At 67.6% G+C, this 48253-nt stretch carries 27 protein-coding genes, 2 tRNA genes and 2 pseudogenes; 28 read left to right on the top strand and 3 right to left on the bottom strand.

Translation table 11 applies throughout. The features are described 5' to 3' along the window. From ybgF to ABD056_RS15675, 14 genes are all read left to right on the top strand, one after another. The coding region (gene ybgF / locus ABD056_RS15740) for a tol-pal system protein YbgF (protein WP_343868142.1) at nucleotides 1-624 on the top strand (624 nt) is incomplete at its 5' end. 19 nt (nucleotides 625-643) lie between these two features. Then, nucleotides 644-1966: a tRNA lysidine(34) synthetase TilS gene (gene tilS, locus ABD056_RS15735; RefSeq protein ID WP_343868140.1), complete on the top strand. Its 1323-nt coding sequence runs from the start codon at nucleotides 644-646 to the stop codon at nucleotides 1964-1966. A 70-nt stretch (nucleotides 1967-2036) separates the two neighbouring features. Next, the gene (gene ftsH / locus ABD056_RS15730; protein ID WP_343868138.1) at nucleotides 2037-3971 is read left to right on the top strand and encodes an ATP-dependent zinc metalloprotease FtsH; all 1935 of its coding nucleotides are present in this window, start codon (nucleotides 2037-2039) and stop codon (nucleotides 3969-3971) included. A 5-nt stretch (nucleotides 3972-3976) separates the two neighbouring features. Then, the gene (gene folP / locus ABD056_RS15725; protein WP_343868137.1) at nucleotides 3977-5158 is read left to right on the top strand and encodes a dihydropteroate synthase; all 1182 of its coding nucleotides are present in this window, start codon (nucleotides 3977-3979) and stop codon (nucleotides 5156-5158) included. A gap of 83 nt (nucleotides 5159-5241) precedes the next feature. Continuing rightward, nucleotides 5242-6615 carry a phosphoglucosamine mutase gene (gene glmM / locus ABD056_RS15720; protein WP_343868135.1) on the top strand — a complete coding sequence of 458 codons (1374 nt, stop codon included), beginning with the start codon at nucleotides 5242-5244 and terminating at the stop codon, nucleotides 6613-6615. After that, nucleotides 6615-7424 carry a bifunctional hydroxymethylpyrimidine kinase/phosphomethylpyrimidine kinase gene (gene thiD, locus ABD056_RS15715; RefSeq protein WP_343868133.1) on the top strand — a complete coding sequence of 270 codons (810 nt, stop codon included), beginning with the start codon at nucleotides 6615-6617 and terminating at the stop codon, nucleotides 7422-7424. The genes glmM and thiD overlap by 1 nt, the downstream gene beginning before the upstream one ends. Before the next feature lie 52 nt (nucleotides 7425-7476). Beyond that, complete coding sequence (locus tag ABD056_RS15710; protein WP_343868132.1) at nucleotides 7477-8184, top strand: alanyl-tRNA editing protein; 708 nt, start codon at nucleotides 7477-7479, stop codon at nucleotides 8182-8184. Nucleotides 8185-8324: 140 nt separating this feature from the next. Continuing rightward, nucleotides 8325-10166: an SLC13 family permease gene (locus ABD056_RS15705; RefSeq protein ID WP_343868130.1), complete on the top strand. Its 1842-nt coding sequence runs from the start codon at nucleotides 8325-8327 to the stop codon at nucleotides 10164-10166. A gap of 78 nt (nucleotides 10167-10244) precedes the next feature. Next, nucleotides 10245-11411, top strand: coding sequence for a phosphoserine transaminase (locus tag ABD056_RS15700; RefSeq protein ID WP_343868128.1), 1167 nt, complete (start codon nucleotides 10245-10247; stop codon nucleotides 11409-11411). A gap of 158 nt (nucleotides 11412-11569) precedes the next feature. Then, nucleotides 11570-12904, top strand: coding sequence for a methyl-accepting chemotaxis protein (locus ABD056_RS15695; RefSeq protein ID WP_343868126.1), 1335 nt, complete (start codon nucleotides 11570-11572; stop codon nucleotides 12902-12904). A gap of 156 nt (nucleotides 12905-13060) precedes the next feature. Continuing rightward, nucleotides 13061-14218, top strand: coding sequence for an ATP phosphoribosyltransferase regulatory subunit (locus ABD056_RS15690; RefSeq protein WP_343868124.1), 1158 nt, complete (start codon nucleotides 13061-13063; stop codon nucleotides 14216-14218). A 57-nt stretch (nucleotides 14219-14275) separates the two neighbouring features. Continuing rightward, nucleotides 14276-15565 (top strand): adenylosuccinate synthase, encoded by a 1290-nt coding sequence (locus ABD056_RS15685; RefSeq protein WP_343868122.1) that lies wholly within the window; start codon nucleotides 14276-14278, stop codon nucleotides 15563-15565. A 197-nt stretch (nucleotides 15566-15762) separates the two neighbouring features. Next, nucleotides 15763-17754 carry a protein kinase family protein gene (locus ABD056_RS15680; RefSeq protein WP_343868120.1) on the top strand — a complete coding sequence of 664 codons (1992 nt, stop codon included), beginning with the start codon at nucleotides 15763-15765 and terminating at the stop codon, nucleotides 17752-17754. A 24-nt stretch (nucleotides 17755-17778) separates the two neighbouring features. After that, the gene (locus ABD056_RS15675; RefSeq protein ID WP_343868118.1) at nucleotides 17779-18321 is read left to right on the top strand and encodes a hypothetical protein; all 543 of its coding nucleotides are present in this window, start codon (nucleotides 17779-17781) and stop codon (nucleotides 18319-18321) included. Between the two features lie 13 nt (nucleotides 18322-18334). Here the strand turns inward: ABD056_RS15675 and ABD056_RS15670 are convergent, their stop codons facing one another. Beyond that, nucleotides 18335-19402 (bottom strand): RluA family pseudouridine synthase, encoded by a 1068-nt coding sequence (locus tag ABD056_RS15670; RefSeq protein WP_343868116.1) that lies wholly within the window; start codon nucleotides 19400-19402, stop codon nucleotides 18335-18337. Nucleotides 19403-19441: 39 nt separating this feature from the next. On the opposite strand from ABD056_RS15670, the gene ABD056_RS15665 reads away from it, so the two are divergent. The 14 genes and pseudogenes from ABD056_RS15665 to ABD056_RS15600 all read left to right on the top strand — a co-directional run bounded on the left by ABD056_RS15665 (nucleotide 19442) and on the right by ABD056_RS15600 (nucleotide 45205). Then, nucleotides 19442-19822, top strand: a complete 381-nt coding sequence (locus ABD056_RS15665; RefSeq protein WP_343868114.1) for a hypothetical protein — start codon at nucleotides 19442-19444, stop codon at nucleotides 19820-19822. Further along, the gene (locus tag ABD056_RS15660; protein ID WP_343868112.1) at nucleotides 19819-20334 is read left to right on the top strand and encodes a M67 family metallopeptidase; all 516 of its coding nucleotides are present in this window, start codon (nucleotides 19819-19821) and stop codon (nucleotides 20332-20334) included. Before ABD056_RS15665 ends, ABD056_RS15660 begins: the two co-directional genes overlap by 4 nt. Before the next feature lie 71 nt (nucleotides 20335-20405). Further along, nucleotides 20406-20481: transfer RNA gene (locus ABD056_RS15655), tRNA-Glu, on the top strand. Nucleotides 20482-20533: 52 nt separating this feature from the next. Further along, nucleotides 20534-20609: transfer RNA gene (locus ABD056_RS15650), tRNA-Glu, on the top strand. Between the two features lie 114 nt (nucleotides 20610-20723). Beyond that, nucleotides 20724-22223, top strand: a complete 1500-nt coding sequence (locus tag ABD056_RS15645; RefSeq protein WP_343868110.1) for a DUF6538 domain-containing protein — start codon at nucleotides 20724-20726, stop codon at nucleotides 22221-22223. Between the two features lie 300 nt (nucleotides 22224-22523). Then, nucleotides 22524-25579: pseudogene (locus ABD056_RS15640) on the top strand (BPTD_3080 family restriction endonuclease). Nucleotides 25580-25590: 11 nt separating this feature from the next. Then, nucleotides 25591-27507 carry a GmrSD restriction endonuclease domain-containing protein gene (locus ABD056_RS15635; RefSeq protein WP_343868108.1) on the top strand — a complete coding sequence of 639 codons (1917 nt, stop codon included), beginning with the start codon at nucleotides 25591-25593 and terminating at the stop codon, nucleotides 27505-27507. A 71-nt stretch (nucleotides 27508-27578) separates the two neighbouring features. Then, nucleotides 27579-28421, top strand: coding sequence for a DNA damage-inducible protein D (gene dinD, locus ABD056_RS15630; protein ID WP_343868106.1), 843 nt, complete (start codon nucleotides 27579-27581; stop codon nucleotides 28419-28421). Nucleotides 28422-28425: 4 nt separating this feature from the next. Then, nucleotides 28426-31218, top strand: coding sequence for a site-specific DNA-methyltransferase (locus ABD056_RS15625; RefSeq protein WP_343868104.1), 2793 nt, complete (start codon nucleotides 28426-28428; stop codon nucleotides 31216-31218). A 7-nt stretch (nucleotides 31219-31225) separates the two neighbouring features. Beyond that, nucleotides 31226-32041: a hypothetical protein gene (locus tag ABD056_RS15620; protein WP_343868102.1), complete on the top strand. Its 816-nt coding sequence runs from the start codon at nucleotides 31226-31228 to the stop codon at nucleotides 32039-32041. A 41-nt stretch (nucleotides 32042-32082) separates the two neighbouring features. Then, nucleotides 32083-32871, top strand: coding sequence for a hypothetical protein (locus ABD056_RS15615; RefSeq protein ID WP_343868100.1), 789 nt, complete (start codon nucleotides 32083-32085; stop codon nucleotides 32869-32871). Next, a pseudogene (locus ABD056_RS15610) lies at nucleotides 32871-34954 on the top strand (3'-5' exonuclease). The gene ABD056_RS15615 and the pseudogene ABD056_RS15610 overlap by 1 nt, the downstream one beginning before the upstream one ends. 140 nt (nucleotides 34955-35094) lie before the next feature. Then, nucleotides 35095-42540, top strand: a complete 7446-nt coding sequence (locus tag ABD056_RS15605; protein WP_343868096.1) for a sacsin N-terminal ATP-binding-like domain-containing protein — start codon at nucleotides 35095-35097, stop codon at nucleotides 42538-42540. A gap of 10 nt (nucleotides 42541-42550) precedes the next feature. Further along, nucleotides 42551-45205: a DEAD/DEAH box helicase gene (locus tag ABD056_RS15600; RefSeq protein WP_343868094.1), complete on the top strand. Its 2655-nt coding sequence runs from the start codon at nucleotides 42551-42553 to the stop codon at nucleotides 45203-45205. Nucleotides 45206-45265: 60 nt separating this feature from the next. Here ABD056_RS15600 and ABD056_RS15595 read toward each other — a convergent pair whose 3' ends face one another. Then, complete coding sequence (locus ABD056_RS15595) at nucleotides 45266-46792, bottom strand: AAA family ATPase (protein WP_343868092.1); 1527 nt, start codon at nucleotides 46790-46792, stop codon at nucleotides 45266-45268. A 357-nt stretch (nucleotides 46793-47149) separates the two neighbouring features. After that, nucleotides 47150-47638 carry a hypothetical protein gene (locus ABD056_RS15590; protein ID WP_343868090.1) on the bottom strand — a complete coding sequence of 163 codons (489 nt, stop codon included), beginning with the start codon at nucleotides 47636-47638 and terminating at the stop codon, nucleotides 47150-47152. Nucleotides 47639-48253 lie beyond the last annotated feature (615 nt).

The following is a 48253-nucleotide window of genomic DNA, read 5'->3' as shown; positions in this document are numbered from 1 at the left end:
GGCGCCGGCCAGGCCCGGGCTGCGGCGGCGGCGGCTCCGGCTCCGGCGGCTCCGGCCGGCGGCCAGGGCGGCGGCGGCGGCGCGGCGGCGCCGGGCAGCAACTCGGCGGCCGGTCCCGGCCTTGCCCCTGCCCAGGGCACCCTCGGCACCGTCGGCGGCGGCAGCGGCGGCGGCCAGGGTGGTGGCGTCGCGACGGCGGCGGCTCCGGCGGCCGGTCAGGCGCTGCCGGCCGGCTCGCCCGAAGACCAGTACAAGTTTGCCTTCGGCCTGCTGCGCCAGAACGACTACAACCGCGCCGCGTCGGCCTTCGATGCCTTCCTGAAGCAGCATCCGCAGCACGATCTGGCCGGCAACGCCCAGTACTGGCTGGGCGAGACCTATTACGTGCAGGGCTCCTACGACAAGGCGGCGGTCGCCTTCCTGGAGGGCTACCGCACTTATCCGAAGAACTCCAAGGCGCCGGACAACCTGCTGAAGCTCGGCCTCACCATGGCCAACCTGCAGAAGACCCGCGAAGCCTGCGCCGCCTTCGGCCGCATCGGCAGCGAGTATCCGCAGGCCCCCGACGCCATCAAGCGCCGGGCCCAGAGCGAATCCCAGCGCCTGTCCTGCGGCGCCCAGTGACCGCCCGGCGGCGGCGGTGATGACCGGCGACGGCGCCATCACGGCGGAGGCTTTCGCCGCCCTGATGGCGCCGTTCGCGCCCTTCGAGCCGGCACCGCGGCTGGCGGTGGCGGTCTCCGGTGGCGCCGACAGTCTGGCGCTGACCCTGCTGGCCGATGCCTGGGCGCGATCCCGGGGCGGCAGCGTCCTCGCCCTCACCGTCGACCATGGCCTGCGCCCGGAAAGCGCCGCCGAGGCGGCGGGCGTGGCGGCGCAGCTGACGGCGCGGGGCACCGCCCATGCCGTGCTGCCCTGGCAAGGCCCGAAGCCGGCCGCCGACATCCAGGCGGCGGCGCGCGAGGCGCGGTACCGCCTGCTGCGCGAGGCCTGCGCGGCGCGCGGCATTCTCCATCTGCTGACCGCCCATCACCGCGACGATCAGGCGGAAACCCTGCTGCTGCGCCTGGCGCGCGGCAGCGGCCTTTATGGCCTCTCCGGCATGGCGGCGGAAAGCTACCTGCCCGAAGTGCGGCTGCTGCGGCCGTTGCTGCCGGTGCCGAAGGCGACCCTGGTCGCCACCTGCCGCGCCGCCGGCCTCGGGTGGGTGGACGATCCCGGCAACAGCGGCGACCGCCATGCCCGCTCCCGCCTGCGCAGCCTGCTGCCGCTGCTGGCGGCGGAGGGGCTGGCGGCGGAGCGGCTGGCCGCCCCCGCCGGCCGCCTCGGCCGGGCACGGGCGGCGCAGGAGGCGGCGGCGGCGGCGCTGCTGGCCGGCGCGGTGGAGCTTCACCCCCTCGGCTTCGCCTGGATCGACCCGGCAGCGGTGGCGGCAGCGGTGGAGGAAACCGGGCTGCGGGCGCTGGCCGGGGTGCTGGCCTGCATCGGCGGCAGCGGCCATCCGCCGCGCCTCGAGTCGCTGGAGCGCGCCTTCGGGCGCCTCGGCTCCGACGAGCTGACGGTGGCCGGCTGCCGCATCGTGCGCCGCGCCGGCCGCTGGCTGGTCTGCCGCGAGGCGGGACGGGCGGCGCCGCCGGTCGGGCTGGCGGCGGGGGAGTGGGACGGCCGCTGGCGGTGGTCGCCGGGAACGGCGGAGGCGGACGGCATCCGCCTGGGGGCAGTGGGGCAGGCGGGCCTCGCCGCCGTTGCGCGGGAGGCGCGGCAGGGGCTGCCCGCGGTGGTGGTGGAGGCTTTGCCGGCGCTGTGGCGGCAGGGGGCGCTCCTTGCCGTGCCGCCGCTTGGCGTGGGGGGTGAGGCATCTTCCGCATCATGTCCGAGCCTGAGGTTTGCCCCGCGCGTTGCCATGACGTATCTTGGCGGCGGCAGCTTGCGCGGCTTGCGCCATCACCTATGTATGCAGGTGTGAGATTGACCGTGCGGCGGCTCGCGTTTCGGGTGAATCGGCGGCCGCGCGTCTTGAGTGGAAGGGTCTGGACTTGAACTTCAGCAAAAACGTTCTTCTGTGGGTGATCATCGCCGTCCTGCTGGTGGCGCTGTTCAACCTGTTTCAGACGTCTTCCCCGCGCGGCACGCAGGCGCCCGTGGCGTATTCCGACTTCATGGACTACGTCGAACGCAACGAGGTGCGCGACGTCACCATCCAGGGCAACCAGCTCAGCGGCCATTACCAGGATGGGCGGCAGTTCTCCACCTACGTTCCGCCGCAGACCGGCGATCTGGTCTCGACCATGCGGGAACACGGCGTGCGCGTGAACGCCATGCCGTCGGAAGACAACGTGCCGACCTTCTGGGGCATCCTCATCAGCTGGTTCCCCATGCTGCTGCTGATCGCCGTGTGGATCTTCTTCATGCGGCAGATGCAGGGCGGCGGCGGCAAGGCCATGGGCTTCGGCAAGTCCAAGGCGAAGCTGCTGACGGAAAAGTCGGGCCGCGTCACCTTCGACGACGTCGCCGGCATCGACGAAGCCAAGCAGGAGCTTGAGGAAATCGTCGAATACCTGCGCGACCCGCAGAAGTTCCAGCGCCTGGGCGGCAAGATTCCGAAGGGCGTGCTGCTGGTCGGCCCGCCGGGCACCGGCAAGACCCTGCTGGCGCGGTCCATCGCCGGCGAAGCCAACGTGCCGTTCTTCACCATCTCGGGCTCCGACTTCGTCGAGATGTTCGTGGGCGTCGGCGCCAGCCGCGTGCGCGACATGTTCGAGCAGGGCAAGAAGAACGCCCCCTGCATCATCTTCATCGACGAAATCGACGCCGTCGGCCGCCACCGTGGCGCCGGCCTGGGCGGCGGCAACGACGAGCGCGAGCAGACCCTGAACCAGCTGCTGGTGGAGATGGACGGCTTCGAAGCCAACGAGGGCGTCATCCTCATCGCTGCCACCAACCGTCCGGACGTGCTGGACCCGGCGCTGCTGCGTCCCGGCCGCTTCGACCGTCAGGTGGTGGTGCCGAACCCGGACGTGCTCGGCCGCGAGAAGATCCTCAAGGTCCACACCCGCAAGACCCCGCTGGCGCCCGACGTGGACATCCGCATCATCGCCCGCGGCACCCCCGGCTTCTCCGGCGCCGACCTCGCCAACCTGGTGAACGAGGCCGCCCTGATGGCCGCCCGCAAGGGCAAGCGCGTGGTGACCCAGAGCGACTTCGAAGAGGCCAAGGACAAGGTCATCATGGGCGCCGAGCGCCGCTCCATGGTCATGACCGAGGACGAGAAGCGCCTGACCGCCTACCACGAGGGCGGCCACGCCCTGGTGACCCTGAACTGCCCCGAGTACGACCCCATCCACAAGGCCACCATCATCCCGCGCGGCCGTGCGCTGGGCCTGGTGCAGAGCCTGCCGGAGCGGGACCGCATGTCGCACTCGCGCGAGTACCTGGAAGCCTTCCTGGCCATCGCCATGGGCGGCCGCATCGCGGAAGAAGTGGTGTTCGGCAAGGAGAAGGTCACCACCGGCGCCTCGCAGGACATCAAGATGGCCACCGACCGCGCCCGCCGCATGGTCACCGAGTGGGGCTTCTCGGAGAAGCTCGGCCCGCTGGCCTATGGCGAGCCGGAGGGTGAGGTGTTCCTCGGCCATTCCGTCACCACGCACAAGAACATGTCCGAATCGACCGCCCAGATGGTCGACCAGGAGGTGCGCCGCATCGTCGACTCCGGCTACCAGCGCGCCCACACCATCATCACCGAACAGCGGGACAAGCTGGAAGCCATCGCCCAGGCCCTGCTGGAGTACGAGACCCTGAGCGGCGAGGAACTGCGCACCATCTTCTCCGGCGGCACCATCCGCCGCGACGAGGACGTGGGCGGCAGCGCCCCGCAGCCGGCCGCCGGCCGTCGGTCCTCGGTGCCGGTCGCCGGCAAGGACGTCGGCGGCGCCATGGGCCCCGGCCCGGAACCCCAGCCGGGAACCTGATGCCGGTGCAGGGCTCCGTTACCAACCGCCTTGAGGAAAGCCCCGCCCTGCCGCGGGGCTTTTCCCTTTCGCCGTCCGGTCCCGCAGACGACGGCGCGGCCGATATAGGCCGCCGCCTCTACCTCGCCCCCGCCGGGCTGGTCACCGGCAACCGCGCCCGCGCCCTGGTCGCCGCCGGGCGCGGCCGGCCGCTGGCCGGGCGGGCGGAGCTGGCCTTCGGGCTGGTGGCGGTGCTGCTGCGCCGGCCGCAGGGCGGCGCCACCGTCACCCTGTGCGACGAGCCGACCCTGACCGCCTGGGCTGCCGAGGCGGGACCGGATGTGGCGGCCCATGTGGCCGCCGGGCTGGAACGCCTGTCGGCGCCGCGTCCGCCCTTCGCCGGGCTGGCCATGGACCGGCCGCACGTCATGGGCATCCTCAACGTCACGCCCGACAGCTTCTCCGACGGCGGCGACCGCTTCGCTGCCGACACCGCCATCGCCGACGGCCTCGCCATGCTGGAGGCGGGGGCGACGCTCCTCGACGTCGGCGGCGAGTCCACCCGCCCCGGCTCGCAGCCGGTGCCGCCGGACGAGGAAATCCGCCGCGTGGTGCCGGTGGTGCGGGCGCTGGCGGAGCGCGGCGCCTGCGTTTCCATCGACACCCGCAATGCCGCCACCATGGCGGCGGCGGTGGCGGCCGGGGCGCGCATCGTCAACGACGTGACGGCGCTCACCTGGGATGCGGAGGCGCTGGCGACGGTGGCGCGGCTGCGGGTGCCGGTGGTGCTCATGCACATCCGCGGCGAGCCGCAGACCATGCAGCAGAACCCGGTCTACGATGTGGCGCCGCTGGACGTGTTCGACTGGCTGGGCGCGCGGGCGGCGGCGGCGCTGGCGGCGGGGGTGGCAGCGGCCGACATCTGCCTCGACCCCGGCATCGGCTTCGGCAAGACGCTGGAGCACAACCTGGACATCCTGGCGTGGGCCGGCGTGCTGCACGGCCACGGGCTGCCGCTGCTGCTCGGCCTGTCGCGCAAGACCTTCATCGCCCGCCTGAGCCGCGACGAGCCGCCGAAGCAGCGGCTGGCCGGCACCATCGCCGCCGACCAGACCGGCCTTGCCAACGGCTTCCAGATCGTGCGCGTCCACGACGTGGCGGAAGCGCGTCAGGCATGCGCCGTATGGCGGGGGGTCGCCTGCGCCTGACGGCGGGTTGCAAACAGCCGACGTTTGGCGGTAATTCTAGCGCCACTCGGTCGGAGACGATCCACAGGAAACGGAACCCCTTCATGGCCTCCAAGCTGTTCGGCACGGACGGCGTCCGCGGCACCGCGAACGCCTATCCCATGACCGCCGACGTGGCGCTGAAGATCGGCATGGCCGCCGGCGCCCACTTCACCAACGGCGACCATCGCCACACCGTGGTGATCGGCAAGGACACCCGCCTGTCGGGCTACCTGCTGGAACCGGCGCTGACCGCCGGCTTCATTTCGGTCGGCATGGACGTGATCCTGGTCGGCCCCATGCCGACGCCGGCCGTCGCCATGCTCACCCGCTCGCTGCGGGCCGACCTGGGCGTGGTCATCTCGGCCTCCCACAATCCGTTCGAGGACAACGGCATCAAGCTGTTCGGGCCGGACGGCTTCAAGCTGTCGGACGCCACGGAAGAGACCATCGAGCATCTGGTCCACAACGGCCTGGATGCCCTGCGCGTCGGGCCGGAACGGCTCGGCCGCGCGCGGCGCATGGAAGACGCCTCCGGCCGCTACATCGAGTACGTGAAGGGCGTGCTGCCGCGCGACCGCCGCTTCGACGGCCTCAAGGTGGTGGTCGACTGCGCCAACGGGGCCGCCTACAAGGTGGCGCCGCAGGTGCTGTGGGAACTGGGGGCGGAGGTCATCGCCATCGGCGTCGAGCCCAACGGCACCAACATCAACAAGGGTTGCGGCTCGCTCTACCCGGAACGGATGCAGCAGGCGGTGGTCAGCCACGGCGCCGACATCGGCATCGCGCTCGACGGTGACGCCGACCGCATCCAGGTCTGCGACGAGACCGGCCGGATGATCGACGGCGACCAGCTCATGGGCCTCATCGCCATGGCCTGGAAGCGCGAGGGCAAGCTGCAGGGTGATGCCCTGGTGGCGACGGTGATGTCCAACCTCGGTCTTGAACGCTATGTCGAGCGCTGCGGCCTGCAGATGGTGCGCACCAAGGTGGGCGACCGCTATGTGGTGGAGGCCATGCGCGAAGGCGGCTTCAACCTGGGCGGCGAGCAGTCGGGCCACATCGTGCTCGGCGGTCAGGCCACCACCGGCGACGGCCTGATGGCGGGGCTGGAGGTGCTGTCGGAACTGGTGCGCTGCGGCCGGCCGGCCAGCAGCCTGCTGCATGTGTTCGACACCGTACCGCAGCTTCTGAAGAACGTCCGCATGGCCGACCGCGAGGCGGCTGCCGCCGCCATGGGCTCGGCGGCGGTGCAGGATGCGGTGACGGCGGCCGAACGCCGCCTGGCCGCCGCCGGCGGTCGCCTGCTGCTGCGCCAGTCGGGCACCGAACCCCTGGTGCGGGTGATGGCCGAAGGCGATGACGCGGGACTGGTTTCCGAGATCGTCAACGGGCTATGCTCCACCATCGAACGGGAGGCCGCGAAGGAGGCAGCGTGATGCAGGGCAGGGTGCTTATCGTCGCCGGCAGCGACTCGGGCGGCGGCGCGGGCATTCAGGCCGACATCAAGGCGGTGACCTGCCTGCGCGCCTTCGCCATGACGGCGATCACCGCCCTGACGGCGCAGAACACCTGCGGCGTCCACGGCGTCCATCCGGTGCCGCTGCCGTTCATCCGCCAGCAGATCCAGGTGGTGATGCAGGACATCGGCGCCGACTGCATCAAGACCGGCATGCTGGGCGACGCCCCGACCATCGAGACGGTGGCCCAGGCGCTGGAGGAATTCGCCCCCGGCGTGCCGGTGGTGGTCGATCCGGTGATGGTGGCCAAGGGCGGCCATCCGCTGCTGGCGCAGGAAGCGGTGACGGCGCTGAAGGGCCGGCTGGTGCGCGGCGCCGCCCTCATCACCCCCAACCTGCCGGAGGCGGAGGCGCTGCTCGGCCGTCCCATCCGCACCCTGGCGGACATGGAGGCGGCGGCCGACGACCTGCTCGGCCTCGGCGCCGGCGCCGTGCTGCTGAAGGGCGGCCATCTGGCGGCGGACGAGCGGCTGATGGACCTGCTCATCACCGCCGACGGCATCACCCGGTTCGAAAGCGGCCGCGTCGATACCACCTCCACCCATGGCACCGGCTGCACGCTCGCTTCCGCCGTGGCCGCCGGCGTCGCCCAGGGGCTCGATCTGGTGGCGGCGGTGAGCCGGGCGCGGGACTACGTGCAGGGCGCCATCCACTCCGCCCCCGGCTTCGGCAACGGTCACGGCCCGCTGAACCACGCCCACACGGTACGGCCGTTCGAGCGGCTGTGACCCCGCCGGCGCCGTGCCGCCTCGTTCCCCTCCCGCCGCGCAAGGACCAGCCATGGCCGACGAACTCTTCCGCGACGACGCCTACCTGAAGGACTGCGAGGCCACCGTCACCGACGTGGCGGCCGGCGCCGTGGTGCTCGACCGCACGGTGTTCTACCCCACCGGCGGCGGCCAGCCCGGCGACTGCGGCGTGCTGCGCCTGGGCGAGGGGGCGGAGGTGCGCATCGCCGACACCGTGAAGGACAAGGACAGCGGCGAGATCCTGCACGTCCTGGCCGACGGCGAGACGCCGCCGCCGGTCGGCAGCCGCGTCACCGCCATCATCGACTGGGACCGCCGCCACCGTCACATGCGCATGCACACCTGCCTGCATCTGCTGTGTTCGCTGGTGCCGGGCGCGGTGACCGGCGGCAGCGTCGGCGACGGCAAGGGGCGGCTGGACTTCGACCTGGAGGAAAGCCCGGACAAGGACGACCTCACCCGCCGGCTCAACGACCTCATCGCCGCCGACACGCCGGTGACCCACCGCTGGATCAGCGACGAGGATCTGGCCGCCAACCCTGAAATGGTGCGCACCATGTCGGTGAAGCCGCCGAGCGGCAGCGGCCGGGTGCGGGTGATCGACGTCGACGGGGTGGACCTGCAGCCCTGCGGCGGCACCCACGTCGCCCGCACCGGCGAGATCGGCCCGGTGGAGGTGACGAAGATCGAGAAGAAGGGCCGCCTCAACCGCCGCATCAATCTGGTCCTGCGGGGCTGATCGCCGGCGCGGCGGCGGCATCAACTTCTTCAGACGCACGAGAACCGGCGGGCGGCGCCCGGCATTGATGCCGGTGCGGCCCATCGCGGCGGACAGCGGTCCGGCCGGGCGGGGTGCGCCTGCAGTCGTGTGGAGGCCCTGTGGATCTCGCTGCCCATGCCCCGGCCCTGTTCGTTTTCGCCGTCGTCGTCGTCATCTTCATCGGCTTCATCCGGGAGTGGACGTCGGCCGACATCCTGGCCATGACCGGCGCCGGGGTGCTGATGGTCGCCGGGCTGTTCTTCCCCGAACGGCTCATCACCCCCGACGAGATGTTCCAGGTCTTCAGCAACTCCGGCCCCATCACGGTCGGCGCCATGTTCGTCCTCAGCGCCGCCATGCAGCGCACCGGGGTCATCGCCCAGCTGGCGGCGCTGGTCACGGCGCTGGCGCGGCGGTCGAAGGTGCTGGCGGTGCCGGTGCTGCTGGTGGGGGTGATGGGGGTGTCGGCCTTCGTCAACAACACGCCGGTGGTGGTGGTGCTGACGCCGGTGGTGATCGCCCTGGCGCGGTCCATCGGCCGGGCGCCGTCGCAGCTGCTGATGCCGCTGTCCTACGCCGCCATCATGGGCGGCATGTGCACGCTGATCGGCACCTCCACCAACCTGCTGGTGGCGGCGACGGCGGAGCGGCGGGGCATGGAGGCCTTCCACATCTTCGAAATCTCGCTGCCGGGCATGGTGATGGGGGCGGCCGGAGTGCTCTACATGATGCTCATCGGCCGCCGCCTGCTGCCCGACCGGCCCGCCTTCGGCGACCTGCTGGACACCCGCGCCGGCCGCCGCTTCATCACCGAGCTGCTGATCCTGCGGTCGTCGGAACTGGCGGGCAAGCCGCTGGAGGCGATCATGGGCCCGGATACGGAAATCGTCGACCTGATCCGCAACGGCGTGCCCGTCCGCCCCGCCGACAAGGAGACGGAGCTGAAGCCGGGCGACCGCATCATCGTGCTGACCACGGCGGCGGAGGCGGTGGGCCTGCGTCAGTCGGCGTCGGAGCGTGACGAGGACGACCAGCCGGCCGAACGCCCCAACGCCACCGAACGCGCCCGCATCGCCATGAGCGGGCTGGAAACCGTGCGGCAGCAGGAAACCACCATCCGCGAGGGCATCGTCGGCCCCAACTCGCGCATCTCCGGCCGGCTGGTGGGGTCGCTCAACCTGCGGCGGCTGTTTGACGTGCGCATCCTGGCGGTGCATCGCCACGGCGGCGACATCCTCAGCAACTTCGACCGCCTGCGGCTGGAAACCGGCGACACCCTGCTGCTGGAAGGGCCGCCGGAAGGGCTGAAGCGGCTGTTCGACGCCCGCGACCTGGTGAACCTGAGCGAACCCGAACTGCGCCGCCGGCGGACGGAGCGGGCGCCCATCGCCGTGCTGGCCATTGCCGCCGTGGTGCTGCTGGCGGCCTTCAACGTCATGCCGATCCACGCTGCCGCCCTGCTCGGCGCGGTGGTGGTGGTGGTCACCGGCTGCGTGTCGGCGGAAGAAGCCTATGAAGCCATCGACTGGCGCATCCTGTTCCTCATCTTCGGCATGCTGGCGGTCGGCCTCGCCATGGAAAAGAGCCAGGCGGTGACGCTGCTGGTGGGCGGCATCACCGACATCGCCGGCCGCTTCGGCCCCATCGCGGTGCTGGCGGCGCTGTACGTGATCGGCAGCGTGCTGACGGAGGTGGTGACCAACAACGCCGTCGCCATCGTGCTGACGCCGGTCGCCATCGCCCTGGCGCAGCAGATGGGCGTCGACCCGCGGCCCTTCGTCATCGCCGTCATGTTCGCCGGCAGCGCCAGCTTCGCGACGCCCCTCGGCTACCAGACCAACACCTTCGTTTACGGCGCCGGCAACTACCGCTTTTCCGACTTCGTGCGCGTCGGCCTGCCGCTGAACGTGCTGATGGGGGTGCTGGCGGTGGCCCTGATTCCGCTGTTCTGGCCGTTCTGACCGGCGGCAAGTGGCTCCGTTGACGGCGGCGGGCGGTGCTGCCTAAAGTGCGGCCCCACCCTTGTGGAGCACCGCACCATGACCCTGCCGCCGAAGCCCGCCGTCCGTCCCGCCAATCCGCACTTCTCGTCGGGCCCCTGCGCCAAGCGTCCGGGCTGGTCCGTGGCGGTGCTGGAGGGCGCCCTGCTCGGCCGCTCTCACCGCGCCAAGGAAGGCAAGGCGCGGCTGGAGGAGGTGATCGACCGCACCCGCGCCGTGCTCGGCATCCCGGCCGACTGGCGCATCGGCATCGTGCCGGCGTCGGACACCGGCGCCGTCGAGATGGCGCTGTGGAACCTGCTCGGCCAGCGCGGCATCGACATGCCGGCGTGGGAAAGCTTCGGCCTGGAGTGGGTCAACGACGTGCTGAAGCAGCTGAAGCTGCCCGACGTGCGGGTGCTGAAGGCCGATTACGGCCGCCTGCCGGACCTCTACCAGGTCGACAGCGACCGCGACGTGGTGTTCACCTGGAACGGCACCACCTCGGGCGTGCGGGTGCCGGAGGCAGGCTGGATCGCCGACGACCGCAAGGGCCTGACCCTGTGCGATGCCACCTCCGCCGCCTTCGCCATGGACCTGCCGTGGCACAAGCTGGACGTGGTGACGTGGTCCTGGCAGAAGGTGCTGGGCGGCGAGGCGCAGCACGGCATGCTGGTGCTGAGCCCGCGGGCGGTGGAGCGGCTGGAAAGCTTCGACCCCGGCCGCCCGCTGCCGAAGATCTTCCGCCTGACCAAGGGCGGCAAGCTGATCGAAGGCATCTTCACCGGCGAGACCATCAACACCCCCTCCATGCTGTGCGTCGAGGACGCGCTCGACGGCCTCAAGTGGGCGGAGGAGATCGGCGGCCTGCCGGCGCTCATCGCCCGCTCGGAAGCCAACCTGAAGGCGGTGGCCGACTGGGTGGAGCGCACCGACTGGATGGAATTCCTGGCCGTCGACCCTGAAATCCGCTCCTGCACCGCCATCTGCCTGCGCATCTGCGCCCCCTGGTTCAAGGCCCTGGACGATGCCGCCCAGGCCAAGGTCGCCAAGGCGCTGGCGGCGCTGCTGGAGGCGGAGGGCGTTGCCTACGACATCGGCAGCTATCGCGATGCGCCGGCCGGCCTGCGCATCTGGGGCGGCGCGACGGTGGAGACGGCGGACATCGAGGCGCTGCTGCCGTGGGTCGAATGGGCCTATGCCCAGGTGGCCGCGCAGCACGCCTGACGGCGGCGGCAGAGCGACACCCTCCTGGCGTGTTGCAGTGCAAAAGAGGGCCTGCAAGGGCCCTCTTTTTGTACTAGTATTCGCGCCGCGTGCCGTCGGATCGTGGGGGTCAGGCGCCGCGCCGGGCGCCGTCGGCGCCGGTACTGTGGGGAGTGCTCATGACTCTGTCCATGACCGTTGAGGGCCCTGCCGTCGCCATGACGGCGGAGGACGTGATCGACCTGCTCATCGCCGGCCGCTATCTGGCGGTGCCGGAGGGCGGCGACGCCGTCGGGCGCAAGCTGAAGCAACTGGCCGACCTGCTGCACGCGCGGTCGGTCACCGAGCTGAAGCGGGTGGTCGACATCTCCATCACCTGCAGCGAGGCGGTGGTGGCGACGGCCGAAATGACGCGCGACGTGCGGGATGTGGAAAACCGCACCCACGCCATCGCCTCCGCCGCCGAGGAAATGGTGGCGAGCGTCGGCGAGATCGCCCGCTCCACCGATGCCGTTGCCGAGGACGCCAGCCAGGCCCACGGCGCCGCCGCCAGCGCCGCCCAGACCTCGCGTCGGGCCATCGACTCCATGGAAGCCATCGAACGCGCCGTCCAGGACGCCGCCGCCAAGGCCGAAGGGCTGGCGGAAGCGTCCGACCGCATCGGCGAGATCACCCTGCAGATCGAGGCCATCGCCAAGCAGACCAACCTGCTCGCCCTCAATGCCACCATCGAGGCGGCGCGGGCCGGCGAGGCGGGCAAGGGCTTCGCCGTGGTGGCCGGCGAAGTGAAGAACCTCGCCACCCAGACGGCACGGGCGACGGAAGACATCCGCAGCCGCATCGGCGCCCTGCGCCAGGACATGGCGACCATCGTCGACGCCATGCAGGCCGGGGCCGAGGCGGTGGCGCGCGGGCGGGAAATCATCACCCACACCGGCGACGGCATCGGCGACGTGCTGCGCCGCATCGACAGCGTGTCGGAACGCATGGGCGATGTGGCGGAAATCCTCAGCCAGCAGAACATCGCCTCGCGCGAGGTGGCGGACGGCATCGCCGGCATCGCCGCCACCGCCACCACCAACGTCACCAGCATCAACCGGGTGCTCGATGTCATGGACGGCGTGGAGGGCCACGTCACCGCCGGCATCGCCGACCTGCAGAGGCTGGAAATCGCCGACTTCACCGCCCACGTCGCCAAGTCCGACCACGTGATCTGGAAGAAGCGGCTGGCGCAGATGGTGGTCGGGCGCACCACCCTCAACCCGCGCGAACTGGCCGACCACCACACCTGCCGCCTGGGCAAGTGGTACGACAGCCAGACCGACGGCCGCATCACCGGCAACGACGCCTTCCGCCGCCTCGCCATGCCCCATGCCGAGGTGCACCGCCACGGCATCCGCGCCGCCGAGCTGTTCCAGGACGGCAACCTGGACGGCGCCATCGCCGAGATCGAGAAGGTGCAGGATGCCTCGCACGAGGTGCTGCGGCTGCTCGACGGCGTCCTCGCGCGGTAGGCCTGCGGGTGCCGCCGCAGGCCGCGGCGTCGCCCGATTTCCCGTTGCCCCGGCAGGGTAAACGCGGTACACAGCGGAACGCCGGAGCCGCACGCGCGGCCCGGCGGTTCGTTTTTCTCGGGCCGGCCGCAACCGACCACAGGACGACATCGCGCGATGACCGATACCGACACCAAGGCCCTGCTGCCCGCGGGTCTGCGTGACCTTCTGCCGCCCGCAGCCGCCTTCGAGGCCTCGGTGGTGGAGACGCTGGTGTCGCATTTCGGCGCCTTCGGCTACGACCGCGTCAAGCCGCCGCTGATCGAGTTCGAGGAAAGCCTGCTCGCCGGCACCGGCGCCGCCACCGCCATGCAGACCTTCCGGGTGATGGACCCGGTGTCGCAGCGCATGCTGGGCGTGCGCGCCGACATCACCGTCCAGATCGCCCGCATCGCCACCACCCGCCTGAAGAAGGAGCCGCGGCCGCTGCGGCTGTCCTACGCCGGGCAGGTGCTGCGCGTCAAAGGCAGCCAGCTGCGGCCGGAACGCCAGTTCAGCCAGGCCGGCATCGAGCTGATCGGCGTCGACACCCCGGCCGCCGATGCCGAAGCCATCGTGCTGATAGCCACCGCGCTGAAGGCGGCGGGGGTGGAGCATCTGTCGGTCGATCTCAACCTGCCGACCCTGGTGCCGGCGGTGTGCGACGACCTTGGCCTGACCGCCGAGGCGCGGGCCGAAGCCCGCCGCGCGCTGGACCAGAAGGACGCCGCCGCCGTCGCCGCCCTGGGTGGCCGTGCCGCCGACCTGCTGGGCGCCCTGCTGAAGGCCGCCGGCACCGCCGACCGCGCCATGGCGGCGCTGCAGGCGGTCGCCCTGCCGGCCGCCGCCGCCGCCGAGCGCGACCGGCTGGCGCAGGTGCTCGATCTGGTGCGGGCGGACCTGCCGGACCTGACGCTGACCGTTGATCCGGTGGAGAACCGCGGCTTCGAGTACCACACCGGCGTCAGCTTCTCGATCTTCGCCAAGGGCGCCCGCGGCGAGCTGGGCCGCGGTGGCCGCTACATGGCGGGCCTCGGCAACGGCCATGGGTTCGAGCCGGCGGTGGGCGGCACGCTGTTCCTCGACGTTGTGCTGTCGGTGGTGCCGCGCCCGCAGGCGCGCCGCCGCGTCTATGTGCCGGCCGGCGCCGTGCTGGCGGAGCGCGCCGCGCTCGCCGATGCCGGCTGGGTGGTGGTGGCCGGCCTGCAGCCGGTGACGGATGTGCGCGCCGAAGCGGCGCGGATGCGGTGCGGCCACGTGTGGGTCGCCGGTTCGGTACAGGAAATCGCGTCCTGACGCGCACGCGGCGCGGCAGGCAAACCCCGGAAACAATTCAGGATCGGGATAGGAAAGATGGCGAACGTCGTAGTCGTCGGATCGCAGTGGGGCGACGAGGGCAAGGGCAAGGTCGTCGACTGGCTGGCCGCCCGCGCCGATGTGGTGGTGCGCTTCCAGGGCGGCCATAACGCCGGCCATACGCTGGTGGTCGACGGTGTCTCCTACAAGCTGAGCCTGCTGCCGTCGGGGGTGGTGCGCGGCACCCTGTCGATCATCGGCAACGGCGTCGTCATCAACCCGTGGGCGCTGATGGAAGAGATCGAGCGCATCGGCGCTCAGGGCGTGACCATCACGCCGGACGTGCTGCGCATCGCCGAGAACGCCTGCCTCATCCTGCCGCTGCACTCGACGCTGGACCAGGCCCGCGAAGTGGCCGCCGGCAAGGGCAAGATCGGCACCACCGGCCGCGGCATCGGCCCGGCCTATGAGGACAAGGTCGGCCGCCGCGCCATCCGCGTCTGCGACCTGGCCGACGAAGCGACGCTGGAAATGAAGGTGGACCGCCTGCTGGCCCACCACAACGCCCTGCTGCGCGGCCTCGGCGCCGAGGAACTGAAGGGCGAGGACCTGCTGGCCGAGCTGCGCGCCCTGGCGCCCAAGCTGCTGCCCTATGCCGAACCGGTGTGGCTGACCCTTGACGAAGCCTACCGCGCCGGCAAGCGAATCCTGTTCGAAGGCGCCCAGGGCGCCATGCTGGACGTCGACCACGGCACCTATCCGTTCGTCACCTCGTCCAACACCGTCGCCGGCATGGCGGCGGCCGGTTCCGGCATGGGTCCGGGCCGTGTCGGCTATGTGCTCGGCATCACCAAGGCCTACACCACCCGCGTCGGCTCCGGCCCGTTTCCGACCGAACTGACCGACGCCATCGGCGACCGCATCGGCGAGCGCGGCCGCGAATTCGGCACCGTCACCGGCCGCAAGCGCCGCTGCGGCTGGTTCGACGCCGTGCTGGTGCGCCAGGCGGTGAAGACCGGCGGCATTGACGGCATCGCGCTGACCAAGCTCGACGTGCTCGACGGCCTGGACGAACTGAAGGTCTGCATCGGCTACGAACTGGACGGCAAGCGCATCGAGTATCTGCCGGCGGCGGTGGCGCAGCAGGAACGCTGCGTGCCGATCTACGAAACGCTGGAAGGCTGGCAGGACAGCACCGAAGGTGCCCGTTCCTGGGCCCAGCTGCCGGCGACGGCGGTGAAGTACGTGCGCCGCATCGAGGAACTGATCGGGGCGCCGGTGTCGCTGCTCTCCACCAGCCCGGAGCGCGAGGACACCATTCTCGTGCACGACCCCTTTACCGGCTGAGTCAGGCCAAATACGCATGGGACTCGCGGGACGTGTTGTCATCCCGCGAGACCATCGGTACCCTGTGCTGCCCCCCTTTGGGGTAAGACAGGTGATCTAAGGGGACCGGATCAATGGCGGCCACGGCGACGGCCAAAGCCTCGCAGAAGGCCACAACGGCGGAGGCCGGCGCACAAAAGCCGGCTACCGGCGCTGCTATGGCGCCGGTGTCTTTGCGCGACCGCTTCGAGATCCAGCCCAACAAGCCGATCCCCGACCTCGACATGCCGAGCGCCAAGGCGTTCGAGGTGCAGGACCGCCGCGGCGCCGGCCGTCCGCTCTATGCCCTGGTGTGCCGGCCCGACATCCTGCAGCGCCATCTGGTGATGCGATCGCTGCGCGGCATGCAGAACGCCGGCATGCTGCAGTTCATCGAAGGCGGCGTGGTCGACTGGATGCCCGCCGGTCGCAAGCTGGTGGTGGCGATCTATGAACGGCCCGCCGGCGGCAAGATGATGCCGGACCTGAACGGCACCTGCGAGGTGGTGCCCGATCAGCTGTTCGCCAAGAAGATCATCAAGCCGCTGCACGCCGCCCTGCAGGAACTGCAGACGCGCGCCACCACCCACCGCGCCATCCGTCCCGACAACATCTACCTGTTCGACACCAAGGGCGACCGGCTGGTGCTGGGGGATTGCGTCACGGCGCCGCCGGGGTTCGACAACGCCGCCATCTTCGAGCCGCTGGAAACGGCCATGTGCATGCCCGAAGGGCGCGGCACCGGCCATTATTCCGACGACATGTTCTCGCTGGGCGTGACGCTGCTGTTCCTCATGCTCGGCCACAACCCCACCCGTGGCCGCTCCGCCGACGAGGTCATGCGCCTGCGCCTGCAGCAGGGCACCTACGCCACGCTGGTGGGCGAGAACCGGGTGCCGATCAGCATGATCGAGGTGCTGCGCGGCCTGCTGCACGACGACAGCCGCGAACGCTGGACCATCGAGACGCTGGACCTGTGGCTCAACGGCCGCCGCATGACGCCGCTGCAGCCGCGCCTGGAAAAGCGGTCGCAGCGCACCCTGAAGATCGGCGAGGTGGAATACGCCACCGCCCGCGGCGCCGCCTGGGGCCTGATGACCAACTGGAGCAAGGCCGGCGCCCTGCTGCAGGAAGGCCGCGTCGAGGTGTGGCTGCGCCGTGGCCTGGAAGACAACGAGAAGGCCGACGCCCTGGTCACCGCCATGAAGGTGGTGGAGGCCATGCAGGGCGACAAGGCGACCATGGCCGACCTGATGATCGCCCGCGCCATCATGGTGCTGGCCCCCGATGCGCCGCTGTGCTTCCGCGACGTGCGCTGCACGCTGGACGGCTTCGGCACCGCCCTGGCGCATGCGGTGCTGCGCAAGGGCGACGTGAAGGCCTTCGCCGACATCATCTCGCGCGAGGTGGTGAAGTTCTGGGTCCAGGCCCAGATGATCTACAACCCGGAATACGCCCAGGCCGACGCCAACTTCAAGGAACTGCGGGCGCTGCTGCTCAACAATGCCAAGGGCTTCGGCATCGAGCGCGTCACCTACGAGCTGAACGAGAACATGCCCTGCCAGAGCCCGTTCCTGGAGGGCGAGTACGTCACCGAGATCAAGGAACTGCTGCCGGCGCTGGAACACGTGTCCAAGGGGGCCGACACCAAGACCTGGCCGGTGGACCGCCACGTCGCCGCCTTCGTCGCCGCCCGTTACGAGCGCGACCTGAAGCCGCAGCTGACGGCCATGAACGAGGGCGGGTCGGAACGCAACGCCCTCGGCATGCTCAGCCTGCTGGCGGTGCTGCAGTGGCGGCTGGGGCCGGAGGCGCTGTTCGGCCTGACCAGCTGGCTCGGCGGGCTGGTGCAGCCGATCATCAACAGCTACCACAGCCGCGAGCGGCGCAAGCGGCTGGAACGGGAGATCCCGCGGGTGGTGCGCAAGGGCAGCCTGCCGGAACTCTACAACCTGCTCGACAACGCCGAGGAACGCGGCTCCGACGGCGAAGGCTTCGCCCGTGCCAAGGCGGAATATGCCGAGGGGCGGCGGCAGGTGGCGGCGCTGGAAACCGGCCAGGCGGCGCGCGACGAGAATGCCTTGCGCATGGGCCACCAGGCGGCGGCCATCGGCTCGGTCAGCATCGGCATGGCGACCATCCTGATCCTGCTGCTCGTGCGGCTGATCTGACGGCGGGGAAGGGGCAGAAGGTCCATGGCGAAAAAGCCGGCGAAATCCGCCGCCTCCTCGGGCGGCAAGAAGAAGGGCGGACTGGCGAGCGGCCTCGGCATGCTGGTGATGGGCGTGCCGCTGGTCATCCTGTTCCTGCCCACCGTGGTGCTGCTGATGTTCGCCATGCTGCCGACGGTGGTGGCCTACATGGTGGAGCGCGGGCCGCACCGCTACGGCTTCATCTGCGTCGGCGGGCTGAACTTCGCCGGCGTCGCGCCCTATCTGCTGAACATGTGGTTCGAGCGCCACGACATCACCATGACGCTCGACATCCTCTCCAACGTCTTCGCGCTGATGATGATATACGGCGCCGCCGCCTTCGGCTGGCTGCTGTACACGGCGACGCCGTCGCTGGTGGGCTCGTTCCTCAGCCTCACCTCCAGCCGCCGCATCGCCGCCCTGAAGGCGCAGCAGCGCAAGCTGATCGAGGACTGGGGCCCCGAGGTCATGCAGTCGGACGAGGACATCGGCAGCGAAGCCGCCTCCAAGGGTCCGGCAACGGTGGGCGGCGGCGCCATGCGCTGAGGCGCCGGCGGGTTCAGCCGTCGCCGCGCAGGGCCGCCAGCAGGGCCAGGAAGTCGGCCGGCGGCGGGCTTTCGAACCGCAGCCGCTCGCCGCTGACCGGGTGGACGAAGCCGAGGACGCCGGCGTGCAGCGCCTGCCGCCGGAACCCCTCCACCGCCGCCACCTGCCCGGCGCTCATGCCCCGGCGGCCGGGCTTGCGGGCCTTGCCGTAGAGCGGATCGCCCACCAGCGGATGGCCGAGACTCGCCATGTGGACGCGGATCTGGTGGGTGCGGCCGGTTTCCAGCGTGCAGTCGATGAGGGCGGTGTCGCCGCCCAGCGCCTCCACCACCCGCCAGTGGGTGGTGGCCGGCTTGCCGCCGCTCTTCACCACCGCCATCTTCTGGCGGTTGGACGGGCTGCGGCCGATGGCGCCTTCCACCGTGCCGGCGCGCGGCTGCGGCAGGCCCCAGACGATGGCGCGATAGACCCGCTCGATGTCGTGGCGGGCGAACAGGGCGGCGAGGCCCTGGTGGGCGCGGTCGGTCTTCGCCGCCACCAGCAGGCCGCTGGTGTCCTTGTCCAGCCGGTGGACGATGCCCGGCCGCCGCACCCCGCCGATGCCCGACAGGCTGGCGCCGCAGTGGTGCAGCAGGGCGTTCACCAGCGTGCCGTCGGCATTGCCGGCGGCCGGATGCACCACCAGCCCGGCCGGCTTGTCGATGACGATCAGCTCCGCATCCTCGTAGACCACCGCGAGCGGGATGTCCTGCGGCTGCGGCACCGCGTCCTCCGGCGCCGGCACCGTCACCGCCGCCACCTGTCCGGCCCGCACCTTGCGCTTGGCATCGGCGGCGGCGAGGGGGGCGCCGTCCAGGCTCACCTGACCCTCGGCCAGCAGCGCCTGCAGGCGGGAGCGGGTGAGCCCGGCCGCCGCCAGCGCCTCCGCCAGCCACTTGTCGAGCCGCAGCCCTTCCGCCTCCGCCCCGGCGGTGACGGTGAGCGGGGCGGCCCCGGCCAGGGCGTCGTCTTCGTCCTCATCGCCGTCGTCCACCGGCGGCGGCACGGCAGCGGTGGCGGGATCGGCGGGTTGCTGTATCATCGCGGCTCCCGATTGCTGCAGGAAGGATAACGGTCCGTCATGAAAGCGTTGAAGGCCCTGGTTGCGGTCATGGGCATCCTGATCGTGCTCGGTCTGGTGCTGCTCGGCTGGGGCATCTACACCAAGATGCAGCGCCCCGCCGCCGACGTCACCGCCGGCACCGTCCCGGTGGCGCCGCCGCTGGCCGGCGCGGCGACCGATGCCCGCCAGCCGGCGCCGGTGGCGGCTCCGGTGCCGTCGCAGCCCTTCGGCACCGTCACCCTGGCCGAGCCGCCGGGCACGGAGATCCTGGCGGTGGACGTTGCCGAGGGGCGCATCCTGCTGCGCCTGAGCGGCGGCGGCAAGCCCGATCGCGTGGTGGTGCTGCATGGCGCCGACGGCACCCGCCTCGGCACCATCGAACTGTCGGTGCAGCAGTGACGGCCGCCGGCGCCGGCAGCGCGGGGGAGTGGGAGCGCCTCTTCCCCGCCGCCGCCCGCCCGGCGCCGGCCCTCCTGACCCTCACCGCCGCCCAGGCCGACGCCATCCGCTCCGCCGCCGCCGCGGCCTATCCGCACGAAGGCTGCGGGCTGCTGGCGGGGGTGGAGGAGGAGGAGGAGGAGGGGGTGGCCGGCCGGGTGACGCGGGTGGTGGCGGCCGCCAACGTGGCGCCGCGCGCCCACGACCGCTTCGAGATCGACCCGCGCGCCCACCTCGACCTGATGAAGGCCCTGCGCGGCACGGCGGAGCGTCTGCTCGGCCACTGGCACAGCCACCCGGACCACCCGCCGACCCCCTCCGCCACCGATCTGGCGCAGGCGTGGGAGCCGGGGCTGGTGTGGATCATCTGCGCCGTCACCGCCGCCGGCCCCGGCGATCTGGCCGCCTGGAGGCTGACGGGGGAGGGCGACGAACGGCGGTTCGAACCGGTGGTGCTGCGCATCGACGGATGAGGCGGCGGGGCCATCGTTTTTTGCTTGCGCGCCCCTGCGGGATCGCCTAAATACGTGCCTCCCGAGGCCACGTCCCCATCGTCTAGAGGCCTAGGACACCGCCCTCTCACGGCGGCAACCGGGGTTCGAATCCCCGTGGGGACGCCACTCGGCGATCTTATACGTACTGCGCGCCCACGTGCGGCAGCGCGACGGCCTCGTCCCCATCGTCTAGAGGCCTAGGACACCGCCCTTTCACGGCGGCGACCGGGGTTCGAATCCCCGTGGGGACGCCATCACCTGGACACCCCTGTTTCAGGGGAACCCATCCAGGGATTTCAAAGGCTTAGGGACTCTCCCAAAATTGCCGTCATGTCGGATGTGGACCCACTGTGTGGACCCGTCTGGCCATGACCTATCTCGCCCGAAAACCCTCCGGACGCTATCATCTCCGGGTGCGTGTTCCGCGTGACCTGGTGCCTGTGATCGGGCGGCAGGAGATCCGGCGCAGCCTGGGCACCTCCGAACGCCAGACGGCCAGCATCCTGGCTGGGGCGGAGTCGGCGCGCCTGCGGCTGATCATGGGGGAGATGAGGCTGGCGATCGACCAGAACGACGAACTGGCCCTGCGGGCGCTGAAGGCCGAGGTGATGGCCTATGAGGTCCTGATCGAGACCTACAAGAACGAAAAGGCCATGGGCGAGCGCCTCAAGGCCGCCAATGCCCGGCTGAAGGCGGTGTCGCACAATGTCTCGGAGTTCTGCGGACGCTATGCCGAGGCCAGGGAGATCCGGGACAGCCTTCAGGAAGTGGTGAAGTCCCTGGCTGCCGTTGTCCAGCCGAGGACCCCGGCGGACCCGCTCGCCGGCCTGCATCCCGACGCCCGCCAGCCCCTGGACGCCTTGCTCCCCGCCTTCCTGGCCGATGTGCCGCAGCCGCCCAAGCGTCTGGCCGAATACGAAACCGAGTTGGCCCGCTGGCGCCGCGCCAACGGGGATAAGGCGGTCGCTGAGATCACCCGCCAGGACGTCATCCAGTACCATGATCTGCTGTTGTCGGAGGTGAAGCCCCGCAAGGGCGCGACCGTGGCGTCGTGGGTCACCCAGAACAAAGCTCTGTCGTGCATCCGCATGGTCCTTGGTTGGGCGACGGACACCGACCGCCGCCGGGGTGAATTGCCGACGGTTCGGGTATCGCCCAAGGGCGTGACCAAGGCTGAACGCGAGCGGGTCAAGCGGCGGTCCTGGCGGGAGGAGGAGCTGCGGGCCATCTTCGCCGCGCCGCTTTACACCGGCTGCCGGTCTAAGAGCCGTTACAGCGAGCCGGGCGATGAGGTGATGTTCCTGGACGGTCGCTACTGGCTGCCCCTGGTCGCCCTGATGACCGGCGCCCGCCTGGGTGAACTGACGCAACTGCGCCTGTCCGATGTGGTGGAGACGCGGGGCGTGGTGTATCTCAACGTGACCACGGAGGCCTCGGCCGAGGACGACGCCGACGATCAGGCCAAAACGGCCAAGACCGAGAACGCCGTGCGCATGCTGCCGGTGCATCCCGAACTCGGCCGCCTGGGCATCGCCGACTACATCCACGCGCGCCGCAAGGCCGACCCCACCGGCCTGCTGTTCGAGCCCCGCGACTACGGCAAGTTCTTCAACGACCACAACCGCTTCTTCGCCCGCGTGGGGGTGAAGAGCGACGTGACCTCGTTCCACTCCTTCCGCCACACCCACAAGGACATGCTCCGGGCCCTGCGAGACAGCGATTTGCGCGACCGCCTTATGGGCCACGCGCCCCGGTCGGTCGGGGAGGGCTATGGCTCACCGCTGACCGAGGCCGAGGTGGCGGACTTCTTCAAGCTGGTGCGGCCGCCGATTGATCTGGGGCATCTGTATCCGGGGCGGGGGAGGTGATTATTGCTATTCACCTTGGGCGCCAGGATTCGAAGCCAAAAGCATCCTAAACCGTTCCCTCAAAGGACTAATGCGGGCTTCGCAGCCGCCGACTGGTACACAGAGCTGATACACAGGCCGTGGGGTTGAGGGTGGTGGGAAGGTAGGTGGAGGGGGTGGCGGGGTCAAGGCGCCAAGGCACCAAGGCACGGCTCATGAGCCTGCCACTATCTCCGGTCGCCGACGGCTTGGCGAGCTTGAACGAAAGTGGTGCCTTTGCCATCATCGCCCGGCACCACTCGGGATGGCAGGGGGATCCGGATGTCAGAGGCGTTCTTCGAGCGGCCAATTCTCAATTCGCCGTATGAATGCCCGGCGCGGCACTGGGAGTTGGACGCCGACGGCCAGCCGACCAACAAGCTCATCGACTCCCGCCGCCGCTCCGACCTCATCACGCCTGTGCCGAAGCCGAAGAAGCGCAAGACCGCCAAGTCCCAGACCGAGATGGTCCTGGACAGCGGCGATGGCCTGTCCACCGCCGACCAGGAATACAACCCCACCCCGATCATCAACAGGATCAGGGGCCTCGTCGCCTCCTGGCGGTCGCTGCCCAACCCCAAGGACTGGGGTGTTACCCCGGAGACGGCCCGCCTCCTTCAGCATTGGCGGCACCACCCGTTCCAGGGCCCGCGCCCGTTCTTCTGCCAGATCGAAGCCGTCGAGACGGCCATCTGGCTGACCGAGGTCGCCCCCCGCAAGGGTGACATCTGGACCCACATCCGGGGCGCCAACGACCAGGCCAACCCCGAACTCCTGCGTATCGCCCTGAAGCTGGCCACCGGCGCCGGGAAGACCACCGTCATGGCCATGCTGATCGCCTGGCAGACGGTCAATGCCGTCCGCCACCCCGGCAGCAAGACCTTCACCAAGGGCTTCCTGGTGGTGGCCCCGGGCATCACCATCCGCGACCGGCTGCGCGTCCTGCTGCCCAACGATCCGGAGAGCTGAGAGCTACTTCCGCACGCGCGAGATCGTGCCCCACGACATGCTGCGCGACATCGAGCAGGCCCGCATCGTCATCACCAACTATCACGCCTTCCGCCTGCGCGAGCGCCTGGACGTCGCCAAGGGCACCCGCACCGCCCTGGAGGGCTGGCGCAAGGAGAAGCTGCAGACGGTGGAGACCGAAGGGCAGATGCTCCAGCGGGTCATGCCCGAGCTGATGAACCTGCCCTCCATCGTCGTGCTGAACGACGAGGCCCACCACTGCTACCGCGAGAAGCCCGGCAACCACGACATCGATGACCTCAAGGGCGACGACAAGGACGAGGCCAAGCGTAACAACGAGGCCGCCCGCCTGTGGATCTCCGGCCTGGAGGCGGTCAAGCGGGGCATCGGGCGCGGCAAGGGAAAGGGGAATGGCATCAGCGCGGTCTTCGACCTGTCCGCGACGCCATTCTTCCTCCAGGGCTCGGGCTACGCCGAAGGCACCCTGTTCCCCTGGACGGTCAGCGACTTCTCGCTGATGGACGCAATCGAGTGCGGCATTGTCAAACTCCCTCGCGTGCCGGTGGCCGACAACGTGCCCGGCGCCGACATGCCCAAGTTCCGCAATCTCTGGGAGCACATCGGCAAGAAGATGCCTAAGGCCGGGCGCGGCCAGAGCAAGACCCTCGACCCCTTGAGCCTGCCGGCCGAGCTGCAGACGGCGCTGTACGTACTCTACGGCCACTACAAAAAGACCTTCACCCTCTGGGAGGAGGCCGGTATCGGCGTGCCGCCGGTGTTCATCGTGGTGTGCAACAACACAGCCACATCCAAGCTGGTGTACGACTTCATCTCCGGCTTCGAGCGTGCCAACGACGATGGCACCACGGCACTGGAAAACGGCCGTCTGGCCCTTTTCCGCAACTACGATGACTTCGGCAACCGGCTGCCGCGCCCGCGAACACTGCTGATTGACAGCGAGCAGCTGGAGTCCGGCGAGGCGCTGGACAAGAACTTCCGCGATATGGCCGCCGACGAGATCGACCGCTTCCGCCGCGAGATCGTCGAGCGTACCGGCGATATCCGACGTGGCGAAGCACTGACGGACCAGGACCTCCTGCGCGAGGTGATGAACACCGTCGGCAAGCCAAGTCGCCTGGGCGAGCAGATCCGCTGCGTCGTCTCGGTCTCGATGCTGACCGAGGGCTGGGACGCCAACACCGTCACCCACATCCTGGGCGTCCGCGCCTTTGGTACCCAGCTTCTATGCGAGCAGGTCGTCGGCCGTGCCCTGCGCCGCCAGTCCTACGAACTGAATGAGGAAGGCCTATTCAACGTCGAGTACGCCGACGTCCTGGGCGTGCCCTTCGACTTCAACGCCAAGCCGGTGGTCGCCCCGCCGGCCAAGCCGCGCGAGACGGTGCGGGTGCAAGCCGTCCGCCCCGACCGCGATGCCCTGGAGATCACCTTCCCGCGAGTCGAAGGCTACCGCGTCGAACTGCCCGAGGAGCGCCTGAGCGCCACCTTCGGCCCCGACTCCGTGCTGGAGTTGAACCCCGATCTTGTCGGCCCCTCCGTCACCAAGAACCAGGGCATTATCGGCGAGGGGGTCGATCTCACCATCGACCACCTGGAGGACATGCGCCAATCCACCATCCTGTTCCACCTGGCCCGCCATTTGCTCTACCAAAAGTACCGCGACCCCGGCGAGGAGCCGAAGCTGCACCTGTTCGGCCAGCTCAAGCGCATCACCCGCCAGTGGCTGGAGGGCGGCTACCTGCGCTGCATAGCGCGGTACCTTCCCGGCGCAGCTGATCTACAAGGAAATCGCCGACATGGCGGCCGAACGCATCAAGGCCGCCATCACAGAGGCCCTGGTAGGCGAACGCCCCATCAAGGCAATTCTGGACGCCTACAACCCTACCGGGTATACTCGCTTCGTCAACTTCACCACGTCCAAGGAAACGCGGTGGCAGACCGCCCCCGGCCGCTGCCACGTCAACTGGGTGCTCTGCGACAGCGACTGGGAAGCCGAGTTCTGCCGTGTGGCCGAGGCGCACCCGCGCGTGCGCGCCTACGTCAAGAACCACAACCTCGGCCTGGAGGTGCCCTACCTCCTGGGCGGCACACCGCGCAAGTACCTGCCGGACTTCATCGTGCAGATCGACGACGGCCAGGCCGAGCCGCTCAACCTGATCGTCGAGATCAAGGGCTTCCGGGGCGAGGACGCCAAGGAGAAGGCCAACACCATGCGCGCCTACTGGGTGCCGGGCGTGAACAACCTGGGCAAGTTCGGCCGCTGGGCCTTCGCCGAGTTCACGGCCGTGTATGAGATCGAGGCGGAGTTCGGGAAGCTGATCGAGGGATTCACCGCCGTCCAGGCGGCATAGGGGACGAGGACGTGCTGCAGACCGCCTTCAAGACCAATCCGGTAGCCCTGGGGGAGCTTCTCCGCGACTGCGGGAAGGGGAAGATCCAGTTGCCCGACTTCCAGCGCAGCTGGGTGTGGGACGAGGACCGTATCATCGGCCTCATTGCCTCCATCTCCCAGGCCCTCCCGGTGGGCGCGCTGATGACCCTGGAAATGAAGGCCGGCGCCGCCGAGTCCTTCGCCCGCCGCCCCGTCCAGGGGGCCGCGCCAGAGGCCGACAAACAGTACCCCGACCAGCTTCTCCTCGACGGACAGCAGCGCATGACGTCGCTCTACCAGACCTGCATGCGCAAGGAGGTCGTGCAGACCATCACCGCCCGCCAGAAGATGGTGCGCCGCTGGTTCTACATCGACATCGTCAAGGCCCTGCGCGCCGACGTGGACCGCATCGACGCCATCGTGGCCGTGCCCGAAGATCGCCGGATCACCCGCAACTTCAAGAAGGACGTCATCCTCGACCTGTCCACGCGCGAGGCCGAGTTCGAGCACATGATGTTCCCCCTGAACATGGTGTTCGACGTCAATGCCTGGCAGATGGAGTTCTACAACTACTGCTTCCAGCGCCACGACAAGGCGCGCGTGGACCAGTTCAACGAGTTCATGAGCAAGGTCCTTGCCAACTTCACCGGCTACCACGTCCCCGTGATCGCCCTCAGCCACGACACCACCCACGAGGCCGTGTGCCTGGTGTTCGAGAAGGTGAACACCGGCGGCAAGCCCCTGGACGCCTTCGAACTGGTCACCGCCATGTACGCCGGCCGGGGCTTCCGGCTGCGCGACGACTGGCTGGGCACCGCGGAAAAGGAAGGCCTGCAGTCCCGCCTGCAGACCTTCGGCCGCGCCTCCGAGCAGCGCTTCGGGGTCCTGGAGCGCATCTCCAGCACCGATGTCCTGCAGGCCATCGCCCTCCTGCACACCAAGGCGGAGCGGGAAAAGAAGATCGCCGAGGGCGCCAAGGACAACGAGGTGCCGGCCATCCGCGCCACCCGCCAGTCCCTGCTGGATCTGCCCCTGGAGGCCTATCTGGCCTACCGCGAACCCATCGAGGCCGGCTTCAAGGCGGCTGTCAAGTTCCTGCGCCAGCAGAACATCTATCGCGTCATTGACCTGCCCTACCAATCGCAGATCGTCCCCCTGGCCGCCATCCTGACCGAGATCGGCGACCTGTGGGAACACACCGCCGTCAAGGAGAAGCTGGCCCGCTGGTACTGGTGCGGCATCTTCGGCGAACTCTACGGCTCGGCCGCCGAAACCCGCTTCGCCCGCGACATCCAGGAGGTTCCCGCCTGGCTGCGTGGCGGGCCGGAGCCGGCCACAGTGAAGGATGGCGTCTTCCGCTCCGACCGCCTGAAGACCATGCGCACTCGCCTGTCGGCCGCCTACAAGGGCATCCACGCCCTGCTGATGCGCGAAGGCGCCAAGGATTTCCGCAGCGGCCAGGATTTCGGCCAGACGGTCTTCTTCGACGAGTCCGTGGACATCCACCACATCTTCCCCGAGGCGTGGTGCCGCAAGCACGACATCGACAAGACCGAATACGACACCATCATCAACAAGACACCGCTCAGCTACCGCACCAACCGCATCATCGGCGGCGCCGCGCCGTCGGAGTACCTGGGCAGGCTGGAGAAGGGCCGCCCCGGCGACCCGCCCATCGCGGCGCCGGTGCTGGACGGCTACCTGCGGTCCCACTGCATCAACCCTGACCTTCTGCGGGCCGACCAGTTCAAGGCCTTCATGGCCGACCGGGAGAAGCAGTTGCTGACCCTGATCGCCAGGGTCACGGGCCACCAGCTCCTCGGGGCCGAGGAGGCGTCCGACGAGGGCGAGGACGCCCCCGACGACATCCTCCAGGACTCCGGGTTGCTCGCCGATGTTGCGGAATAACAGGACCGCGCCGGGCGCCCGGCACACCGTCACCCAACGGGGTCGGGGAGATTGATTGAGGGAATGGAAGCATGAAAACCGAAATCGTCCAGCAGCTTACGGCCACCTTTGAGGGGCACGCGCAGCACACCGATAACGGTGTCGAGTATTGGCTTGCCCGCGACCTTCAGTCCCTGCTGGGGTACTCCCGATGGGAGAACTTTTGCAACGTTATCACCAAGGCCAAAACCGCCTGCGAGGTGTCCGGCCACGACCCTCTGGACCATTTTGCTGACGTCAGGAAAATGGTCGAGCTTGGCTCGGGCTCGAAGCGGGAGATCGATGATGTCATGCTCACCCGCTTCGCCTGCTACCTGATCGCCCAGAACGGCGACCCCTCCAAGCCCCAGATTGCCTTCGCCCAGACCTACTTCGCCGTGCAGACCCGCAAGGCCGAGCTGATCGAGCAACGGCTTCTGGAAGTCGAGCGCATCGCCGCCCGCCGCAAGCTCAGCGAAACCGAAAAGGAGCTGTCGGGCGTCATCTTCGAACAGACCGGCGGCAACCAGGATTTCGCGCTGATCCGCAGCAAGGGCGATCAGGCGCTGTTCGGCAGAGGCGCGAGGGCCATGAAGGCCCAGTGGAAGGTTCCCGATAACAGGCCGCTGGCCGATTTCGCGCCGACGATCATCCTGAAGGCCAAGGATTTCGCGACGGAAATCACCATTTTCAACGCCCGCGCCCACACCATGACGACCGAGGCCGCCATATCGGCCGAGCATGTCACCAACAACCAGGCTGTCCGCAAGACCCTGCTGGACCGGGGCATCCGGCCGGAGAGTCTGCAGCCGGAAGAAGACATCAAGAAAGTCGAACGCCGCCTAACCTCCGAGGACCGCAAGACCCTTGCCCGCCCGGACAGACTGGAAGACTAACGCCATGCCCAAGGAAATCGGCGTCGAGACGCTGACCCACAAGGACGCCAAGCGGCTGAACATCCCGACGGCGGAGTTCCAGTCCGTCATGGCCGACGAGGACAAGGCGCCCGTCCGCCTGGCCTATGAGCGGCGCAACCGCGACCTTGATCCGCAACTGGTGTGGCGCGGCAAGGATGCCCAGGACGAAACCGACCTGATCGTCCAGGCGCCGCCGCTCTACATCCAGGAAAAGGTCCACCCCAAGGTCCTGATCGAGGACCTCAAGCGCGAGACCAGGGCGCGGGCCAGCCAGGCGCCGGGTGCTGCGCCCGACCTGTTCGCCGACTTCAACGGCCTGCCCGACAAGGAAGCGGCGACCGAGTTCTATCAGCACGCCATCAACTGGAACAACCGCATGATCCTGGGCGATTCGCTCGCGGTCATGGCGTCCCTGGCCGAGCGCGAGGGCCTGCGCGGGCAGGTCCAGTGCATCTATTTCGACCCGCCCTATGGCATCAAGTTCAACTCCAACTTCCAGTGGTCCACCACCAGCCGCGACGTCAAGGACGGCAACAAGGACCACATCACCCGCGAACCCGAACAGGTCCGCGCCTTCCGCGACACCTGGCGAGACGGCATCCACAGCTACCTGTCCTACATCCGCGACCGCCTCACCGTCGCCCGCGATCTGCTGCACGAAAGCGGGTCGATCTTCGTGCAGATCGGGGATGAGAATTTGCACTTGATTCGCTCTTTAATGGAAGAGATTTTCGGAGAAGATAACTACATCAACACTATTGCAGTTAAGAAAAAAGGTTCGACCCTCATTACTGAGAGCGTATTTGACTATATAGTATGGTTTGGGCGTCACTCTGAAATGTTGAAGGTCAGAAGGGTTCTCAGCATTCGCAGGTCCCCTGAAGAAGATGATAAATTCAATACCATAATATCACCTGCGGGCGAGATGCTCCGTGTCGTCTGCATGTCACCCGACGAGAGAAATAATTTGATCAGCAGTGGGTGGGAGTGGGCGCGCGTCAACTACCCCATCGTCAGCCAGCACCCCCATGAAGATCGCAGCAAAGACTACAATTTCCGGGGGAACGGCAAGAGCTGCGGTTCAAATCGCCAGTGGAGCTTCGACAATCCTGCGGGAATGAGGCGTCTTGAGCGAGCTGACCGCTTGTATGATGCAGGCGGAAGGTCTCTCGCCGGTGTTGTATTTCACAAGGATCGCCCAGCCGTTGCGCTGAACAATCTTTGGGATGACGTAAAGGGCGAGGAAAACCCGATATATGTAGTACAGACTACATGGAAAGTTGTCCAACGCTGCCTTCTCATGACAACCGACCCCGGCGATCTGGTCCTGGACCCCACCTGTGGTTCCGGCACCACGGCCTATGTGGCGGAGCAGTGGGGGCGGCGGTGGATCACCATGGATAGTTCGCGCGTGTCCCTGGCCCTGGCGCGGGCGCGCATCATGGGGGCGCGCTATCCCTATTACCTGCTGGCCGATTCCCGCGAGGGCCAGGTCAAGGAAGGCCAGATCACCCGCACGCCGCCCAAGGACACCCCCACCCACGGCGACATCCGCCAAGGCTTCGTCTACGAGCGGGTGCCGCACATCACCCTGAAATCCATCGCCAACAACGCCGAGATCGACGTCCTCTGGGACAAGGCGCAGGAAACCCTGGAGCCCCTGCGCGGCCGCCTCAACACCCTGCTGGGCAAGTCCTGGGAGGAGTGGGAAATCCCGCGCGAGGCCGCCGCCTCCTGGCCCGAGGAGGCGCGGACGGTGCACGCCCAATGGTGGGAGGCGCGCATCCGGCGGCAGAAGGACATCGACGCCTCCATCGCCGCGCGGGCCGAAAGCGAATACCTCTACGACCGGCCCTATGTGGATACCTCCAAGGTGCGCGTGGCCGGGCCGTTCACGGTGGAAAGCCTGTCGCCGCACCGCGTCCTGGCGGTCGATCACGACGACGAGCTGGTGGACATGCTGGAGGCTTCAGAGGGCAAGCGCGCCGCCTCCGGAGAGAGCGAGCAGGCCGACTTCGCCGCCATGATCCTGGAAAACCTCAAGGCCGCCGGGGTGCAGCAGGCGCACAAGGAAAACCGCATTACCTTCACCGCCCTGACCGGCTGGCCGGGCACCTTCATCTGTGCCGAGGGGGCGTTCCTGGAGGGCGACACGCCGCGCCGGGCTGGCATCTTCATCGGCCCGGAGTTCGGCACCGTCTCCCGCCCCGATTTGGTGGCGGCGGCGCGCGAGGCCGGGGATGCGGGCTTTGACGTGCTGATCGCCTGCGCCTTCAACTTCGACGCCCACAGCGCGGAGTTCGACAAGCTGGGCCGCATCCCGGTGCTGAAGGCGCGCATGAATCCCGACCTGCACATGGGCACGGAACTGAAGAGCACCGGCGCGGGCAACCTGTTCGTGGTCTTCGGCGAGCCGGACATCCGCATCCTGCCCTGCGACGACGGGCGGATTCAGGTGAAGATCCGCGGCGTGGATATCTTCCACCCATCGACGGGCGAAATTGAGTCGGGTGGACCCGACACCATCGCCGTGTGGTTCATCGACACCGACTACAACGAGGAAAGCTTCTTCGTCCGCCACGCCTACTTCCTGGGCGCCAATGACCCGTACAAGGCGCTGAAGACGACCCTGAAGGCCGAGGTGGACCGCGAAGCCTGGGACAGCCTGAACAGCGACACCTCCCGCCCGTTCGAGAAACCGAAGTCGGGCCGGATCGCGGTGAAGGTCATCAACCACCTCGGGGATGAGGTGATGAAGGTGTTTGGGGTGGAGTGAGGGAGGGATGATGATTTCCAAACCATTGAATGAAACCCAGAGGCGCTTCAACGACCTTTGCAGGTTGGGCGGTGGCCCCAGAGGTGGCCCAGCACGGTCGAAGGTTCAGGAGCTTCTCCGCTGGTCGGGTCAGAGCCTCAATGAGATCGCCTACCGGGAAGTCGCGGCAGTCATGGACACGTTCTCCGACCGAAATCCATGGCATGTATGTTTTGGAGTTGGGCTTTGCTGGGGCAGGTTCGCAAACCTCAACGATGAGTTTCTTGGAGCTACGTTGAATCTGATGGAAAACTGGAATTCGGACGACCTCAAGGTCGCCCGTAGTTTCCATCTGGAACGAGGCCCCCTGGGACTTGAGCAGTCGCTCGCCGGAGGCAACACCATGTTTGCCTCCACCGTCATGCCCAAACAGCTTCCCACGGACATCGCTGGTTATAGACGCGCCCAGGATCGCTGGCTAGGCCGCGTGATTGGGAAGGATAGGCCGAAGTACGTCGGAAGCTGGAACGCGACCGCCATGTTCATGGTGGCACTGTTCTCGAATAAGCCATTGGCCGATTCGCTAACTACGCAAGAGGTTCTCCTTCCGCCTGGGGGCGCTCTTTACAATGCTTTGTCGATTCTCCATGACGGACACATCCTCTCCAGAGGTCCCGCTGGTAGCGAACTTGATGATCAGGCCTTCGAGCCGGGGGCTATTTATGAAAACAATGAACTTTTTACCGAAATTCTTGGCGGCAGGGCTGGATGGAGCTTGTTGGATGTCCACAGCGGACTCTACATGCTTGGGACTCGATTGCCTGAGACCAATGGGTGGTTCTAGCGGCATGGATGTTCTACTCGGGATGACGAGAATGGCTAGAGATGGCAGGTATTCCAGCTCGTAGCCTACGGGGATGGCTGTACGCCGTCCGCCTGCGGGGCCGCCCCGGCTGGCACTGGGAGCCCAGCGCGCTTGGCCAGGATGCCTATCGGGCGGCCCTGGCTGGGGCGGGCCTGGAGGTCGAGGAGGTGGCGGTCGTCCAGGACTTCACGATCGATCCCCGGCGCGACGGGACTGCCGGCACGCTTGACTTCATCTATGACCGTTGGGGGGAGTGGCTTTACGACACCGAGGCGAAGTGTTGGCGCGCCGCCGACGAGCCCATCACGCGGCCGCCCGGAACGCCGGTGCCGGTGGACAGTGTCGGAATCGCCTTCTCCCTGCCGGAGTTCGGCTGGCTTCCCATCACGCTAACGGCCGGGAACCAGGAAGTGTCCTTCGAGGCCAGCGATGTCTATGATCCCTTTCCCGACCTGATCGTCTGGCTGGAGTCCCTGGCGGCCGGTGCCGATGCCCGGTTGTCCATCGACACCGAGGGAGACGTTTTCGTGGATTTCCATGTTTTCTCCGCTGACGCCCCCTTGGTCCGTCTGCTGGTGCGGATTTACGAACGGGGAGCGGATGGCGGCATCACCCCCAAGGTGGACGTGCTGGTGGACAGGATGTCCCTGGTGCGCACGCTTTATTCCACGTGCATTACCTTCTGGGAGAGCGAGGAGCTGTGCGCTGCGTGGGATAACTGGAACACTGGCAAGGAAGTCGGAGACCTCTGGGTTCCTTACCCCCTGCGGTCGGAACGGTTGGACAGGCTGATTTCGGGGGTAACGTGATGGACTTCCGCATCGCCGACACCTTCACCGCGGCCCTCCAGCGTCTGACGGCGCAGGAGCAGAAGGCGGTCAAGACCACGGCCTTTGACCTGCAACTCGACCCCTCGGCGCCGGGGTTGAGCTTTCATCGGGTGGAGCGGTCGAAGGACCCCGATTTCTGGTCGGTGCGGGTCAACGCGGATCTACGCCTCATCGTCCACAAGACCGCCGACAGCCTGCTCCTCTGCCACGTCGGCCACCACGACGAGGCCTATGCCTGGGCCGAGCGGCGGCGCATCGATCGGCATCCCGCCACCGGGGCGGCGCAACTCGTCACCGTGCCGGAGCGGGTTGAGGAGGCCCGCGCCTCCCGTCGCCGACAGGTGATCGGCCAGCCGGCGGCGCCCGTCCAACCCGCCTTCGATCCGCCCCGCTTCCTGGCCCTGAGCGCCGAGGATATCCTGGGCGTCGGGGTGCCGCCGGACTGGGTGGAGGCCGTCCACACCGCCGGGGAGAGCCGCTTCTTCGACCTCGCCGAACATCTGCCGGCCGAGGCGGTGGAGGCACTGCTCGACTACATGGCCACCGGGGTGCTGCCCTCTCCCGCTGCTGCTACCGACCCGGACGCCGATCCCTTCGACCACCCCGACGCCCGGCGGCGCTTCCGGGTGCTGGAGACCAGCGGCGAACTGGAGCGCGCCCTGGACTATCCGTGGGAGAAGTGGACCGTCTTTCTCCACCCCGCCCAGCGCGACGTAGTGGAGCGGACTTACGGCGGCCCGGCGCGGGTGGGGGGCTCAGCGGGCACCGGCAAGACAATTGTCGCCTTGCATCGCGCCGTTTTCCTGGCCCGCCGCCAGGAGGGGACGCGGGTTTTGCTGACCACCTTCTCCAAGGCGCTGGCCAATGCGCTCAAGGGCAAGCTCCGGTGCCTGGTCGGCAACGAGCCGGACGTGGCCGGGCGCATCACCGTGCAGGCGGTGAACGCCCTGGCCTATGACCTCCATACGCGGATGTTCGGCCAGCCAAACATCGCGCCGGCCTCGGTCATCCAGGCGCTCCTGACCCAGGCGGTGAAGGCGGAGGAGGAGGCGCGGTTCTCGGCCCGCTTCCTGGCCGGGGAGTGGGCCGACGTGGTGGACGCCTGGCAACTGCGGACCTGGGAGGAGTATCGGGACGTCGCCCGCCTGGGCCGGCGGACGCGCCTCGGCGGCCGGCAGAGGGAGGCCCTGTGGGCGATCTTCTCCCGCGTGCGCGCCGGGCTGGCCGAGCGGGGGATGGTGACCTGGGCCGACGTGTTCGGCCGCGTGACGGAGCGGTTGGGCAGGGACGGTCCGGTCTTCGACTGCGCCGTCATCGACGAGGCGCAGGACGTCGGCGTGGCGGAGCTGCGCTTCCTCGCCGCCCTGGCCGGGGGCGGGCCGGACGCCCTGTTCTTCACCGGCGACCTGGGGCAGCGCATCTTCCAGCAGCCGTTCTCCTGGAAGTCCCTGGGCGTGGACGTGCGCGGTCGCTCGCACAGCCTGCGCATCAACTACCGCACCTCGCACCAGATCCGCAGCCTGGCCGACCGCCTGCTGCCCGCCGCCCTGGCCGACGTAGACGGCAACACGGAAAGCCGTGCGGGCGCGGTCTCGCTGTTCGACGGACCGCCGCCGCAGGTGGAGACGTTCGCCGACGAGGAGGAGGAGGCCAAGGCAGTGGCCTACTGGGCTATGGACCTGCTGGAGGAGGGCGTGGCCCCCGACGAGATCGCCGTCTTTGTGCGGTCCGACGCGCAGATGCGCCGCGCCCGCGCCGCCATGAAGGCGGCTGGTATCCCGGCGGTGGAACTGGACGAAAAGGTGGAGACGGCAGTCGGCCACGCCTCCCTCAGCACAATGCACATCGCCAAGGGTCTGGAGTTCCGGGCTGTCGCCGTGATGGCCTGCGACGACGAGGTCATCCCCTCGCCGGAGCGCATCGCGGCGGTGGCCGACGACGCCGACCTGGAAGAGGTCTACGACACCGAGCGCCACCTGCTCTACGTTGCCTGCACCCGTGCCCGCGACCACCTGCTGGTGACGGGGTGGAGCCGGGGTCGGAGTTCCTGGGGGATTTCTGAGGGGGCGGCAGGGGAGGCGGCGCAGGCTGGCACCCGCACTGCGTTGGGGTTACAGTCTCGCGTGAAATCTGTGGTTGCGACGATGGGCCAGATTCTCTGCGATCCTATGCGACGCAGGGACGGGGGATAGGGGGAATCGAGTGACGCCTTTCCAGCACAGCTATCTCAGCTTCATAAACATCATCACGGACAATCTCCGCGACCGCTACCGGGAGGGGTTTCCGGTTCTGAAGGAGCTTGCTCAAAACGCCGACGACGCAGGCGCCTCCTCCGTCGACTTCGTTGTCTTGGACGGTTTGCCAGAGGCTGACAATCCGCTGTTCCGCACTCCGGCGTTGGTGTGCGTCAACGATGGCCACTTCCGGAACAAGGACGCCCGCGGGATCGTCCATATGGCGTTGAGCAGCAAGTCCGACGAGGCCGGGAAGATCGGTAAGTTCGGGCTCGGGCAGAAGGCCGTTTTCCACCTGTGCGAGGCGTTCGCCTTCCTGGCTTCTCCGGGCGACGAGCCAGAGGACCCGGCCTTCCCGCGCGCGAACATTGTCGATCCGTGGGCTGAGGAAGGGATTGGAGACAGGCATTTCCCCGAATGGAACGATTTCGGCGCCGCCGACCGCGGCAAAATTGCCGACGCCTTGGCCAGCATCCTCGACAAGCGCTGGTTCATCCTCTGGGTGCCGCTCAGGATCCCGGGCCACAAGAGGGGCGCTGGGGGCAAGGCGGCGATCATGCAGACAATCCCTGACCCCGGCAAGCTGGCGGAGGAGACTGCGGACGAGGCCGCCTTCGCAGAGCTGCTCCCCTTTCTCGCCAACGTGCGGACCATACGCTCGCACCGCGCCGGTCCAGGTGGTGCGGGGCTGAAGACGCTGATGGAGCTGTCCGTTCCGCAGGGGTCCGGGAGGCTCTCTCGCACGACGGACGATGCGGTCGCGCGCCTGTCCCGCGGCAGCCAAGTGTTGCAAGGGAGGGTCCTCTCCGGCAAGGCGACCAAGGTCGAGTTCGCCGGAATCGAAGAGATGACTTCATCGCCCGCGCTCGCCGCAGCCGCAGCCAGCGCCCATTGGCCCGTCTCCTTCAGGCGGAACGAGGAAACCCTTGAGGACGAAGAAGTCCGGGACAAGTCGGCGCCTCACGCGGCTGTGGCTATCGTCAGGGGACAATCGGGCCGCGATGAAGGGTCGCTGAAGGCCAGATGGGCGGTCTACCTGCCGCTGGATGACGTGGAGAAGGTGTCGTCGCCTGAACTCGCCGGGTTAGACTACACGCTCCTTCTGCACGGGTGCTTCTTCGTTGACGCTGGACGCCGGCATGTCCATGGGCTCGCTGACGACAAGGCTCCTCCCCTCGACGGTGACGAGAACCTTAGGAAGGCTTGGAACGTGGGCTTGCGGGACGAAGGCACGCTCGCGCTGATCCCCGAGGCGCTTGCGGCGTTTGTCAAAACTGCGGCCCCCTCTACGAAAGAGATATCTGGACTGTGCAGGGCCATCCATTCATCGGAGATCTGGCGGCGCCGGAGGGCGGCGGTGACTTCACGCGCTTCCTTTGCCCTGGTGGTGACCCAGTCAGGGGCGACATGGGGCATGATTGGCCCCGAGGACCTGTTGCGTCCGCTTCCCACCCCGCCCGACGAGGACCGGGCCCGCCCATGGACGACATTGCCCCGCCTTGGAGACATCCGCGTCAAGCTGACCTACGCCGAGGCACCGAATCTGCGCCACGCAGGCGCCCAGGATAGATGGACACCGGAGGAGCTTGCCTTGCTCCTGGACGGACTACCCACGGAATCCGTGACCAGGAAGGGGCGGCTGAACTGGCTCACCGACTTTCTGGAGACCGCCGACCCCGGCTGGCGTTCCCAAGAGGCGGTTGGGAGAGCGGTCATCGATGCCGTCCGCCGCGCAGTTGCGGAAGTGGGAGCCGCAGGCGTTACGGCGGTCGCAAAGCCCCTGTCGCGGCTCCTCCGCTACGCGGATCCGGAGCGGCTGCTGTTCCTGCCCACGGCGGCGGCGAAGCCCGAAGTCATCGAAGCCTTGGCAGTGACCCGCAGCAGGGCGATTGTCCTGCGCGAGGACATGAGGCCGGAGGGGCACCTCATCACGGCCCTGACTGAGAGCGACGCATTTCAGTTCCTGGAATGCCTGGACGGCTTGGTGCGCAGTGGGCAGGAGCAGGTCGCGGAGGCGGCCGGGCTGGCCGCGGCCCGGATCCTGAAGGTAATGCTGGATGCCGGCATGGCGTTGAATGGCTCCATGGCGGAATTCAAGGTTATCCGCGTCAGAGACGAGTCAGTGGGGAAGACCGTGGCGGTGAGCGTGGACGAGCTGCAATCTGCGGCCTTGTCCGGCCTGCTGTTCATGCAGAACCCTCCGGGACTCCAAAAGCACGTGCAGTCCGCCATCCGAGGCGCCCGGGTCCTCAGCCTGCAAGGGGTGTCGGACGATTGGCGATGGCTGCGCCCCGATGGGCCCCCTCCGTGCGACGTCCCATCGGCTTTGGCTGCAGTGGCAAAAGCCCCAGCGCTCGCCGGGCCGGCTGCACGGGCGCCCCTGCTGAAGGGGATCGCGCAAAGCGGCAAGGCCGCCTGGGGCAACGAACGGGCGATGCGATATCTCCTTCATGGCGATGCCGCGAGACTGGACGAGAGGGCACCGCTGGTTCGCCTTGAGGAACGAGGGCTGGAGCCTGTCGCAAGGGCTATCATGGAAGCGGCCGGTGAGGCGTGGCGGCTTGTCTCGGTGGAACTGGAGGCAGGTCTCCTTCCGGCGGAGCTGTTGAGCGACCTCAACGTCCGCACCCAGAGCCCCAAAGATTTCCTCAACGCTCACCTGCGCGCCGACCTTGTGGAGTCGCTCTGCGGAATCGAACTTTCCGAGGCCGGCAGGACAGCTGTCCTAGAGGCCGTCGAGGACCCTGAGGTTTGGCGGCGTCTGCCGTTCCACAGGCTCAAGGACGGCCCTGCCTTTGCCTCACTAGAAGGGCACGCGTTCCTTGAGGGCCAATGGCCCGTTCCTGCCTCCATGAAAGGGGCCGTCAGGATCGCCGAGGTCGCCGGGGCGTCGGCACTGCAGTCGCGGCAAAAAGATTTTCTGCCACAATGGAACGCTAGCGGCCAAGCTACGACCGCCTTGTCCCTGCCCGACCCTCACAGGTACGCCACGGAGATACTCAACGCCCTCCAAGACCTCGGGGACAGCGTGCCGGAGACTCTGTCGGAGAGGCTACGCACTACCCAATGGCTGCCCTGTGCGGGAGGACCTGCGGCCCCGCAGGACGTCCTTGATCTTCCCGCCCCGGTTATGTCGGCGGCCCAAGGGGCACTCGGCGGACTCCGGCGGGAAGCGTTTTTTGTCAGGGACGATGTAGACGACGCGGTTTCCGACCACCCTCACTTCACTCGGATGCTGGACATCCACGGAAAGTCAGGCGAGGCCGCGCTGGCACGGCTAGCGCGTGGCATTGAGGCGGTTGGTGGATTGCCTGGCCTGCCGCTGCCGGAAAGGGATGTGGCTGAGGCGGCGGTCCGCCTGTCCGGTAAGCTGCCCGAACAGCCACCGCTATCCGGCTGGCCGGTCCTCATGGCATCGGTCGCCGCGTTCAGTCCTGATGCGGTAATCATGCATCTCATGCCCCATCTGGCCGCTAAACCAGGCATCGAGGATGCGAAGACCGCCATGCTGGCGTGCGCTTGCGTAGCGGACAGAGATGCCCGCCTCCTATTCCGGGCATTCCTGAAGGCGAGCATCCGCGTATGGAGACATGCGCACGCGCTCCCTGACCTCCTCTTCCCGAACGCCGAGGGCGCATGGGTTCCCGCGGACGAGGTTACTGTCTACGCAGACGGCGTGGAGGATCGGCACCTCCTCCACGACGACCTCGCGCGTGACCCGGAGCTTTGCGATCTGCTCCACGACGGACTTGCCGAAGGCGTGGCGGCCTCTGGCACGGCGGGGGATTGCGGGATTGACGATACGGCCTTTTCCGCAGCCCCCGGCATTGTCCGCAGCTATTTCTCGGATTGGGCGGGGAAGGTTCCTCCGGAGATGATCGGCGCCCTGCTGACCCTTCTTGGCGACACACCCGAGTGGCGGGAACTCGCTGGAGAGTTCCTAAAGGAGAGCAACCGCACCGTAGACGCCGTGAGGGCGGAAATGGGGGCGAAGGCCATGGGCGCAGCCAAACTCGGGGAAAGGCGTTTCGCCGTCCGGGTGCTGCCCGAGGCGAAAGTAAAAGTGCGCAACGTTGCCGGCGGCTGGTTTGACGCACCACTCAGACATGAGGTCGAGCATATTTTTGCGGGCCAAGGCCTCCGCCGGTCGAAACGTCTGCCCTCTGGGGAATGGGCAAAATGGATCGAACTGCGGCGGGTCGATCTCACCCGGGACAGGCAGGCGCTCACCGCGATACTTAGGAGTAGCATCCGGAAACTGCTCCAGGACGAGTACGCTCAGTTCGACAGCGTCGTCGTCTCCATGGATCCCCTGCTGGATGATCTCGCCAAAGGTGGACAGGTGGACATCCTGGCCGCCCGGCGCAGGGTCGAGGACAACCTGGAGGACCGGCTTGACACGCTGAAGCTGACGGGGCCTAAGGCGGTCATCGACTGCATGTTTGAGGTTCGGGAATTCCGCAAGCGCGTCGAGGAGGTGGGCGGAGGGCAACTCCGCGAGAACCGCGAAGCCGAGTATCGGGAGGCGCGCCGCAGACTTGCCGTCCTTTTCGCTGCCGACCGGAGTGTTCAGCAAACGGTGTTGGCATCGTTGCGCAAGAGGATGGAGAACGAGTTCGCCTATGGTCCAGCCAGGGTGCCGTTCGAGCTGTTCCAGAACGCTGACGACGCCATGGTCGAGTTGGCCGAGGCCATGCCAGGCAGGAAGGCGCCGGAAATGGTTGAAGTCCGTGTGGACGTCGGCGGCCTCACGTTCGTCCACTTCGGCCGCCCCATTAACGGCACCCTGGGAGCGACGGGCGCAAGGGAAAAGGGGTACGGCGGCGACCTGGAGAAGATGCTGCTTCTGGCGTCCTCGGACAAGTCCCCCGAGGACAATGTGACCGGGCGGTTCGGGTTCGGCTTCAAGGCTGTGCACCTCGTTACCGACAGGCCGCATATTCTCAGCAACATGCTCCGCTGCGACATCGTTGGAGGGCTTCTCCCTGAACACGCCACCCATGAGGAGGTCGAGGCGCTCGCGGCGGGATTGCCTAAAGGCCATCCGCCCACGGTGATCCATCTTCCCACAAGAGAAGATGGGGCGTTCCCGCCGCTCGAAACTGTGGAAGCGTTTGAAGCTCAAATGGGGCTTCTCCCCATCTTTGCCAAGCGTGTCAGGCACGTGAGGCTTTCGATCCCGGAGCGCCCGGTGGAGGCGCATTGGCGCCCCACCAAGGTGAAGGGATACCAGGACGTGGAGGTTGGCGACTTCCTGCTACCGGACGGCCGGCTGGGACGCGCCCTGGTGTTTCGGCTCGGGATTGGAGACGTCCTTCTCCGGTTGGACGCGGGCGGAGTCGGCACGCTTCCGGAGGAGTTGCCGAACGTGTGGTGTACCGCCCCCACAACGGAGACCTGGGGTCTGGGCTATGCGGTCAACGGCCGTTTCAGTGTGGACGTCGGCCGCACCCAGCTGGCAGCTGAAGCGGAGGCGAACGTCCGCCTGTTCGGCGAGCTCGGAATGCGGCTGGCAGACGTCTTGATCGCCCTGTTCGATGCGATGGACGGCGACCCGGTAGGGACAGCCGACACCCTTGGTTTGGGCCGCAGCGACGCAGACGGAGCTGGCAGGTTCTGGCGGACCGCCTTCGAGCGCCTCTCGACCCAGGGGAGCAGACCGGAACTCGTGGCGCGCATCCATTCGCCCGGCGGACTCGCCGCCCTCTGCCGGTCCCGCCCCGCGATCCCCACCGGGCTACCGGGGGCATGGGGCGGATTCGTCGATGCGGACACGGTGAAGGCCGTGGCCGAGGGCGCCCTTGCCGATGAGGAGATCCTGCTCGCGGTTGGATCATGGCCCGAGGCGGCAAAGTGGCTCGGCTCGACGGTTTCTCGGCAAATCGCTTCCGCCCTCGCCTTCATCGACATCAGCGTGCCCGGGCGGCTCACGCTTGCCGATCTCGTCGCCTCTACATTGGGGAACTCCAAAAGGGTGCTCCCGGACGACGCCTCGCGGATCGGGCTGTTGTTGAACGACGGTTTGGACAAGGGGCCTTGCCGTCCAGAGGCCGATGAACTGAGGGCCGCCATCGAAGGATGCCTTTTCCTCTCCGCCACTGGAGTATGGCGCCCTGTGAAGGAGCTCTGGGCGGGCGAACGGGAGAGGACCGACGACCTCAAGGCCCGCTGCCGGTTCGCGCCGCCTGACAGGCTACTGGACGCACAATACGATGAAAGAGGCTTGGACCTCTTTCACTTCGCGCGCGGCCAATCGGGTTTCAGAGGCGACTTGGCAATGCTCGCCCAGTGGGCCAGGGACGCGGCAACACCCTCGGAAAGACTCGCGGTCCTCGAATACCTAGCCGGACAGCATGGTCACAACTTGGCTGACGAACTTCGGAAGGCGTTGCCAGCCTGGATCGGCGACGAGGCTAAATTGCGGGAGAGTGGCCTTCTTGGTGCCCTGAACGACGGCGCGACGGCCGCCCTGTTGGAGCGCCTGTTCCCGAGGCCATCCGGTTGGGACTGGGGGGTCCTCCAGCCCCAACCGGTGGCCGCGCCACGACCGGCCTCCGCCCCACGTTTTTTCCGGCGTCTCTCCGAGTGGTGGGAAGCGAACGGCGAATTTCTGACGGCGGACTACGAAGAGACGGTTTACCCTGGGGGCGTCCTGCCTTCCGGTCTCGATGACCCCTCGACGCTCGAGGGTCGCGAGGGCTGGTTCACTCTGCTGGCTCTGGGGTCCTTCCACACGATGGGACGGGTCCGGGAAGGCCAGCACTCCTCGTTCGTACGACTCTGCCGTCAGCGCGGCTGGTGGAGCACGTTCGTGGAAACGCCGCCGGACGAGCGGCCACAGGAATGGATGAACGTCCTGGAGGATTATTCCGCCGAACAGACCGACGACCAGGAGTTCCGGCTATGGATGCGGTCCTTCGTCGACCTTTACCGCATCAGCCGTTGGTTGGAGCCTATCGCAATGTCCATTCTGTCGCTGGAGAGGCGCGAAGTGCCGACGTCCCCTTCTGCCCTCCTAAGCCCTTCAGCCGATCCAGCGCTCTCCTTTGGCGGCTGGGACGCCCCGACCTTCGTGCGAACACTGGGTATCGGCCATTGCTTTGTGGTCCGGGAGGCCGCCCGTCTCGGGGCTCTCTCCGGACCCCACGTGGCGGAACATTGCTGGATGCCGAGCGGGAGAGTCCGCAGGCTCCTTGAGAGGCTCGGCTGCAGGCTCGACGACGCCGGGAGGGCCGCCGACCGATCGCGGAGGATCTTTGCGTTCGTGAAGGAGAACATGCCGGGGCTCGATGCCACGTTTGGCGGCGCCTACGACCTGCCGCTTCAGATCGTCACCCGGACCGTACACGACTACGACAGGACAACAATGCTTGAGGATCTCGAAGACGCCTTCGAGCTCGGGGACGACGATTAAGGAGACGCAGATGCCGCAGTTCGCCGCCGGCTCTTCCGTAGGCCATTCCAGGTTCGGCTCTGGGACGGTGGAGCTCGACAAGGGAACCACCTCGCTTGTCCGCTTCTCCCACGGGTTTGAGGAATGTCTCAACACGGAGCTCACGGCCAGGACAGGATTTCGGGACTCGCTCGACCGCGGGGATGTTGCCCCACCTCAGGCCGTCATTGCCCGCCTCCAGGCGGCGGCCATCCGCTCCGCAAACGACCAGTGGGGCGTCTTTTCCCGCTCGCGGATCGCCCTGCTCCCGCACCAGCTTTGGGTCTGCCGCAAGGTCCGGCAGGAGTGGCCTACCCGGTGGCTCATCGCCGACGACGTGGGCCTGGGAAAGACGGTTGAGGCCGGGCTGATTCTGCTGCCCCTGATATCAACGGGCATGGTGAGGCGGCTCCTCATCATGTGCCCGGCAGGGCTTGTGGAGCAGTGGCAGCAGCGCATGAGGCAGATGTTCGACATCCGACTGATGCGCTACCTGCCGGAGGCGGACACCGACAAAGCAGACTTCTGGGGAACAGCCTCGATGGTCGTGGCGTCGTTCCATACCCTCAGGCTCGATTCCAACGGCAGGAAAGAAAGGCTTCTGGATGCCGAGCCGTGGGACTTAGTCGTTGTTGACGAAGCGCACCACCTCAATGCCGACGAGAAGCTCGGGCCGACGCTCGCCCACGAACTGCTGTCGCAGATGCAGGACAGGGGACGGGTCAGGTCGATGGTTCTTTTCACAGGCACGCCGCATCGCGGTAAGCACTTTGGCTTCCTGTCGCTGATGTCCCTTCTCCGCCCCGACCTGTTCGACCCGAAGCGGCCGATCGGGCCGCAGCTTCCGCTCCTGAAGCGGGCGGTCATCCGCAACAACAAACACTCGGTCACCGATATGTCGGGTCGGAAGCTATTCACTCCGGTGACCGTCCACCCTGAGACTTTCAGCTATTCCGAGGAAGAGGACCGGTTCTACGGGATGATGAGCGAGTTCATCCTGTCTGGAAAGGCGTACGCATCCACACTTTCCCAGGACGCCCAGCAGGCCGTCATCCTCGTGCTCATCACCATGCAGAAGCTTGCCTCCAGCTCGGTCGCCGCAGTGAGGAGGGCCTTGAGGGGACGGCTGGCCCGACTGCGCGCCCAAAAGCGGGCTCTCGCGGACGCCAAGGCCAAAGCTGAGGAACTCCGATCGCTCGCAGAAGATGGATCGCCGGACTGCGCTGACCGCTTGGCGGAACTGGAGGAGCGGATCGCCGAACTGCTGTCGGTTGAACTGATGGAGGACGAGGAGCCCCGGCTGGCCGAGCTTCTTGAGGCAGCCGACGCCGTTCGCGAGGAAACGAAGATCCGGACGGTGATCGACCTGATCGGTCAGCGGTTCGGGGGCCAGCAGGTGCTTCTCTTCACCGAGTACAAGGCCACCCAGTCGCTGGTGATGTCGGCTCTTCAGGCTGAGTTTGGCGACGGCTGCGCCGGGTTCATCAACGGCGACGGCAGGGCCGAGGACGTAGTTGGCACGTCGGGGAAGCCGGAGACTGTGGTGGCCTCTAGGGAGGCCTCGGCGGAAGCATTTAACTCCGGCCGCTTGCGTTTCCTCGTTTCTACGGAGGCCGCCGGCGAAGGCATCGACCTCCAGGAACGCTGCTCGATCCTGATCCACGTCGACCTGCCGTGGAACCCCATGCGGCTCCACCAGCGCGTTGGGCGCCTGAGCCGCTACGGGCAGACCAAGCCGGTGGATGTCTATACATTTCGAAATCCGGCGACCGTCGAGAGCCTGATCTGGGAAAAGCTCAACGGGAAGATCGGCAGCATAATGCAGGCGCTCGGCAGCGTGATGGACGAGCCCGAGGATCTCCTCCACTTGGTGCTTGGTATGGCCTCGCCCTCTATGTTCACCGAGCTGTTCGCCGATGCGGACCGCGTCGGCAAGCAGGGGCTGTCTTCTTGGTTCGACGCGAAGACCTCCACCTTGGGCGGCGTGGACGCCATAAGTGCGGTGAAGGACCTGATCGGCAACGTCCAGAGGTTCGATTTCGGAGAGGCCGGAGGAGAGATTCCCCGATGCGACCTGCCTGACCTCAAGCCCTTCTTCTTGAACATGCTTGGCCTGAATGGACGGCGGCCGCAGTCCGAAGGGGAAGGACTCTCCTTCAAGACTCCCGAGGCTTGGCTCACCGACTTCGTCATCAGGAAATCGTATTCCGGAATGGTCTTTGACCGCTCCGTGAAAGGCAAGGACGCCGGAGAGCGCGTGCTTGGGGTTGGCCACCGGCTGTTCGACAGGGCCCTCGCCCAGGCGGCGGAAAGCAGCGACTACATTGCGGTGGCGGAAGGCCTGAATACCCCCCTCTGTGCATTCGCCGTAAGGGAACGGGTCACCACTGCCGGCTCCCAGGTGAGGCAGGCGCTCGTTGGTGTTGCGCTCCGCAACGACCAACCCGTAATTCTCCGCGACTGGGAGACGCTAAAGCTTTTGAACGGACTGCCTCCCCATAAAGGGGGGGCAATACCGGATTTCGCCCTGGCGAGGGCCTTCGAGGCGCGAGCCAAGGCATTTCTTGAGGGCGAGGTAGAGGCCCTCAAGCTCGACTTCGCGGTGCCGGAGATCGAGACGATGGGGTTGCTCTTGCCTGCCCAATGATCAACTGAGTGGGCTGCTGGGGGCACGACCGAAGGATGGGCAGAGATCTTTGCGGCCCGCTCAATTCGTCGTCCGCATGGCCTGACCCGGCCCAACAGCCCGCACCGCCCCCTCATAGGCCGCGCGGATCCGACGCAGCGAGTGCCCATTGCGGAAGGCGGCTTTCAGGGCCGCCTCCGTCTCCGGCAGCAGGTCGGGCATCAGGTGCAGGGAGATGCCCAGGTCATCCGCCAAGTCACGGGCGATGCCGGCCAGGACCGCTTCTGCATGCTCCGGGCCGGGAAGGGTGGTCGGAACGATGCGCAGGCGGGTCAGCAGGGGGCCTTTCAGCGGCTCCACCCGGTTGGCCGTGACGATCCAGTTGACCTGGCTGATATCGGCCGGGGCCATCAGGCACTCGTCCGGCCAAGCGGAGGCGGATAACGCTTCCAACATGGGCAGCAGAGTCGTGCGGAGGTCGCCGTTGCGGCTGTCCTGGGTGACCTTGTCCAGTTCATCGACCAGCATGACCGGGTTCGCAGTGTCGGCCTGTTTCATCACCTGCAAGACAAACGACGGTGAGGCGGTAGAGTAGCCGCGGGCCGTGCCGGCCAGCAGGCGGTTGTCGGAGCTCCCAGCGGCCGAAATCTCCCCGAAGCCGGTGCCCAGCAATTTGGCGACACGGCGGGCGAAATGCGTCTTGCCGGTGCCCGGTGGCCCGACCAGCAGCAGCGGACGAAAATGGGCATGGGCAGTGCCGCCCCGGCGGCGCAGCGCGAGGTCGCCGACGACGGCCTCAATGGCCTCGGTCAGCCACGGGAATTCCGCTTCGAGGGCAACGCCCAGAACGTGCGGATCGACGCCGCCGGCCAGGGGCATCGGCTGCGTGATGCTCTCCCAGGCGGCAATCAAAGCCTTGTCGTCGGAGGCTCCCCGGCCCAGGGCGATTTCCTTAACGACGGTCAGGGTCGGCTTGCCATCAAACAAACGGCGCGTCGGCTTCACGGCCTGGGGTGTGGGCATGGTGCGGGGGAACGGATGCCCGCCCGAACCGGTGTGGATCGGCGTAGGGGTGCGCGTCTTTTCGGGCTTGGGCTTCGTGGAGTCCAGGATAGCCTGAAGCATCTCATCGGCATTGCCGCCTTGGCTCAGCAGGTTGTCGATGATGCGCGTCGTGCCGAGGGTCTCGCAGACCATCCCGCCCCAGGCCGCCGCAAGGCCCTGCAGGCACCGGGCGGTCCGGGCATCGGTCTCTGCGGTCTCGGTGGCCAGAGTGAGCAACCGGCCTGCGACAGCAAGGGTCGCAATGCTGGCGATGTCGTCGCACTCCACCGGAGCACTGACCGCCGCCAGGGCCATCCAGGCCCAGACCAGATCGGCGTGTTCGTCATTGATCGCCCGGCGAATGGCACCGGCCATCGCCATGCCGGTCGCCGGTTCATCGGCGGCAGCACGGGTCATCAGGGCGGGGGAATCGGGCAGGGCCGTGACATAGAGGAGGCAGTCCCGATAATCGTGCCGAAGATCACGCAGGCGATCGGGCAGCATACGGCGCCACGATGCCACAGTCAGGGTCGCGGCGCCGGATTCATAAGTGTTCTGAGTCATGGGCATCCCCTTTTCGGCCAGAAATCAGGCCGTCGCAGGCTTAGGCATGCGACGGTTGGCCGGGGGACGGTGTCTATCCGGAGATCGTCCGCCCGGCACGCGCGGGCGGTATCGAAAGGATGCCGAAGGTCATGGGATCCTCCAGGGACAGAACAACGGCAGCATACCGCCAAACGGGCATTGTGTCACCTGCCTCGCGGTCAGGATCGGCGTTGCGCGACCCAGGTTTTTCGATCTGCGGCCCACCACCGGCGATCTCCCGCCCAGGATAGTCGATCCGCGATGGCATATCGGCGATCCTCGTCCCGGCCTCCCGGTTGGCAAGGACCGGCGGCCCCGGGCGGTTGATCGGGTGGCTCAGTGGGAGAGGAAGGCGTGCAACTGAGCGTTCTCGCTGCCGAGGTCGTCGATGGAGTTCTCGGCGCGCTCCAGGCTGGCCTCGAGTTCGCGCACCCTGGCGGTGAGGGCCTTGTTCTCTTTGGCGACGAGCATGAGTTCGATGAGCTTTGTGGCCAAGGCGGAGTTGCGGCTCTCGGTGCTGGTCAGTTCGGCTTGCGTCTGGGCCAGCAGGGCCTTCGTTGCCTCATGATCGTTGCACTCGGCGCCGTACATGCGGGACGCGCTCTCAGCGGACGAGATGGCATTGTCCAAGAGAAAACGGGTTTCCTTGTGGGCATCGAACTCGGCGGAATAGAGCCCGTAGTGGCGGTCGGAGGCCGCCTGGGCTGCCGCGAGCTGGTTCTCAAGCTTGTCGGCATGCCGCTGCCACTGCCACAAGGCATCCTCAAGGGCGTTGATGCGGTCCAGCGCGCCCATGGCGGCACCCCAACTCATCCAGTCCATCATGGCAGCCTCCGATCTTCGTTGCTTGATTTCGCAACCATAGCGCGTCGACGTTTTGGGGGCATCTGAATTCTTTGCGCCGGACTCAAATTTTTCGCTGGACACCCTCGTGAGATGAGGAAGTCAATGTCACACCGTCGGCCGCTGAGTTTAGTATTCACGACCGCCGGGCGGCCTGAAGATGCCCTTTATATTGCCCGCCTTCATGCCCCCTGGACTCGGAGCCCCCCGTTACTCGATTGCGGTGAAACATAAGATGCCGTGTTGGGCAGCGCCGATCTCGGAACAAGGAACGCTTTCTCCGGGTCATGCATCGCCGTCCCCAGGGCGCAGATCGCTTTCCCAGGGCCGTGAAACGCCAATCCACAGCCGCGCAACGGGTGTCCCGGCTGGGGCAACGGCGTCATCGGGCACAAGCCCGTTGACACCCCCGTTGTGGACCTGCAGTGTGGACCCGTTCGACGTGACCGGCGTGGCCGAAAGCCTCGAAAGCCTTTGCCTCCCTTGGCATCAGGCCCAGGACTGGGTGGCCCTCCCCGTGGGGACGCCATCTCTTGACCCTATCCCTTGTATGTCTTGCCCAGCGTCGGCAGTAAGCTGCGCGAGGCTGGTGAAGGG

Origin of the sequence: Caenispirillum bisanense (assembly GCF_039523075.1) — a bacterium.
GTDB classification, from domain to species: Bacteria; Pseudomonadota; Alphaproteobacteria; order Rhodospirillales; family Rhodospirillaceae; genus Caenispirillum; species Caenispirillum bisanense.
This window is presented reverse-complemented; position numbering and strand designations above follow the sequence as displayed.

Coding starts and splice junctions, on each gene's coding strand:
- tilS (WP_343868140.1), top strand. CDS start 644: ATGACCGGCGACGGCGCCATCACGGCGGAGGCTTTCGCCGCCCTGATG.
- glmM (WP_343868135.1), top strand. CDS start 5,242: ATGGCCTCCAAGCTGTTCGGCACGGACGGCGTCCGCGGCACCGCGAAC.
- thiD (WP_343868133.1), top strand. CDS start 6,615: ATGCAGGGCAGGGTGCTTATCGTCGCCGGCAGCGACTCGGGCGGCGGC.
- ABD056_RS15710 (WP_343868132.1), top strand. CDS start 7,477: ATGGCCGACGAACTCTTCCGCGACGACGCCTACCTGAAGGACTGCGAG.
- ABD056_RS15700 (WP_343868128.1), top strand. CDS start 10,245: ATGACCCTGCCGCCGAAGCCCGCCGTCCGTCCCGCCAATCCGCACTTC.
- ABD056_RS15695 (WP_343868126.1), top strand. CDS start 11,570: ATGACTCTGTCCATGACCGTTGAGGGCCCTGCCGTCGCCATGACGGCG.
- ABD056_RS15690 (WP_343868124.1), top strand. CDS start 13,061: ATGACCGATACCGACACCAAGGCCCTGCTGCCCGCGGGTCTGCGTGAC.
- ABD056_RS15685 (WP_343868122.1), top strand. CDS start 14,276: ATGGCGAACGTCGTAGTCGTCGGATCGCAGTGGGGCGACGAGGGCAAG.
- ABD056_RS15680 (WP_343868120.1), top strand. CDS start 15,763: ATGGCGCCGGTGTCTTTGCGCGACCGCTTCGAGATCCAGCCCAACAAG.
- ABD056_RS15675 (WP_343868118.1), top strand. CDS start 17,779: ATGGCGAAAAAGCCGGCGAAATCCGCCGCCTCCTCGGGCGGCAAGAAG.
- ABD056_RS15670 (WP_343868116.1), bottom strand. CDS start 19,402: ATGATACAGCAACCCGCCGATCCCGCCACCGCTGCCGTGCCGCCGCCG.
- ABD056_RS15665 (WP_343868114.1), top strand. CDS start 19,442: ATGAAAGCGTTGAAGGCCCTGGTTGCGGTCATGGGCATCCTGATCGTG.
- ABD056_RS15645 (WP_343868110.1), top strand. CDS start 20,724: ATGACCTATCTCGCCCGAAAACCCTCCGGACGCTATCATCTCCGGGTG.
- dinD (WP_343868106.1), top strand. CDS start 27,579: ATGAAAACCGAAATCGTCCAGCAGCTTACGGCCACCTTTGAGGGGCAC.
- ABD056_RS15625 (WP_343868104.1), top strand. CDS start 28,426: ATGCCCAAGGAAATCGGCGTCGAGACGCTGACCCACAAGGACGCCAAG.
- ABD056_RS15620 (WP_343868102.1), top strand. CDS start 31,226: ATGATGATTTCCAAACCATTGAATGAAACCCAGAGGCGCTTCAACGAC.
- ABD056_RS15615 (WP_343868100.1), top strand. CDS start 32,083: ATGGCAGGTATTCCAGCTCGTAGCCTACGGGGATGGCTGTACGCCGTC.
- ABD056_RS15600 (WP_343868094.1), top strand. CDS start 42,551: ATGCCGCAGTTCGCCGCCGGCTCTTCCGTAGGCCATTCCAGGTTCGGC.
- ABD056_RS15595 (WP_343868092.1), bottom strand. CDS start 46,792: ATGACTCAGAACACTTATGAATCCGGCGCCGCGACCCTGACTGTGGCA.
- ABD056_RS15590 (WP_343868090.1), bottom strand. CDS start 47,638: ATGATGGACTGGATGAGTTGGGGTGCCGCCATGGGCGCGCTGGACCGC.